This window comes from Streptomyces sp. NPDC017225 (assembly GCF_044331465.1).
Taxonomy (GTDB): Bacteria; Actinomycetota; Actinomycetes; order Streptomycetales; family Streptomycetaceae; genus Streptomyces.
Window position 1 is genome coordinate 1 of record NZ_JBIRNE010000015.1, and the last position, 55543, is coordinate 55543.

The window sequence follows — 55543 nt, forward strand, 5'->3', positions numbered from 1 at the left end:
CGCCGATGGGTCATCGAACGCACCATGTCCTGGCTCACCGGCTACCGCAGACTCAACCACCGATACGAACGCCACCCCCGCAACTACCTGGCCTTCCTCGGCCTCGCCGCAGCACTCTGCTGCTACAAGCGACTCGCTCGTCTCACCACATAGGACACGGTCTAAGACCGTTGATGCATCCCCGCGCCGGTCGTATGACAGCACGCACCACCGACAGAATGTAAGACGTCGATCACCAGGAGTGATGAGTTTTCGGTCAGAAGAACCCCGCACCCCATCCGTCGCTCTTCGTTCGACCTGCGCGTTTAGCGGCTCGACCTACCAGCTTCAGCCGTTTCGAGGCTTGGGCCGAGAACGAGCGCTGCACACAACTGCTATGCCGCCAGGGCCGAGCGCGTCGCCTCCCCCTCTCTCGATGACGCGAGCAATCTCCGGCCACGGAGCGCGCAAGGCACCGAAGAGCGACCAGTAGTCGTAGACGGCTCGAACCATGGCGCTGACGCCAAGGCGGGCGGCTTCGGGATCGATGGCGCCTATGACGCGCCGTGTGATTCCGCCGGCACCCCGAGCTGCTGGGGCGATCCCGTGGCCGAGCAGGAGCGTGGCGGTACGGATGGCATCCAGCGTCGGTGGTGTCGCCATCTGTGCGAAGCGCCCAAAGATCAGGGGGTGCCAGCTCGCCCTGGTGCGCGCCCAGGCCAGGCGTTCCAGCCCAGTGCCGAGGTCAACGGCCATCCGGTCCGGGTGATCCGTGTTCCACAGGAGGACGATGTCGCCGAGGGTGAGGTCCAGGTGGCGGAAGCGCAGTGTAATGCCTTCGACCTGCCGTCGGCGCCACGGGGTGAGCGTTCCGTAGATGCTCAGGTGCCGTGCGTGGAAGCCGAGTTGGGAGAGGACGGTCAGCCAGCCATCGAGGATGGCGCCGTACTCGTCGAGACCGCCTATGGGTTGGACTCGGGAGACGTTGACGAACGAGGTCAGGAAGCCGTCCATCAACTGGCCTTCCGCGTCCCGTTGACCGGTGAAGCGGACGACCGGCTGCGGGATGAATCCGCTTCGATACGTTCGGGGTTGGCCGTCCTTGAGGACCGGGTCCAGGGCCTGGACAGCGGAGATCGTCAGTTCGGTCTCCCTGCCCCACCAGAGCGGGAGGCAGGCGTCACGTGGAGCGCCGTCCCGCGCGAAGCCGGCTTCCAGGGAGTCGAGGATCTCCCTCCACGTGGGTGATCTGCGTGGAGGCTGGTAGGGGCTGCCCCGGTGCGGGTGAAGAATCTCGATGTGGGGGCCGTCGGCGGTGAACTCCCAGTGGGGGCCTAACGCGGCGCTCAGTACGCCGGGTATCCGCTGGGCCAGGTCGCCTCCGACGGTGCCGGCGGCGCGGGTCAGCACGATCGGGCCGACATCGCCTGGAAGTGGCGCGCCGGGTCGAAGCGCTGCATTCCGATCGCCTGGACGCGCTGGTGGTCGAGGCTTTCCGCCTGTTCGATCGCGTCGGCGAGCCTTCGTGCCGCGGTCTCGTCCTCCTCCCTGGGGTCGACGACCGCGACCGCGCCCGTCTCGTCGCACAGGGCGGCGTCGGCGCAGGTTCCTTCGCGCCAGGTCAGGGCGGCCATGGGAGTGCCGGCGCGCAGGGATTCACCGAAGACCGCGGCACCGGCTTCCACGTACGTGCGGGCGTATGTGTAGACGAAGACCGAGGCGTCGGCGATGGCTGCGGTCTTGGCGGAACCGCCGAGTTCGCCGATCCACTTCACGTGGTCGGCGCTGAAGAGCCGTTCGTGGCGTCGCACGTACGCCTCGTCGAAGACGGGGCCGACGATCCGAATGCGGCGACCGAGGATCTGGGCCGCCCGCACGGCGATGTGCGGTGCCTTCTCCTCGTCGATCCGGCCGAGCCAGACGAGATCGGTGCCCGCGGTGGCCGGCGGCTCCTCCTCGTCGAGGCCGAGATGGACGGCGAGCTCAGGGATCGGCCGGTGGTCCGCGTACCGTTCGTTCATCTCGGGCGAGTAGCAGTAGAGCCGCGAGCGCTGGCCGTCGAAGGCGGTGGCGGTGTGCTGGAAGACGGGCGAGTGCTGGAAGGTGGCGACGTCGCAGTCCAGCTCGTTCCAGGTGCGTGTCCACGCGGGAAGCGACGGGTACTCGTGACCGACGACCAGGAGGTCGTACCCCGTGTCGTGCAGCTCGCGCTCGGCGAGCGATCCGGTGGAGATGTCCTCCAGGCGGACCGGCTTGCGGACCCAGTCGTGTTCCAGGTCCGTGAGCCAGCCCGGCCCGAGGAGGTGTACGTCGGCGCCTGCGGCACGGGCGCCTACGGCGACCGCCCACAGCCATCGTTCGATCCCGCCGTATCCGGCGGGTGGAAAGGCGTAGCTACCAGGGAAGTCGCAGACGCCGACGAGCACGTTATGCCTCCGGTGTTCCGTCCGCCGAGATACGGCGGAAGCCGAGATACGGGAAGAGTGATTCGGGCAGAACGATCGAGCCGTCCTGCTGCTGGCACTGCTCAAGGAGCGCGGCCAGGGTGCGGCCGACGGGCAGACCGGAGCCGTTGAGGGTGGCGACGAGCTTGGGCTTGCCGTCCTCGCCTCGGGTCCGGATGTTCGCCCGGCGGGCCTGGAAAGTGCCGAAGTTGGAGACCGAGGAGATCTCGCGGTACGTGTTCTGGCTCGGGATCCAGACCTCGAGGTCGTACGTGAGCTGGGCGGAGAAGCCGGTGTCGCCGGCGGGCAGCGTGATGACCCGGTAGGCGAGGCCGAGCTCCTTGAGGCACGCCTCGGCGTGGCCGACCATCTCCTCCAGCTCGGCGTCCGCCGTCTCCGGATCGACGATCTTGACCATCTCGACCTTGGCGAACTGGTGCTGGCGGATCAGACCGCGGGTGTCGCGGCCGTACGAGCCGGCCTCGGACCGGAAGCACGGAGTGTGCGCCGTGAACGCGAGCGGCAGCTCGGCGGGCGGGATGATCTCGTCCGCGTAGAGGTTGGTCAGCGGAACCTCGGCCGTCGGGATGAGGAAGAGCTCCCGGTCGGCGACACCGGCCTTGAACAGGTCCTCCTCGAACTTCGGGAGCTGGCCGGTGCCGGTCATGGTCTTGCGGGTGACCAGGTAGGGGACCGCGTACTCGGTGTACCCGTGCCGGCGGGTGTGGATGTCGAGGAAGAGCGTGGCCAGGGCCCGCTCCAGAGCGGCGCCGGCGCCGCGGGAGACCGCGAAGCGCGGACCGGACAGCTTCGTCGCGCGGCCGAAGTCGAGGATGCCCGTGGCCTCTCCGAGATCGACGTGGTCCTTCGGCTCGAACGAAAACGCGGGAGGCGTGCCGACGCGCCGGATCTCGATGGCGAACTCCTCGGAGTCGCCGTCAGGTGCGGAGTCGTCCGGCAGGTTTGGGATGCTCAGAAGCAGATCACGGAGCTGGGCCTCGATCTCTTCCTGCCCTGCTTCGATGTCGCGGACCTGCTCCTTGATCTCGCGGGCGCGCTCCTTCAGCTTGCTGATGTCGCCGCCCTGCTTGGCCGTCTGCTGAACCTCACTCGCCACCCGCTTGGACTCGGCCCGCAGCTCATCGGCCGAGCGGATGTTCTGGTTGCGACGAGTCTGGAGGGACTCCAGCTCGGACAGGTCCAGGGAGTAACCGCGACGAGCGAGCCGACGAACCGCTTCGGAACCCATTTCAATCAGGGCGCGGGCATCATGCATGAGGAAGATCCTTCTGATCCGGCGAGTGGTGGGATACGGGATCGACGGTAGCAACCGCGGCCCCTTCGCCGATCCGCATTACCTCCCAGCCACCGGAGCCGACCGCGTGATCGGGAACGTCAGTTTCGAGATCGTTCATCAGGGCCCCGACGAACGCCGACAACTCGTCATCGGGGATGGCGACGGGCTCGATGTACGGGGCTTCCGGGAAGAAGAGGGGCATGGCCCCGCCAGGAGTCCGTTCGCGGTGCCACAGAAGCACGGAGACCAGCAGGCCGTGGGCCACCAGGACGCGGGGGCCGGGGTGCTTCAGGGCCGCGAGCACCCCGGTGAGCATCCTGCGGATGCCCTCGCGCTGCGACTCGCTGCCGCCCGGCGGCCGCTCGCGGGCGCCGTGCCCGTCGAGCCAGACGGCGTATTCCAGGAACGGGCTTCCCTCGAATTCCCCGTATTCGAGTTCGTTCAGCCGCGGATCGGTGATCAGTTCCGGTCCGGGAACTCCCATCAGCAGGTTGGCGGTCTGCTGGGCGCGGGGGAATTCGCTGGCCAGCCACGTTTTCACGCTGTGGAGGGGGACGCTGCTCCATCCCTTGGTCAGCGACCGACGGCCGTCCTCGCTCAGGCGGATGGGCTTCGTCGGGTCGCCATTGACCAGGTAGCGCCGGCTGTAGTTCGTCTGTCCGTGGCGGAGGACGTAGGTCGTCATGATCGGTTCCTTGGGGTTGGCGCCGACAGCCACGCGAGGACGTCGGCCATCCTCGGCGCGCGCGGATCGCCGGTGGCGAGGTAGAAGAGCAGGCCGTCCAGGGCCAGGGCCCTGCACCATGGCGCGAGGACGGGCACGGGGATGCGGGAGATACGGGCGGCTGCGGCCAGGCGAGCGTCCGTGCCGTGTCCGAGGTCGTAGTACACGGTCCAGAAGGCCCAGTCGAAGGCCGCGTCGCCCACCATCGGGAGGGGATCGATCAGGCGGGGGTGGCCCAGCCAGTCGAAGAGGACGTTCTCTCGGTAGAGATCCGCGTGCAGGACGGTGGATCGAGCGGAGTCCTCCTCCAGGGCCACGAGGGTCGGGAGGGCCGCGTCGACGTGCTCCTGCCACGGGCCGACGTCGACCGATTCCAGTCGGCGCCGCACCCGGGGGCGTACCTCCTGGTGCAGGTACGTGGTCAGGGAAGGAAGGGCACGCGGCCGGCGCCGACGGCGGCCGAAGGTGTGGAGGCCCTGGAGGGCGGCGGCCACGGTCGGAAGCTCGCGAGGCGGTCGCTCACCACCACCGGGGCTCCCTCCGATCATTTCCAGGGCCGCCACGGCCAGGTCGTCCGCCGCCTCGACGACGCCTGTAGTCGGCCCGCCCGCCCACAGGCGTAAGGCGGTGACCTCGTTGCGGAACCGGGCGGGATCGGCCCACGCCTTGAGAAGCAGCGGACGCCCGTCGAAGGCTCCGGCCGTGACGACCACCGAGGCGTGTCCGGCGTCGTGGTAGCCATCGAGGGTGAGCTTCCAACGATCCGCAGCCTCCTCCAGCAGGGTGGGCACCGCATCGAGCCACCCGGAGACTTCGGGGCCGTAGTGAGTGACCAGCCGACGCCGGCATTTCGGGGAGACCTCGCCGAGCATCCGCTTCTTCATCAGCTCAGCACGATCCCGTCGGAGACCAGCTCGTCGGTGAGCGCCGGAAACGCGCCCAGCGCCTCCGCCACCAGCGCCTGCACCTTGTCCACTTCGGCGTCCGGGGACGACAGACGAACGAGGACACGCCACGGCTGGTCGAGGCGCTGCCCGGTGGTGCTCACCAGGTGGACCTCGGCGTGCCCTCCCGTCGCCTCGTGGAGCCGCTGGGCGAGCCGTCGTGCGGCGATGTTGTAGAGCTTGCCCACGTGGTAGACGGGGTTCTTACCGTTGGCGCCCTCCAGGTTCATCGGCCGCAGGGGCGTGATGAGCCCGTTGACGCGATTGCCGCGGCCGACGACGCCCTCGTCGCCGGATTCGATCGAGCTCCCGGTGTAGGTGAGGTACAGCTCGTCCTTATCCGGCACGTCGCGCGCGTTGAGCCGGAAGCTCGCCTCGGCACCGGGCAGGTGGAGGCCGGCGAGCCGGTAGCACTCGTCCAGAACGCTCTCGGTGTTCTGGACGTACTCCGCACGGCTCGCGACGAGCCGCGACTTCTGCGGCACACAGAGCACGACATCCGCCCGCTCCCCGTCCCAGTAGCCCATGAGCTTCACGTCCGATCCACACCAGGCGTGGGAGAGGGTGAAGTCGCTCTCCCCGGAGAAGTGGTCGACCAGATCCCGCGCGAAGGACTCGAAGACGTTCTCCGGCGCCCAGCCGGTGCCCAGCGACGTGTCGTTGGAGAGCCGCACCCGCCGCTCCCGCAGGTCGTCGATCGACCGCGGGTTGAACCATCGCGTCCGGTCGGGCACCTCGTCGCCCGTGAGGACGGCACCGGGGCTGGAGTTGCTGGTGATGTTGAAGGTGATGTCGAGGTGGTCGGAGACCTCGGGGAGCCGGCGGGCGAAGAACGCCCGCACCTCGGCCTCCACGATCTCCTCGACGGGGATCCGCTCACCGCCGCACATGGGCGCGGCACGGCCGTTGACGAGCACCCGGACCGGGGCGGTCATGCGGCCGGCGCCGTACCGGACCTCACTCGCGCCGCCCAAGAGGGCGAGCTTGTCGAAGTTGTGGTGCAGGACCGCGCCGAAGTGCTGCACGGTGTAGGCGCTGTACGCGCGGGACAGTCGCTCGGCCAGCTGATCGGCGAGGGTGTCCGGATGGCCGAGGCCCTTGCGCTCCACGATGGTCGTGGCGTCCGGGGCGGACCCGCCCGTCTCGATGACGAGGTGGCTGTTGTCGATGGTCGTGCTCGTGCGAAGCATCACGAACTCCCGTTCAGGATGGACAGAAGGGGATGAGCGCAGGCGCAGAACGCCTGGACGAGCGGTAAGTGCCGTGTGTGGTGACGAGGCCGATGTCCTCGGTCCGTGGATGCCATCTTCCTGGCCCTCCAGGTCCTATTCGAGGGCTCCGACAGGCCATCAAGAGGACTTTCACAGGGCTTTGTTGGGCGTCCGTGGATGATTTTGCGCCGCGACAGGGACATCGCATGTCACTCTCTGACGAGAACTCGTCCCCGGAGGAGATCCATGTCCCGTCCCGCAGGCAACACCCGACTCAAGTCCGCCCGCCTGGCGGCCGGATACAACTCACAACAGGCTCTGGCCGACGCCATCACCAAGACGGCACCCAAGCTGGGCATCAGGGGGCTCGCTGTTGGCGTGCGTCAGATCCGACGCTGGGAGTCCGCCACACCGCCCTGGCCTCAGCCTGACGTCCACCGAGTTCTGACCCACCTCCTGGGCCAGAGCATGGAGGACTTGGGATTCACCCCACCCTGGGGAAATGAGAGCCGCCACGCGGGCTCGACGGTCCGCAACACCCCGCATGCGCCTCTGAAGGGAGCGCGGCTAGCTAACGTCCCCGCCCAGGTCGGCCCCGCAACGCAGCCAGTCACAGTGGGCAAGGACTTCGAGGCCGTCACTCGTTCTCACCGGCACCTCTACTGGTCCGTAGCGCCCGCCGTGCTGCACCCGGCAGTGCTGGAGCACGCCCGTCTGGGATGCGCTCTCCTGCCGGAGACGGCGAACCCTGCTCGCCAGACCCTGGCCGGCGCCCTTGCCGAGTCCTATCTACTGGCCGGGCGCATCGAGTTCTTCGACCTGCGCCAGCCCGACCAAGCCTCGGAAACCCTCTTGCGTGCCCTGCAAGCGGCGGGCGAAGCCGACGACCCCCTCCTGGGATCGGCCATCCTCGCGCACATGGCGTTTATCCCCGGCTGGACCGATGACCGGGAAGCGGCGATCGAGCGCATGATGGCCGCCCGCACCTACGCTCGACGCGGAGACGCCTCCGTGGAGCACTGGGCATGGCTGGATGCAGTCGAGGCGGAATGCGAGACCCGATGCGGCGACCCTCGCGCTGCGCTCCGCCTGATCGGACACGCCGAGGACGCCCTTTCCGCGGGCTCCGAGCACCCCACCCCTGAGTGGCTGGACTGGTTCAGCCCCGTGCGCCTGTCCGCGTTCAAAGGGAACACGCAGCTGAAGGCCGGCCACATGCCACAAGCCCGCCAGACTCTTCAGGAGGTTCTCAACGACCTGCCGCCCGAGTCGGACAAGCAGCGCACCGTCGTCCTCGGTGATCTCGCCGCAGTCGAAGCCGCGGACGGCCACCCAGAGGCGGCATGCCGGTACGCCGTACAAGCCCTCGACCAGCTCGCCATCACTTGGTACGCCACGGGCATGGAGCGTATCCGCGAGGTCCGACGCACGCTCGCCTCATGGCAGAACGAGCAGTGCGTCCGAGACCTCGACGATCGTCTCTACGACTGGGGAACGACTGTCAGCGCTCTCCAGCGTTGAACTTGGCGATCTTCTCAGGCAGCTCCGCGAGCGAGTCGATGCGCATCGTGGTGATCGAGTCTGCATCCGGGGCACGCTGCTGAATCGTGCCCCAGGGCCCACGCCGAATCAGAGCTGTCAGAAGCCCGGCCTGCACGGCCGGACGGATGTCGTTGTCGAGCCGGTCCCCGACGTACAGGATCTCGCCCGGCTCGGCAGGCGTCGCCTCAATGACGTGCTCGAAGAACTTCACGTCCGGCTTCGACGCCCCCCAGTCGTCACTGGTGGCGATCAGGTCGGACGGAAGGTCCAGCCCGCGGAGTAGGCCGCCCGCACGCACGGTCTGGTTCCCGGCGATGCCCACCCACAGGCCGGCCTCCCGCAGCGCGGCCAGCGTGGGTCGCACGTCGGCGTAGAGGTCGTCCTCGCCGAACCATTCCGGCTTCCCGGCCGCCGCGCGCTTTTCGCGCTCTTCGGTCAGGTCGAACCCCGGCCGGAACTCCTGGAAGGTCTCGCGGTAGTCGCGCCCCTGCGCGATGACCGCCCCGAACATCGCCGCGAAGGTATGCCGCGGCACCTCCAGCCAGTCCGCCCAGGTCCCGTACTCCCGGGTCTCGTCGACAAGACACTCACCCACGTCGAACACCACCGCACGAATCATGCTCCGCAGGTTAGACGGTGCGGCGCGGGGAGTAGGCAGCCCTGTCGGATTGCGGCTGAATCCCTACCCCGCCCGAGCCCAAGTCGACACCAACGCGTGGCGGGAGCCGGGGTGGATCACTGGGGCGCCGCAAGTGTGGCGGCCGGTCGGCACGGTCGACCGAAGCGGGCGCATTTCTGCTCGAACCCTGGGGGGAGCCATCCACCGCTCAGCAGACGAGGATGCGCGGGAAACGCGGTGATGGCGGCGACAGCGAAGGCGAGGGACGCCCATGGTGTGTGCACCATCGTCGTCACCTGCTGGCCGCGAGTATTGACGAAGCTCGCCTGGAACGTAGCAACGCTCACGAGGTCAATCGTGCTGAGGGCCTTCCAATCAAGGTCAAGCCCGATCGTGCTGCTCGCAAAGTGCAGCTTCTGACGGGTGATCGTCACCTCTCCCGGGCCATCGACCACCCATCGCGGTTGGGCGTCATGCGCCGCCTGGCGCCGCCTGGCAGAGTTGCCGACAGCGGAACCCACAAGACTCCCGATGACGAATGCGGGATTGCCGACGGCAACCACATTGTTGTGCTGGTAGCGCCCGTTGCCCAGGGCTCGCCAGGTCGAACGCTGACCGGGACCGACAGCAAGGGCACGGTCGCCACGCTCCAGTCGCGCTGTCGTGGCGATCAATGGACGGCGAGCCAGACCGCCTGTAAGGAGATCCGCGACGATCTCGCATGAGTGCCACAGATGGTCGTCCAGGGACGACCACACTGGAGGGTTCACGTGCCCTGGTGGTGGCGCGAAGGGGTTGGCCTCTGTCACTCTGGGGGTCCGTTTTCCGAGGACGCTTGATCACTTAGCGCGATCGAGTGTACCCAGAGGGCTCCTCAGTCGGCAGAGACTTTACGGATCTTGCCACCGTGGCTGATCCTCGCGTTCGGCGGTACGAGAGAGGCAGAAGGCACACATCCTCTTGGTCGCTACCGGCAGCGATGGGGCCGCCGCACCACCCGTTCTGGTCTCAGTCCTGGTCTCATTCGCCCTCGTCCGGCCCCGTCCGGACAGGGTCACCCTGAACGCTCCGCCGCAGGTCAGGACGGCCCTGTCCCCCGCCGGACCCCCGTACGAACATTTGGAAAGCGTGTTGGGGGCAACCCCTCACGAGTTCGAATCTCGTATCCTCCGCCAGTGCCTCACCGGGCACGAAGTCGAAGGGCCCCACCGCTTGCGGTGGGGCCCTTCGACTTGTTCAGCCCGGGCTCAGCAACCGGTCCCTGACCGCGGCGAGGACTTCCGCGCGGTCGCGGGGGCCGTTGTCGGCCGCGATGAGGTGGTCGCCGACGCGCAGCGAGAAGGTGATCAGGCAGCGGGCCTCGACATCGCCCTCGTCGGAGCAGAAGGCCCCGAAGAGCCGGCGCAGGTAGTCCATGCGGCGGTTGTCGGCCCTGCGGAGGCGCCGCGCGACGCCTTCGTCGCGCCGGGCCCAGTCGCGGATCGCGAGTTCGACCCCTGCGCCGGTCAGGGGCGCGCCGCCCGACCCCACGAAGTCGAAGAGCCGCCCGAGCCGCTCGCGGGCGTCGCCCCCGTCACGCTCGACGCGGTCGATGACGCCCTCGGTGACCCCGCGTTCCCAGGTGTCGAGCATCTCCTCCAGCAGGGCGGCGCGGTTGCGGAAGTAGCCGTAGAAACCGCCCTTGCTGACGCCGAGCGCCTGAGCGAGGACCTCGACCCGGACAGCCTCGGGGCCGCCGCCGGCGAGTGTCCGGAGTCCCTCCTCGATCCACTTGTCCCGCGGCGTACGGATCGCGCCCATGCCGTGTCTCTCCTCACATGCCCTCGATCGATATACGGAGGCGTACAGATCAGTCTATGGTCGTTCTATACGCCACCGTATAGACAGGAAGCTGCCATGAGTGATCTGCGCCTTCCCCCGGCCGAGCACACGTCCCGCCCCTGGCGGATCCACGAGATGGCCGGCGATTTCCGGCTCGAGGACGTGTGGGCGCTGCCGACGCCGGGCGGTCCGGACGACCTGCGCCATCTGGTCGAGCAGATGGCGGGCGGCGAGGACGGTCCGGACGGCGGCAACCCCGTGGGCCGCTTCCTCTTCGCGGTGCGCTGGAAACTCGGCGCGCTGCTCGGCTGGGACAAGCCGGACACGGGCCTCGGCGGCCGGGTGACGACGCTGCGCGACCGGCTGCCGGACGACCTGCGCGAGGGGCCACGGGGGCCCGACCTCAGCTCGGTGCCCTTCACCTCGGTCTTCCAGACCAACGACGAGTGGGCCGCCGAGTGCGCCAACAAGACGATGCACGGGGTGCTGCACATCGGCTGGGTCCCCGACGGGAACGGCGGCTTCCGCGGCCACCTGGCCGTCCTGGTGAAGCCCAACGGCCGTCTCGGCTCCCTGTACATGCTCGGCATCAAGCCCTTCCGGTACCTGGGGGTGTACCCGGCCCTGATGCGATCGATCGGCCGGGAGTGGCGGGAGAACGCGGAGCGCCGAGCGGCGCACTGACGCCTTCGCGGCCCGGCGGCCCTCCGGTCCCGGGCTACGCGGCCTTCGCGAGGAACGTTTCCAACCCCGACTGCGCGGAGGTGAAAGCCGCCTCGCCCGCGTTGAGGGAGTCGTACACCAGGTGCACCGCCGCGTCCTCGATGCCGCAGAAGTTGGAGATCCCGGCCCGCAGGGTGCGCGTGACCGGGCCCTCCCAGTCCAGTTCGGCGAACTGGCCGCGGGTGTAGCTGACCAGGCTGATCCAGAGCATCCGCTTGTCGCGCAGGCGGGCCCGGGCACTGCCGTAGGCGAAGCCGTGGTTCCAGACGCGGTCGATCCAGCCTTTGAGGATGGCCGGCGGGCCGAACCACCAGAGGGGGAAGACCACGACGATCGTGTCGGCGGCGGCGACGCGTCGCATGTGCGCGCGTACCTCCGGCGAGTACTCCTTGCCGGGGTCGGCCCAGTCCGGCTCGTCCTCCGGGGTCATCCGGGGGTCGAATCCCTCGGCGTGCAGGTCGAGCACGTCGACGGTGAAGCCGTCCGCCGTGAGCCGGGCGTGCGCACGGTGAGCGAGCTGGGCGGTCAGGGAGTCCGGGCGGGGGTGGGCGTGGACCAGGAGGGCGTGTCCGCCGGGGGGCGGAGGAGTGGTGGCGGGCGAGGGGCGAGAGGTGGTCGCGTTCCCGTACGTCATCGGGTCTCTCCCAGCCGGACCAGCATCTTGCCCGTGTTCGCGCCGCGCATCATGCCCAGGAAGGCGTCCGGCGCCCGTTCGATGCCCTCCTCGACGGTCACCTCGGTGCGCAGGGTGCCGTCGGCGAGCCAGGACGCGGCCTTGGGGATCCATTCGGCGAAGAGGTCGAGGTGGTTGGTGACGAGCATTCCCCGCAGCGTCACCTCCTTGGCGGCCGCCGTGAAGAGGTTGCCGGGGCCCGGCACGGCACCGGTGGCGTTGTAGCCGCTGATCGCGCCGACCATAGCGATCCTGCCGCCCGGACGCATGGCGTCGATGGCCGCCTCGAGGTGGTCGCCGGCCACGGCGTCCAGGTAGACGTCGAGTCCCCCGGGGGCGGCCTTGGCCAACTGCTCGGCGAGCGACCCCTGGCGGTAGTCGATCGCCGCGTCGTAACCGAAGTCGTCGATGAGCTTCCTGGTCTTGTGCGGGCCGCCCGCCGAGCCGATCACCCGGGACGCGCCCAGCTTCCTGGCCAGTTGTCCGGCGACGCTGCCGACCGCGCCCGCCGCGGCGGAGACGAACACGACGTCGCCCTCCCGCACCGGCGCGGTCCGGGTCAGCGCGGCGTAGGCGCTCAGTCCCGTGGTGCCCAGCGGGCCGAGGAACGCCTCCGCGGGGGCGAGCGACGTGTCGACGACGGTGGCCGACGCCGCGTCCAGGACGGCGTACTCCCGCCAGCCCTGGAAGTGCGTGACGGTTGCCCCGACCGGGACGGACTCGGCGCGGGAAGCGACCACTTCACCCACCGCGCTGCCCTCCAGAGCGGTGCCGAGGGCGAAGGGCGGGATGTAGGACGGTACGTCGTCCATCCGGCCGCGCATGTACGGGTCCACCGACATCCAGGTGTTGCGGACCAGTACCTGCCCCTCGGCGGGCGACGACACGTCGACGGTCGCGAACTCGAAGTTCGCCGGGCCGGGTTCGCCGACGGGACGGGCGGCGAGGCGGATCTCGCGGGAGGTGGTCATGGTGTGTCCTTTCGGTGCGTGCCGGTACGTGGCTGTACAGACCGGTGCGTGGGGCGGACGCGGAGGCCGCGTCGGTGACTCACCGGAACACCGTGCACGGGCCCGCGCACGGGAGGCTGACGCTCCACGCACGGCCGCCGACCGGGCGCGAGCCGTTGTCGGCGGGCCACGCATTACCGTGGCGGCATGCGTTTCGAGGTACTGGGGCCACTGACGGTGCGCACCGACGACGGGGACCCGGTGCCTGTGACCGAACCCAAGGTCCGTGCGCTGCTCGCCGATCTGCTGGTGCACCACGGGCGTCCGGTACCGGTGGACCGGTTGATCGACGATCTCTGGGGCGAGGCGGTACCCGGCAACCCCGTCAACTCCCTGCAGACCAAGGTCTCCCAACTGCGGCGCACCCTGGCGGGGGCCGAGTCCGGCGCCCGCGCGCTGGTGGAGTACGGCCCGGCGGGCTACGCGCTGCGGGTGGCGGCGGACGCGGTGGACTCCGGCCGGTTCGGGCGGCTCACAGCGCGTGCGCGGGAGGAGACCGACCCGCGGACGAAGGCGTCGTTACTGTCGCAGGCGCTGGGGCTGTGGCGCGGTGCGGCATTCTCCGAGTTCCGCGACTCGGGGTTCGCGCAGGCCGCGATCGCCGGTCTGGACGAACAGCGGCTCACCGCGCGGGAGGAGCTCGCCGAGCTGCGGCTGGAGACCGTGGGACGCGCCGGCCACTCCGCCCTCGCCGACGAGCTGGGCCTGCTCACTGGCGAACATCCGCTGCGGCAACGGCTGCGCGCCGCCCACATGCGGGCCCTCTACCTCGCCGGGCGGCAGAGCGAGGCACTGGCCGCCTACCGCGACCTGGAGCGGCGCTACGCCGATGAGCTGGGCATCGACCCGAGCGCCGACGTCACCGAACTGCACCAGGCGATGCTCCGGCAGGACCCTGGGCTCGTTCCTGGTCCCTGCCTCGGTTCCGGCTCTGGTCCTGGTCGCGGCCTCGCCCCCGGTCCTGTCCGTGGTCCTGGCCCTGGTGCCGGCTCTGTCCCCGGCCCCGCCGCTCCGGTCGGCGGAGTGCCGCGTACGAACCTGCCCACGCCGGTGAGTTCACTGGTCGGGCGCGAGGAAACGGTCACGCGGTTGTGCGCCCTGCTGGAGCACGGCCGCCTCGTCACGCTCACCGGGCCCGGTGGCGTCGGCAAGACCCGGCTGGCCCTGGAGGCTGCGGCTCGGCTGACGGAACGGGGACCCGGCGCCCACCCCGACGGCGTCTGGTTCGTGGAGCTCGCGGGAGCGACGGCCGAGGTGGCGGAAACAGTGGCCGCCGCGCTCGGCATACGCGACGACGCCGCACAGGAACTCGGCTTCGACACCCCCGGGAACACGGACGACCCGGTCCTGCGCCTGCTCGTCGAGGCGCTGCGCCCGCGCCGGATGCTCCTCGTCCTCGACAACTGCGAGCACGTCGTCGGACCGGTCGCCGCGCTGGCCGCACACCTCCTGCGCCGGGCGCCCGGCGTACGCGTCCTCGCCACCAGCCAGGAACCGCTCGCCCTCTCCGGCGAGGTCCTCCACGCCGTCGCGCCGCTGGCAGAGGCCGAGGCCGTGGAGCTCTTCGCCGCGCGGGCCGCGGCCGCGGCCCCCGGTTTCGTCCTGGGGCCGGAAAACACCGAGGCCGTCGCTCTCGTCTGCCGGCGCCTCGACGGCATCCCCCTCGCCCTCGAACTGGCCGCGCCCCGCGTACGGGCGCTCGGCGTGCACGCCCTGGCCGACCGCCTGCACGACCGTTTCCGGCTGCTGGGCCAGGTACGCCGGGACGCCCCGGCACGGCAGCGGACCCTGCGCGCGATGATCGACTGGAGCTGGGAACCGCTGTCCCCGGCCGAGCGCACGGTCCTGCGCCGGCTGTCCGTGTTCGCCGGCGGGTTCACGCTGGAGTCCGCGGAGGCGGTCTGTGCCGTGGGGGACGCGCCCGAGGGGGACGAGACGAAGGAGAGGGAGAGGGAGACAGAGAGGGAGACAGAGGGGAGGGACATACCGGAAGGGGACGTTCGGGCCGAGGAGGTACTCGACATCGTCACCCGGCTCGTGGACCGTTCCCTGCTCGTACCGGCGTACGCCACCGACCGGGACGACGGCACCCGCTACCGGATGCTCGAATCGGTGGCCGCCTACGGGCTGGACCGGCTCGCGGACGCCGGCGAGACCCAGGACGTACGACACCGGCACGCCCTCCACTTCGCCGGCCTCGCCGCGCACGCGGAACCGCTGCTGTACGGCCGCGACCAGCGCCGCCTGCTGCACCGCCTCGACAGCGAGACGCTCAACCTGCGGGCCGCACTCGACCACGCCGCGGTGGACGGCTCCCCCGGTCTCGGGCTGCGGATGGCCAACTCGCTGACCTGGTACTGGTATCTGCGTGGCCGGATGGGCGAGGCCGTCAGGTCCCTGGGCCGGGCGTTGGAGTACGCGCACTCTGCGGGGGGCGGCGCCGTCCAGGACCCCGTCCAGGCCGCGGCCCGGGTGCGCCGTGCCGCGCTCTCGCTGCTGACCGGGGACGACTCCTGGCTCGGCGAGTCCTTCGACGGCGCCGACGCACGAGGCCGGTGGCTGCTGGTCTTCGCGCGGTGCGGCTTCCTGGACCGCTCCGAGGAGAGCCTCGCCACCGGAACGACCGACGGAACGGCAGAAGGAGCGAGAGGCGGTACAGCCGGAACAGCCCGCACGATCACCGATGAGTTCCGCGGGCTCGGTGACCGCTGGGGTGAGGCCGCCGCGCTCGGCACCCGCGCCACCCAGGCGCTGTACCAGGGGGACCTGGATGCGGTTCGGCGGTACGCGGAGCAGAGCGCGGCCCTCTTCACCGGACTCGGAGACCGGTGGGGCCGGCTCCAGGCATCGGAGCTGCTGGGCGTCATCGCCGAGGTCTGCGGGGGCTACGGGGCCGCAGCCCGCCTGCACCAGGACGGCGTACGGGGCGCGGAGGAGCTCCAACTGTGGTCGCACATGTCGTTCCGGCTGTCCAGGCTGGGGCGTATCGCGCTGCTGACCGGCGACTACGCGCGAGCCGCGGAACTCCACGAGCGCGCCAGGCGCCTCGCGGCCGAGCAGTCGCACCGGTCCGCGGAACAGTTCGCGGAGACCGGACTGGCCCTCGGCGCCCGTCGGAGCGGTGACCCGGACACCGCCGAGGCCCTGCTGACCCCCTGGCTGGAGTGGAACCGCCGCCTCGGCGTGGACTCCGGAGCCGCACTGGTCCTGGCACAACTCGGCTACGTCGCCGAGCAGCGGGGCGACGCTCGGCGCGCCGAGGCACTCCACCGGGACGGGCTCACGGCGGCTCTCCGCACCCGCGACCCCCGCGCCGTGGCCCTCGCGATGGAGGGGCTGGCCGGCGCGCGATCGGCCACGCCTCGGCCCGGAGCCGACGCGGCCCGGTTCGACTCCCACGGGTATCAGCCCGACCCCGCCGCGTCCCGGCCCGACCCCGCCGCGTCCCCGTACGAGCAAGCCGCGTCCCTGCTCGGCACGGCGGCCGCCCTCCGTGACTCGGCCGGCGCGCCGCTGCCCCGGGCCGAACGGATCGATGTCGACCGGGCGGCCGGCCGGGCACGCGCTGTCCTGGGCGAGGCAGCCTTCACGGCCGCTCACGCCCGCGGCCGGGCCCTCACCGCACAGGACCAGGTACGCCTCCTCGGCCCGTCGCCCGACCCCTGCGACGACCGCGCCTGAGCCCCGCCCTGGCGGGACCGCGCCCCACAACGGGTCGCTACCATCGCCCGTCATGGACTGGCTGGAGCGCGCCGCGAAACTGAGGCAGTGGAGCAGGGGCGGTACACGTGCTCCGCACAAGCCGCTGCTCCTTCTCTACGCGCTCGGCCGGTATCAGCGGGACGCCGACGGGGAACTGCGCTACAGCGCGGTGGAGGAGGACCTGAAGCGGCTGCTGACCGAGTACGGCCCGCCGCACGGCACGACGCCCGCCTATCCCTTTCACCACCTGGTCGGTGACGGGGTGTGGGAGGTGCGCACCGACCGTGGACCCGGAAGCCCCGGAAGCCGGGTGGGGGAGCTGCGGGCGTCGGGGGCCGCGGGGCGGCTGGCGCCGGAGTTGCGGGCCGCGTTGCGGCGGGAGCCGTCACTGCTCGACCGGATGGCCGGGGTGCTGCTGGACCAGCACTTCCCGCCCTCGCTCCACGACGAGTTGTGCGAAGCGGTCGGTCTCCGGGCCCGGGCGACTCCGGTCGCGCCACTCGTCGCCGGACGCCGGCAGCGGGACCGGCGGATGCGGGAGCTGGTGCTGACGGCCTACGAGTACCGGTGCGCCTTCTGCGGCTACGACGGCCGGATCGGGGCGGTGCCGGTCGGGCTGGAGGCCGCGCACGTGCGCTGGTGGGCGTTCGACGGCCCGGACGACGTCGACAACGGACTGTGCCTGTGCTCGCTGCACCACAAGCTCTTCGACAAGGGCGTCCTCGGCGTCGGGGACGGGCACCGCGTCCTGGTCTCGCAGCGCTTCGTCGGTCACAGCCCCGCCGCCCGCGACCACGTCACCGCGCTCGCGGGCCGACCGCTGACCGGGCCCCAGCCGGGTGCCAGTCCCGTCGCCGCCGGTCACCGGGCCTGGCACGCGGCCAACGTCTTCCACGGCAGCCCCCGGCCGGCTGCCACCGCCGGTACCGCCTGACCCCGCTCACCCGGTCAGTCGGCGGGCCCGGCCGGCTTCAGTGTGACCCTCGGCAGCCGCCGGGCCGCCGGGGCCGGGAGCCGCCAGGCGTGGCGGCCCAGGAGGTGCATCACCGCCGGGACGACGAGGCAGCGGATCACCACGGCGTCCAGCAGGATCGCCGTCGCGGGACCGAGGCCGAACTGCTGGAGCATACGGCTCGGACTGAGGACGAAGGCCGCGAAGACGACGACCATGACGGCCGCGGCTGCCGTGATGACCCGGCCGGTCGCGGCCAGGCCCTCACGGACGGCGAGGGCGGCGTCGCGGATGCGTTCCCACTCCTCGTGGATGCGGGAGACCAGGAAGACCTCGAGTCCATGGAGAGTCCGAAGACGATCGCGAAGACCATGCTTGGTCATGATGCGGCCGACGCGGGTCTTGGTGGCCGGGCTGAGGACGAGGCGGGCGGCGATCTCGTCGTTGGTCAGGCCGGCCGCGACCAGGGACATGACCTCGTGCTCGCGGTCGGTGAGGGCGTTCAGCAGCGGGCCGGGCTCGGGTGCGCGCACGCGGCCGGCGAACTCGGCGATCAGACGGCGCGTCGTGGAGGGGCTGATCAGCGCGTCGCCGCGGGCGGCGACCCGGACGCCGTGCACCAGTTCCTCCGGCTCGGTGTCCTTGACCAGGAAGCCGGTGGCACCCGCGCGCAGGGCGCCGTACACGTAGTCGCCGAGGTCGAAGGTGGTCAGGATGACCACGCGTACGTCGTTCAGGCGCGGGCCGGCGGCGATGTCCCGGGCCGCCCTCGGCCGACCGCTCACGCCTCTGCTGCTCACCGTGGTCATCAGCCTGACCTGGATTCTCGTCGTCGGGCTCGGCCGGGTGCGCGAGCCGTTGCTGACAGCGGTGGCCGCGGGGGTGGCGTACACGCTGGGCGGTCCTGGTCCTCGGCGGGGTCCTGTCCCCCGTACTCACGGGGGAGTTGCGGGGTCCTCTGGCGCGACCGCGGACGATCCTGCCGATGCTCCTGGTCAACGGGGTGTGGGGCACGGTCTGCGGCGCTGCGCGCTGCGGGTGCGCCGGATGCGCGGGGGCGCGCTCTGAGCCGCCGGCGCCGAAAGCCTCGCCGGGCCCGCTACCGCTCGATCCGGATCCGCCTCGTCTCGCTCACCTGGTCGATCTCCGACACCCGGACCGTCGTCTTCATCGTCCAGGTGCCGGGGAGGGGCAGGGTGAGGGAGTTGGCGCTCCAGTAACCGCCCCGGTCGACGAGCTCCGCGTCGATCGGCCCGACCTCGCGGTCGGGCAGGGTGAAGGAGAGACGCAGCTCGGGTACGGCGGCCAGGCTGCCGTCGGGGCCGAAGACGACGGCCTGCACGGCGTTGTCGCCGGTGCGGCCGGGGTCCAGGGTGATCTGGACCGTGCCCCGGCCGGAGCCGCCGACGTCGAAGGGGATCGTGGTGACGGACGCGGGCAGCACCCCGCCCGCCGGTACGGCCCGCGCCGCCGCCTCGTCCGCGGCCCTGCCCGGCAGGGTGCCGGTGAGCACGGTCGTGACCACCAGGACGACGGCCGCGACGACGGCCTCGACCAGGACGGACCTGCGCAGCCCCCGGCGGTGTGCGTCCCCGTCGACCGGCGGCTCCGGCAGGGGTGACTCCGGTTGGGGTGGCTCCGGTTGGGGTGGCTCCGGTTGGGGCGCTCGCGGTTCGGACGGCCCTCGTTCGGGCGGCCCCGGCTCGGGCGCTCCCGGTCCGGACGGCCCCGACACCGCGTGCGCCGGTGGCCCGCCCACCGGCTCCGGCACCCGCTCGCGTACGCACTCGCGTACGGCCGTCTCCGCGCTCGCCCCCGCCCCCGTCACTCCTGCCGCCGTCACCCACGCGGCCGTCCACCGCCGTGAGACCGCCGCCGCGGCCAGCAGCACGGCCACCCCGGCCAGCTTCGCCAGCAGCAGCCTGCCGTACGTCGTCTCCGTGAGCGTCGGCCAGGAGCCGAGGCCGCGCCAGGACTGGTAGACGCCGGTGACGACCAGGACGGTCACGGAGACGAAGGCGGTCCGGGAGAAACGGGCGACCGTGCCGGCGTCCGGACAGCCGCGCAGGGTGAGGAGCAGGGCCACGAGACCGCCGAGCCAGACCGCGGTGGCCAGCAGATGCAGCACGGACGACGTCATCGCGACCGGCACCTGGATCCCGGCGGAGGCGTGCTCGGCGGCGGCCCAGGTCAGGGCGAGGCAGACCGCCGGCACGACACCCCCGGCGACGGAGAGGGCGGTGCGCTCCCGGTGACGGCCCCCGCGGGCCATGTGGAGCAGGAACAGGGCGACCGGCACGAGCAGCGCCAGCCTGACCACCAGCAGCACGCCGGGCCGGGTCGTGAGGGTGCCGCCGAGCGCGTCGGCGTCGAGGGCCGCCGACGGCCCCGTACCCGCCTCGTACGGGGCACGCAGCACCAGCAGGGCGACGGTGGCCCCCAGCAGGGTCCACCAGCCCGCCACCAGCGGGCGGCGCAGCGGGGCGGGGTCCGGCGGCCGGCACAGGGCGACGAAGGCGGCGGTGCCGATGAGCAGGGCGGCGGCGAGGTAGGAGAGGTAGCGGGCGGTCTTGTGGAGGGTGGCGGTCAGCGGGTTCTCGGTGGGACCGGTGTCCACGGACGCGGTCGTCGCGGAGGGCTTGCCGACCGAGAAGGTGAAGGCGCCGGAGACGGGGTGGCTGTCGGCCGACACCACCCGCCAGGCCACGGTGTACGTGCCCGCGCCGAGTTCGCCCGACAGCGCGACGCGGGCCGTGTCGGAACGGCCGTCCGCCCGCCCGGCCTCCCCCGTGCGCACCCGGTGGCCGCCGGGGTCGAGGACGCGGAAGGAGTCGTCGCGCAGGCCGACGGACTCGGTGAACGTCAGGGTGACGTGGCGCGGGGCCCGCGGGAGGACGGCGCCGTCCCCGGGGTCGGTGGAGCGCAGGGCGGCGTGGGCGGACGCCGGTGCCGCGCCGCCGAGGACGAACAGGACCAGCACGGCGCCCAGCAGCGCCGGCCCCTGGACCCGCCGCCGGCCCCGTCGTCCCCGTCCGCTCCGACGGCCTTCTCGCTCCCGGCCTCCAGTGCGCGCACCGCCACCACACCTCACGTCGCATCTCCGTCGTCGGGACCCACTGCCTCGGGGATACGTACGGACGCGGGCGCCGCCCCGCTCACCGGAGACCGTCGAAGGCCGCCGAAGACCCGTCGAAGGCCGCCGGAGACCCGCCCGGGGGCCACCGGGAGCCCGCACGTGACCCACCGGGTGCCGGGCCGGGACCTCACCACGACGGGCGGGCCGTCACCCCGCCGTCCACCACGAGGTCGTGTCCGGTGACCCAGGACGCCAGCCGCGACGCCAGGAACACGCACGCGTCGCCCACGTCCTCCGGCCGCCCCAGCCGTCCCGTGGGTGCCGCCTCCCGCCACCTGCGTACGCCGTCCGGCCAGGCGCCGGCCAGCCCCTCCCGGTCGATGAGGCCGGGCGAGACGGTGTTGACCCGCACTCCCCACGGGCCGTACTCCAGCGCCGCCGAACGGGCGTGCGTCACGACCGCCGCCTTGGAGGCGCCGTAGTGCGCGTGGGCGGGTGCGGGGGCGCCCGCCTCGATGGACGCGATGTGGGTGACCGTGCCGCCGCCGTCCTGGGCCCGCATGATCCGGGCGGCGGCCTGTGTGCACGCGAAGACACTGGTGAGGTTGGTGTCCACCACCGTCCGCCACTCGGTGGCCGTCATACCGGGCAGGTCCCGCAACGGCTGCACGCCCGCGTTGTTGACCAGCGCCGTCAGCCGCCCCCCGCCCCAGTCGGCGGCTTCCTCGAGCAGGCGCCGGCAGGCGTCCTCGTCGGTGAGGTCGGCCCGCAGGACCGTGGCCCGTCCGCCGCGCTCCCGGATCCGCGCGGCCACGTCCCGCGCCGCCTCCACCGCCGTACGGCAGTGCACCGCGACCGCCGCGCCCTCCTCGGCGAACCGCAGCGCGACGCCCCGGCCGATGCCGCCGCCCGCGCCGGTGACCAGAGCGACCTGACCGTCGAGGAGAGTCATGGGCGGCACAGTTCCACGATCCGCTCGGCCGCCGCCGGATAGCGCGCCGTGAGGCCGGCCGCGTCGCCGTGCTCGTAGTCCCCGTAGGTGAATCCGGGCGCCATCGTGCACCCGAAGAAGGACCACGTGCCGCCCTCCGCCACCCGGCCGCCCATCCAGGTCCCGGCGGGGACGGCGAACTGCACGTGCTGTCCGCCGAGGACGTCCGGCCCCAGCACCGCCGTACGCGCGCCGCCGTCCGGGGCGAGGAGCAGCAGTTCCAGCGGGTCGCCGAGGTAGAAGTGCCAGACCTCGTCGAAGGGCAGGCGGTGCAGGGCGGAGAAGTCACCCGGACGGGCGGTCAGCAGTGCCACGATGGCCGAGCCCGCCGGGCGTCCGTCCGGGCGCTCGGGGCCGGCCCAGGTACGCCGGAACAGGCCGCCCTCACGGGGGATCGGCTCCAGTCCGTAGTGCGCGATCAGGTCCTCGGCGGTCGGCGGGGGCGGCGTCACGCCGGGAAGGCTACCTCCCGGCCGAGGAAGGCGAGTTGCGCCTTCTTCTCCGGCAGGTACACGTCCGGCAGGTCGACCTCGGGCAGCACGACCGCCGGTCCGGCGGTGAAGCCCTGTTTGAGGAAGCGCGCGATCGCCTTCTCGTTGCCGACGTCCGGGTCGACCACGATCCGCTTCCGGCCCAGGCCCAGCAGGACGTACGCCACCAGGGCTCCCGCGAGCGCGGCGGTCCAGCCGGGCCGCGTGCCCTCGGGTCCGGCGGGGGCGAGCAGCAGGTGGACGCCGATGTCACCGGGTTCGACGTCGTAGCACTCGCTCACCCGGTCGGCTCCGGGATCGTAGGTCTGGAACACGGCGACGGGCGCGCCGTCCTTCACCACCAGGTAGGCGTGGTGGGTGTCGAGCGTGTCCATGTAGGCGTAGGTCTCGGCGACCTGTTCCGGGGTGAGGTCGTTCATGCCCCAGAAGGCGGCCCGCTCCTCGCTGACCCAGCGGTGGACCACGGCGGCGTCCGCGGCGGCGTCGAGGGGGAGGACGCGCACGGTGCCGAAGCCGGCGAGCTCCTGCTCGTGGACGGCGACGCGGGAGGCGTACGGGGACGGCGACGGGAGCATGGACGAGTGCGGGTGCGGGTCAGACATCTGTTTCCTTCGTGAGGCGGGCGAAGTCGGTGACCACCGGGGCCAGCTCTCCGTCGAGCCACAGCTGTCGCTGGTCACGGTGGTGGGGGGAGCCGGGGACGCCGGACGCGCCGAGGGGTACCACCCAGCGGCTGTTGTGCCGGTCGGCCAGGTCCCAGACGTACCGGGCGGCCGGGCCGCGCGCGGCCCGGTCGGTGAGGCCGGGCACGGCGGAGGTGCACAGCACGCAGTCGTGGTCGCCGGACAGGCCGGGTTCCTCCCCGTGGGCGGTGTCCGGCAGCGCCCGCCAGGGGGCGAGGCGGTGGGTGTCGCCCCAGGTGCCGGCGGGCGGCCGGGCGGCGACCTCCTCCAACGCCGTGCGGACGGTGCCCGCGCGGTCGATGCCGTACAGGTCCGGGGCGCGCAGCAGGTGTTCGAGGGCGTATCCGACGCGCGGCACGAGCGCGAGCCAGGGCAGCAGCACCTCGGGGTACGCGGGCGGCACCGACGCCGCGGCGAGGGCCGGGTGCGCGGCCAGCCGCCGTACGACCGCTCCGCGCACGGCCGCGTACAGCGCCGCGTCGGTGCTGTCGGCGTCCATGCGCCGGTCCCAGGCCAGGAGGCGCTCGCGCAGGGCGGCGGCCGCGGGGGGCAGGTCGTCCAGGGTTGCCAGGTGGTCGAGCAGGGGGGCTGCCGAGGCGAGGTGGGTGTCGGTGTGGATCGCGGGCATGTCGGCGGCCGACCAGCGTTCCTTCCCGGCGAGCAGGGCGGCGATGCGGTCGGCGCGGTGCGGTGGGGCGAACTCGACGCCGAGCGGGGTGGCCGGGCCGCGCTGGTTGGCCATCACGGCGACGCCGTCGGCGAGCCCGGCGCGGGGCGGGGTGTGCCAGCCCTCCCACTCGTGGCCGGGTTCCCAAGCCGGGACCGGGCGCAGGCGGTTGGCGGTGGACCGGGACGGCACCCGCCCCGCGACCCGGTGCAGCAGCCCGCCCTCGGTGTCGGCGGCCTGCACGACGTTGACCGGCTCGGCCCACGCGTCCAGGGCGCGGTCCACGTCGGCGACCCGGCGGGCCCGCAGCAGTGGCAGCAGGGCGCCGAAGCCGAGGTCGGCGGTGACGCGGGGCGGGTAGCGCAGGGTGAGGGCGGTGGGGGTGCCGTCGTCCAGGCCCTCGGGTCCGCCGGCGATGACCGGGCCCCGGCCGGTCTCGATGACCTCGACCTCCACGTCGTCCTCCCCGGCGACCCGGATCGTCTCCGTGTGCCGGGTGGCGCGGTGCCAGGTGCCGTCGGGGCCGAGCGCCTCGACGCCGGCGCCGGTGCGGCGCAGTCGCTCGCGGTACAGGTCCTGGTAGTCGGCCATGGCGTTGGTGATCGCCCAGGCGACGGTGCCGGTGTGACCGAAGTGGGCGATGCCGGGGACGCCGGGCACGGCGAGGCCGACGACGTCGAACTCCGGGCAGGACAGGTGGATCTGCTGGTAGACGCCGGGGTCCTCGATGAAGCGGTGCGGATCGCCGGCGATGACGGCGTGCCCGGTCACGGTCCGTTCGCCGCTCACCAGCCAGCCGTTGCTGCCGGCGGTGCCGGGTCCGTCGGCGGCGAAGAGCGCGACGGCGTCCGGGCCGAGGTGCGCGGTGATGTGCTCGCGCCAGAGCTTGGCGGGAAAGCCGGCGAAGAGGATGTGCGTGGCGAGCCAGATACCGAGCGGGGTCCAGGGCTCCCAGCGGCCGGGGGCGAGGCCGGTGCGCGGGAACTCGGGAGTGGACGGGCCGGTGTCGGCCAGCCCCTCGTTGACTCCGTCGACGTACGCCCGCACCCAGGCGGCCGTCTCCGGTTCCTTCTCCTCCAGGGCGGCGAAGCAGCGGCGGGCGGTGTCCGCGAGCCGGGCCCGCCGGGCGAGCCGGTCCCAGGAAAGGGCCTCGGGGCCCAGGAAGGACGCGGAGGTGCCCTGCGCGCGGTGCCGCTCGACCTCCAGCTGCCAGGCCCGGTCACGGGCGGTCACCCGGCCCTGGGCGCGGGCGAGTTCGGTCACGTCGTCCGCGCGCAGGTGCGGGATTCCCCAGGCGTCGCGGTATGTCTCGGCGCTCACCCCTGTGCCCCCACTTTCCTTTAGGTTAGGCTCACCTAAGTCAATCGTCGTGGCCGAATAGTACGTGAAGGGTGAAGAAACGATGGGGCAGGGGCGGGGTTGGGAGGGCGCGGTCCTCAAGCTGATGCGGGGCAAGGACTTCGAGTTCACCGTGACGGATGCCGAGGACGTGACCCCGGACTTCCGGCGGCTGCGCCTGAGCGACGGCGGCATGCTGGCCGCGACCGGCGTCCACCCCACGATGTGGGTGCGGCTGTGGTTCGACAACGCGGGCAAGCCGCACCAGCGGGCGTACACGCTGGTCGACCCGGACCCGGCGGCCGGCACCTTCGGCATGGAGTTCGCCCTGCACGAGGGGTGCGCGAGCGACTGGGCCCGGGCGGCGAAGCCGGGCGACACCATCGGGGCGACGGTCCAGGGAACCGGCTTCCAGGCCCCCGAGCCCACCCCCTCCCGCGTCTTCGCGGTCGCCGACCCGGCCTCCCTCCCCGCCCTCAACTCCCTCCTCGACGCGCTGGGCCCGGTCCCCGCCACGATCTGGTTCGAGGACGGCGGCACCGGCACCGACGGCCTGCCCTTCCGCACCGACCCCGGCCGCCACGAGGTCCGCTCGGTCCCGCGCCGCGACGCGGGCGCCCACCTGGTCGCGCGGGTGAAGCAGGACCTGCCCGAGCTGCTGCGTTCCACTCCGGAGCCGTACGTCTGGATCGCCTGCGACACGGTGACGACCCGGGCGCTGGGCTCGTACGCCCGCAAGGAGCTGGGCCTGCCCAAGCAGCGGGTGAACGCGCTGGGGTACTGGCGCGCGACCTGAGCCCGCACGCGCGATCATCGGGGCATGGACGTCACACTTCACCTCGCCCAGGACCCCGAGGCCGACGAGCTCCTCGGCCGCAGCCCGCTCGCCGCGCTGGTCGGCATGCTGCTGGACCAGCAAGTCCCCATGGAGTGGGCGTTCAAGGGCCCGTCGACCATCGCCCGGCGCATGGGCGCGGAGGACCTGGACGCCCACGACATCGCCGCCCACGACCCCGAGGCCTTCGCCGCCCTGCTCTCCGACAAGCCGGCCGTGCACCGCTACCCCGGCTCGATGGCCGGCCGCGTCCAGCAGCTGTGCCGGTACCTCGTCGAGACCTACGACGGTGACGCCGAGGCCGTCTGGCGGGGCGTCGGGACCGGCAAGGAGCTGCTGAAGCGGCTCCAGGAACTGCCGGGCTTCGGCAAGCAGAAGGCCCAGATCTTCCTCGCCCTGCTCGGCAAGCAGCTCGGCGTCCGGCCGGAGGGCTGGCGCGAGGCCGCCGGCGCCTACGGCGAACCGAAGTCCTTCCGCTCCGTCGCCGACATCACCGGGCCGGAGTCCCTGACCAAGGTCCGCGCCCACAAACAGGAGATGAAGGCGGCGGCGAAGGCCGCCGGCGCGTAGCCGTCGTGCAGCCGTCGCGACAGGGTCCGGGCCGCCCCGGAGGGCCGGGCCCGGGCCGGCCGCCGCCCCTCCACGACGCCTGACGGCGGACCCGCCCGCTCCCCCCACCCCGTTTGCCACCGTTTACGGCTTCTTTTCCAGTACCGCACTCGGGCGCCATGGCTGCGCCCGCAACCTCCGGGCCGGTAGGCTTTCCGTGTGATCTTCAAGCGCATCGGAAACGGCCGGCCGTACCCCGACCACGGCCGGGAGAGCACCCGGCAGTGGGCGGACGTCGCGCCGCGCCCGGTCCGCCTCGATCAGCTGGTGACGACCAAGGGTCAGCTCGACCTGGAGACGCTCCTCGCCGAGGACTCCACCTTCTACGGCGACCTCTTCGCGCACGTCGTCAAGTGGCAGGGCGACCTGTACCTGGAGGACGGCCTGCACCGCGCGGTGCGCGCGGCGCTCCAGCAGCGCCAGGTGCTGCACGCGCGGGTCCTCGAACTCGACTGACCGAAACGGCCCCACGCCCTGCGGCGTCCGACACGGCACACCCTGCGGCGGCCCGCACGGCACCACGGCGACGCCTCCCAGCCGGCCCCGCGACGCTCCTCGGACGCTCCGGCTTGACCCTTTCGGGTTGCATTGCCCCGAACCTCGGAACGTCGACTGATCATCTAATAGGCATCACCGTCCCAGCGGACTACGCTGCGACCATGAGCATGCTCACTCCCCCTGGCATGGGCGGCCAGTACAAGATCACGGGGGACAAGTACCCGCGGATGCGACCGGCCCGACGCCGCGGCCGACTCGCTTTCGCCGCCGTCTCCTGCGTCACCGTGCTCGGGGTGCTCGGCTGGGGCACACTGCAGCTCATCGACGTCTTCACCGGCGGCGACAAGGCCTCGGCGGCCGGGGCCGCGGACTGCCCGGCCACCCCCGCGAAGGCGAGCGCCTCGCCCGCCGCGGTGGCCGTGCCGAAGCCGGCCCAGGTCACCGTCAACGTGCTCAACGCGACGACCGTCGGCGGTCTCGCCCAGAAGACCGCCGACGAGCTGAAGAAGCGCGGCTTCCGCGTCGGCGACGTGAGCAACGCGCCCAAGGAATACGACAAGAAGGTCGACGGCACGGGCGTCCTGCTCGGCCCCGCCGCCTCCCTGAAGACCTCGCTGCCCGTACTCGGCGCCCAGCTCCCCGCCGCCGAACGCCGTACCGACGCCGCTCGCAAGGGCGCCACCGTCGACCTGATCATCGGCAAGGGCTTCAAGGGACTGGCGACGCAGGCGGACGCCGACGCGGCGCTGACCGAGCTGGCCGCACCGCGGTCGACGTCCGCCGCGGAGAAGAAGAGCTGCTGAGCAGTCGTACTCGCGTCGAGTAACGCCTCGGCCGGGCCACAAGGCCCGGACCGGAGTCCGGACCAGGGCTCGGCCCGGAGCCCGGACCGTGCTACTCGGCCGCTCCGTACATCCGGTCGCCCGCGTCGCCGAGGCCCGGCACGATGTAGCCCTGCTCGTTGAGCCGCTCGTCGACCGAGGCCGTCACGACCGTCACCGGGGTACCGGCCAGCTCGCGCTCCATGATCTCGACGCCCTCGGGGGCGGCCAGCAGCACCACGGCCGTCACGTCGTCGGCGCCACGCTTGATCAGCTCCTGGATCGCCGCGACCAGGGTCCCGCCGGTGGCCAGCATCGGGTCCAGTACGTACACCTGGCGTCCGGAGAGGTCCTCCGGCATACGGGTGGTGTACGTGGAGGCCTGCAGCGTCTCCTCGTTGCGGATCATGCCGAGGAAGCCCACCTCGGCGGTCGGCAGCAGCCGGACCATGCCGTCGAGCATGCCGAGCCCGGCTCGCAGGATCGGCACCACCAGCGGGCGCGGGTGGGAGAGCTTGACGCCGGTGGTCCGGCAGACCGGCGTGTGGATGTCGACCTGTTCGGTGCGCACGTCGCGCGTGGCCTCGTAGGCGAGCAGGGTGACCAGCTCGTCGGCGAGACGTCGGAAGGTCGCGGAGTCGGTGCGCTGGTCGCGCAGCGTGGTGAGCTTGTGGGCGACCAGGGGGTGGTCGACGACGTGGAGACGCATGTCCCCCACAGTAACCGGGCCCCGCGGGACCGGCGTCCCCGCGGCTGGCAAGCCCCTGATCAACGGCTCCACTCGTTCGCCCGCGTCAAACCGCCCGACCGGGGGAAGGTGGGAGGGACGGACGCTGGGTGGTGAGACTGTGCCTGACCGGGACTTCCACGACACGCCGTCTCCAGGCGAGGAGCCGGGGACGGGTCGCGGCACGGAGCGAAGCACGGACCGGAGTACCGAGCCGGATGCCGAACCGGAGAGGGACGCCGAGCGCCGCAGGCGCCGGGCCCAGTTCCTGCGCGACCTCGCGGAGGCCCGTGCGCTGCGCGACCGCGTCCAGCCGCGCCGCGCCAAGACCGCCCGGCTGCGGCACGCGATGCGCATGCGCACCTTCCGCTGGTAGTCCCCTCGGCCGGTCAGCCCCCTCGGCTGGGATCCCCTCGGCCGGCGGGCCCCTCGGCCGGCGGGCCCCTCGGCATTCCCCTGGCCCCGCCGGGGAAGATCACGCGCCGCGCCGACGTTACGACGGACGGACGTACGCGGCACCGCGAGATTCCGCGAAATCCGCGTACGATCCGCACGTGGCGGCGGCGAGCCTCGGGCCCCGGTCAAAACTGCCGGACACAGGGCGTCGAAGACGTCCCCTGAGGGCCTTGTTTCTGCCACGATTCCGAGTGGGTGGGCTCGGAGCGCCGCTCCCCCGCCCGCAGCCTCCGCCGGGGGGACCCCCAACCGGCACGCCTATGACCAGTGGGAGAGTCACGGTGTACTTCGCCGCACTGCTCGCGCGCACCGAAGACGGGTGGGAAGCGAGCGATACAGAGCTCGACGATGTGGAGACCCTGTCGGATCTGGCCGACCTCGCCCGGGAGGCCTCTCCCGACGAGGACACGGTGCTCGTGCTGATCGAGCAGGAGGACGCGTGGTTCGGAGTCGTCCGGGTGGACGGCGAGGAGGACCCCCGCATCTACGTGTCGGACGCCGCCGCGGCCGCCCGCAGCAGCTACGGCGAGATCCTGCTCACCGACGAGCTGCTCGGCCGGGACCCCGGTGACGGCGGCGACGACCTCGACGCCCTCGATCTCGACGGCACGGAGGACGGAGAGTCCGACGACGAGGACGGTGACGACGGCAGGGACGGCGATGACGCGGCCGCCGGTACGGGTGAGGCCGTGCCGCACGGGCCGGTCGGTGACGCCGAGGTCCTCGACGACCTCGGCGTGAGCGAGAAGGAGTTGCGCTCGATGTCCGGGGACGCGGTCGGCGAGATCGCCGAGGCCCTGGGCGTCTCCGATGTCCTGGAGACCGTCCGCTGACCGCGCCGACCGAGCCGGCCGGAGGGGGCCGGGAGGAAGAAGCGCCGGACGGCTCCGTACCGCCCGACCCGGTACGCGACCCGTGGCGGGCCGCGATGCGGCTCGCCCTGGCCGGGGCCGGGCGGGCCGCACGGGGTGGGGACGTCCCCGTCGGCGCCGTCGTGCTGGCGCCGGACGGCCGGACCGTGCTGGCGGCCGGACACAACGAACGCGAGGCCACCGGCGACCCCACGGCCCACGCCGAGGTCCTCGCCGTCCGGCGGGCCGCCGCGGAGCTCGGCGAGTGGCGGCTGGCCGGCTGCACGCTCGTCGTCACCCTGGAGCCGTGCACGATGTGCGCGGGCGCGCTCGTGCAGTCCCGGGTGGACCGCGTCGTCTACGGCGCCCGCGACGACAAGGCGGGCGCGGCCGGCTCCCTGTGGGACGTCGTGCGCGACCGGCGCCTCAACCACCGCCCCGAGGTGATCGAGGGCGTACTCGCGGACGACTGCGCCCGGCTGCTCACCGACTTCTTCCGCGACCGCTGACGGTCACCCGCCAAGGCGCCCGGAACCGATTTCAAACCATGCCGCACTGTGTTGTAAGGTCTCTCTCGGTAGCGTGTCCGAGCGGCCGAAGGAGCTCGCCTCGAAAGCGAGTGTGGCGCAAGTCACCGTGGGTTCAAATCCCACCGCTACCGCCGATGAAGGGCCCAGTCCGGCGGACTGGGCCCTTCATGCTGTGTCCGGGCCGGGCCCGGGTCCCCCACGGCCCGCCGGCCCGGGCATTGATCGCTTCCGGCATTGATCGCTCGCGGGACCGGACAGTTACACTCACCGCCGGTAGCACAGGAGTCCGAGGGACAGTCCCAGGGGAGGCCGCGGTGGCGGTGAACGCGAAGAAGATCGCCGTCTACGTGCTCGTGGTCTTCATTCTGTACGTGATCATCACGGATCCGGCCACGGCCGCCGACTACGTCCAGATAGGTTTCCAGGGCATCTCCGACGCGGCCGCGGCCGTCGGCGACTTCATGACCTGGGCCGCCAACGGAGGAGAATGATGATCCGCCACCTGGTGCTCTTCAAACTGAACGAGGGCGTGGAGCGCGACGACCCGCGGGTCGTGAAGGGCGTCGAGGCCTTCCGGGCGCTCGGCGGCCGGATCGAGGAGCTGCGCTTCTGGGAGTGCGCCTGGAACATCAGCGACCGGCCCATCGCCTACGACTTCGCCATCAACTCCGCCGTGGACGACACCGCCGCCCTCCGGCGCTACGTGGACCACCCGGCCCACCAGGCGGGCGTCGCACTGTGGCGGGAGTTCGCCACCTGGGTGATCGCCGACTACGAGTTCTAGCACGGCCCCGCGTCCCGGCCCCGCACCCGCACGGTGCGGGGCCGCTCACGTTCTCCCCGGGTCCGCCTCGCGTTCACTCAACACGGCGTTATGCGGTGCTTGCACACAGTGCACATGTCTTGTGATGCTATGACCGCTTTTGACGGATGAGTTACGGAAGAGTTGACCGATCACGAGGTGGAGTTGACCGTGCCGGCCAGTACTGCGCCTCAAGCACCGCCCGCACAGGCCTCTCAGGCCACACAAGCCCCGCAGCACCCACAGCCCACGCAGCTCCCGCACACCGAACACACCGAGCACCCCACGCAAAACGCACAGACCGCACCCGTCGTACAGGCCGCACCCGTCGCACAGGCCGCACCGGTCCAGGCGCCGCCCGCGCCGGAAGCCGCGCCGCAGCGCAGCCGGGGTGCCGACACCCGGGCCCTGACCCAGGTGCTCTTCGGTGAGCTGAAGGGCCTCGCGCCGGGCACACCGGAGCACGACCGGGTGCGGGCGGCACTCATCGAGGCCAACCTTCCGCTGGTGCGCTACGCCGCCGCCCGCTTCCGCTCCCGCAACGAGCCGATGGAGGACGTCGTCCAGGTCGGCACCATCGGGCTCATCAACGCCATCGACCGCTTCGACCCGGAGCGGGGCGTGCAGTTCCCGACCTTCGCGATGCCGACCGTCGTCGGCGAGATCAAGCGGTACTTCCGCGACAACGTCCGCACCGTGCACGTACCGCGCCGGCTGCACGAGCTGTGGGTGCAGGTCAACAGCGCGACCGAGGACCTGACGACCGCCTTCGGCCGCTCCCCGACGACCGCCGAGATCGCCGAGCGGCTGCGCATCACCGAGGAGGAGGTGCTGTCGTGCATCGAGGCGGGACGGTCGTACCACGCCACCTCGCTGGAGGCCGCGCAGGAGGGCGACGGGCTGCCCGGTCTGCTCGACCGGCTCGGCTACGAGGACCCCGCCCTCGACGGGGTCGAGCACCGCGACCTGGTCCGCCACCTGCTCGTCCAGCTACCGGAACGGGAGCAGCGCATTCTGCTGCTGCGCTACTACAGCAACCTCACCCAGTCGCAGATCAGCGCGGAACTCGGCGTCTCCCAGATGCACGTCTCGCGGCTACTGGCGCGTAGTTTCCAGCGATTGAGGTCCGCGAACCGGATCGACGCGTAGCCTGGAGACCGCCTCGAGAGGTAATCGAAGGCGCGAGCGGGAGGTCACCGGGACGAGCGAATCGCTCACCAGGGACGTTGCGGAAGGATCGGGCCGAAAGCCCGTCAGACCCCCTGTTTCCAGGGGGTTTTCGCGTCTTGGATGTCGACATGTCACTACAGCGCGTTGCCGACATGTGACATTCTGCCGGAGACGCGTTTGCCGGAGCTCCGGCTCCGGTATTCAGGTGGAGGCTGCGTTCCCGGCGTGGGAGCGTCGCCGTGACCGTCCCGCGACCCAAAGGGGGTGGCATGTCCGCAGACCAGGGCAGCTCGAAGGTGCTCGCGCTCGCCGAGAGCGAGACCGCGCCCGACACGCTCGAGGCGCTCGGCCCCGTCGATGACGCACAGGCCATCGAAGCCGTACCCACTCTCGACGCCGCGCCGGCCCTCAACGCCGTGCCGGCCCAGGCCGTCCCGGCCACGGGGGCCATCGACACCCGCACCCTGTCCCGCTCCCTGTTCCTGCGGCTCGCCGCCCTCGACAAGAACAGCCCGGAGCGTACCTACGTCCGGGACACCCTGATCGAGCTCAACCTCCCGCTGGTGCGTTACGCCGCCGCGCGCTTCCGCTCCCGCAACGAGCCGATGGAGGACATCGTCCAGGTCGGCACCATCGGCCTGATCAAGGCGATCGACCGCTTCGACTGCGAACGGGGCGTGGAGTTCCCGACGTTCGCGATGCCGACCGTCGTCGGGGAGATCAAGCGGTTCTTCCGCGACACCTCGTGGTCGGTGCGCGTCCCGCGCCGGCTCCAGGAGCTGCGCCTGGCCCTGACCAAGGCCACCGACGAGCTCTCCCAGAAGCTGGACCGCTCCCCGACCGTCGCCGAACTGGCCATCGTGCTGGGCGTGTCCGAGGAGGACGTCGTCGACGGCCTCGCGGTCGGCAACGCCTACACCGCCTCCTCGCTGGACTCCCCGGCCCCGGAGGACGACGGCGGCGAGGGCTCCCTGGCGGACCGCCTGGGCTACGAGGACACGGCGCTGGAGGGCGTGGAGTACCGCGAGTCCCTCAAGCCGCTGCTGGCCAAGCTGCCGCCCCGGGAGCGGCGGATCATCATGCTGCGCTTCTTCGCCAACATGACCCAGTCGCAGATCGGCGAGGAGGTCGGCATCTCGCAGATGCACGTCTCCCGGCTGCTGACCCGCACCCTGGCACAGCTGCGCGAGGGCCTCATCTCCGACTGAGCCCGGCGCGGACGCACGGACGCACCGACGCACGGACGCACATGACTACGGCGGCGGCCGCCGCGGCACCTCGGGGGTGAAGCGGCGGCCGCCGCCGTATGCGTATGCCCGCTCGTCCGTGCGTATGCACGTCCGCACGTCCGCACGTACGCGCGGTGCCGGTCCGTTCCGGCTCCGGTCTACTTCAGCGCCAGCCAGGCCACGGCCGCGACGATCACCACGGCGGCCACGATGCCGACGATCAGGCCGATGCGGGGCCCGGAGGAGGCGGCGGGGGCCGCCTGCCGGGACTGGGGGGCGTCGTCGACGAACGCGCGGAACATCTGGGTGCTGCCTGCGGGGTCGTTATTGCCCTGGGGGCCCTGGTTGTTAGCCATGGGCCGAGACACTAGCGAATCCGCGGTTGCGGCCCAAGTGCGGGGCTGCCGAGATCCCTTGACCTCCGCCCGCCGGATGCTCGTCGGACGCCCGTCGGACGCCCGTGACCCGCCCACGGCCCGGCACCCGCCCGTCACCTGCACGTTTACTTTCGCAATACTTGCCTTTGCCAACTTTTTATGACGCGATGACCGTTTTTATTTGCCTGTAGCAACCAACCGATCCTATGGTTGCCCTAAGCAACAAATAACGGGAGGTGCGCATGGCCGAGAAGGCTCAGTACGAGGAGCTGATCCGCCAGTTCAGCGCCTTCGGCGCCGTGAAGCGGGAGATGGGGCGGCTACTGCCGTCCGACTGTCCGAGCGGATCCGTCGCCGTACTGACGCTGCTCGGCCGCCACGGGGACATGCGCATGAGCAAGCTCGCGGAGCTGCTCGCCGTGGACATGTCGGTGACCAGCCGCCACGTCGCCCACGTCGCCGAGCGGGGCTGGATCGAACGGTCCCCCGACCCCGCGGACAAGCGCTCGCGCATTCTGCGCCTGACGCCCGACGGTCAGGGCCGGCTCGACGACATCGCCGAACGGACCAGCCAGATGCTCGCCCACCGGCTGAGCGACTGGTCCGACGACGAGGTCGGCCAGCTGTCCCGGCTCATGGCCCGCCTCAGGGCCAGCTTCGACGACTGCCGGGGACCCGCTCCCCGGCCACCCGCACCGTCCGGGGACGAACAGTCCACCCGTACACCCGCGACCACCACGTAAGTAAAGGAAGTCCATGGCAACGACCACACCAGCCGGTGTGCGGGCTCATGCCAAGCACGGGGGAGGCTCCAACGGAGACGCTCCGATGACGCACCGGCAGATCATGGAAGCGCTGTCCGGGCTGCTGCTCGGCATGTTCTGCGCCATCCTGTCCTCGACCATCGTCACCAACGCCCTGCCCGAGATCATCGGTGACCTCGGTGGCGGCCAGAGCGCCTACACCTGGGTCGTCACGGCCTCGCTGCTGACGATGACCGCCTCCACCCCCCTGTGGGGCAAGCTCGCGGACCTGGTCAGCAAGAAGGCCCTGGTCCAGATAGCCCTGATCGTCTTCGTCATCGGCTCCGTAGTGGCCGGTCTGGCGCAGAACCCCGGGATGCTGATCACCGCCCGAGGCATCCAGGGCCTGGGCGCCGGCGGTCTGTCCGCCCTGGCGCAGATCATCATGGCCGCGATGATCTCCCCGCGTGAGCGCGGGCGCTACTCCGGCTACCTGGGCGCGACCTTCGCCGTCGCGACCGTCGGCGGTCCGCTGCTCGGCGGTGTCATCACCGACACCAGCTGGCTCGGCTGGCGCTGGTGCCTCTACGTCGGCGTGCCCTTCGCGATCATCGCGCTGATCGTGCTGCAGAAGACGCTGAACCTGCCCGTGGTCAAGCGGAAGGTCAAGGTCGACTGGGCCGGCGCCTTCTTCGTCACCGCGGCCGTCAGCCTGCTGCTCGTCTGGGTGACCTTCGCCGACGACAAGTACTCCTGGATGTCCTGGCAGACCGGCGCCATGGTCGGCGGCGCGATCGTGCTGACGCTGATCTTCCTCTTCGTCGAGACGAAGGCCAGCGAGCCGATCATCCCGCTGCGTCTGTTCAAGAACCGCACCATCACGCTGGCCTCGCTGGCCTCGCTGTTCGTCGGTATCGCGATGTTCGCGGGCACCGTCTACTTCAGCCAGTACTTCCAGCTGGCACGCGGTGAGTCCCCGACCATGTCGGGCGTCATGACCATCCCGATGATCGGCGGCCTGTTCATCTCGTCCACGGTCTCCGGCATCATCATCACCAAGACCGGCCAGTGGAAGCGCTGGCTGCTGGCCGGCGGCGTGCTGCTGACGGCGGGCCTGGGCCTGCTCAGCACCATGCGCTACGACACCGCCTACTGGCACATCGCCATCTTCATGGCGCTGATGGGTCTCGGCGTCGGCATGATGATGCAGAACCTGGTCCTGTGCACGCAGAACCAGGTGGCCCCGAGCGACCTGGGCGCGGCCTCCTCCGTCGTGACCTTCTTCCGGTCCCTCGGCGGCGCCGTGGGCGTCTCGGTGCTCGGCTCCGTGATGTCGAGCCGGATCAGCCACTACGCCACCGACTCCATCGGGCAGCTCAAGCCCGAGGACCAGGCGGCGGCCGGCCAGGCCATGGGCTCCGGCCAGATCCCCGACATGGGCATGCTGCCCGCGCCCATCCGCACCTGGCTGGAGAGCGCGTACGGGCACGGCATCGCCGACATCTTCCTGTACGTCGCGCCGATCGCACTGCTCGGCTTCCTGGTGACGCTGTTCATCAAGGAGGTCCCGCTGCGCACCTCGGGCGCCCTGGCCCAGGCCGCGGAGGCCACCGCCGAGACCGCCGCCCCCGTCGCCCCGGCTCCGGCCGAGGCCACCCGGGTCGCCCCGGAGCCGGTTCCGGCCGGCGCGACGGCGGGCGCTTCGTCGGCGCCCTCGGCCGGCTCGGCCACCTCGGTCGCCGACGCGGGTCTGCGGCCCGACGCCACCCAGCGGCTCGCCGCCGTCGCCACGGCGACCGGCTCCGGTGATCCGCAGGCGCCCGTATCCGGCGGCATCGCGGTCCGCGGCTTCGTCCGCGGCGCCGAGTCCGCGCCGGTCCCGCAGGCCGCCGTCACGCTGATCTCGCTGGCGGGCCGGCAGCTGGGCCGGTCGGTCGCCCAGGCCGACGGCTCGTACGCGGTCGACGTGCCGGGCGCGGGATCGTACGTCCTGATCGCCTCCGCCGACGGCTTCCAGCCGCAGGCCTCGACGATCGTCGTGAACGACGAGCCGATCGCGTACGACATCCTGCTCAGCGGCACCAGCGGGCTGACCGGCCTGGTGCGGGCCGTGGAGAACGGGCTGCCGGTCAAGGACGCGATGGTGATCGTGACCGATGTGCGCGGGGACCTGCTGGCCACCGCCGCCACCGGTGAGGCGGGCGAGTTCGCCTTCACCGAACTGGTGCCGGGCACGGTGACCGTCGCGGTGAACGCCGCCGGCTACCGGCCGCGCGCCCTGCCCCTCGAGGTGGGCGGCACCGGGGTCACCCGGGTCGAGGTCGACCTCCAGGCCGGGGCGCAGCTCCAGGGCGTCGTGCGGGCACCGCACGGCCCGCTGGCCGACGCCCGCGTCACGCTGGTCGACGCGGCGGGCAACGTGGTCGGCACGGCCACCACCGGGACGGACGGGGCGTATGCCTTCACCGACCTGGACGCCGGTGAGTACACCGTCATCGCGACCGGCTACCCGCCGGTGGCGACGGCCCTGACGGTCACCGGCCCCGGTGCCGACGGCCACGACATCGAGCTCGCCCACCCGGGCGAGTAGCCGGACCCCGGCCCGTGGTGGCGTGCGCGCTCTGAGCGGAGGCGCGCCCGCCCACCACGGGCCGGTTTCTTCACGGCCTTCTTCTCACGGCCTTCTTCTTCACGAACTTCTCCACGACGTCCTCCGCGATGTCCTCTCCGACGTCCTTGGACCTCCGCTACGACCTTCTTCACGACCACTTTCTGAGCCTTTGCAGGGAGAAAACGGGATGGGACTGACCGCGAGGATCCGTACGCGGGACGGATGGGCCGTGTCGCACGCGGTCGTCACGGTGACCGACACGACCGGCACGCAGGTGCTGCGCGCCGAGGCGGACACCGAGGGCGCCGTGCGGGACACCACCGTGCTGACGCCGGGGGCGTACACCGTCATCGTCACGGCCGTCGGGTACGCGCCCGCCGCCTCCAGCGCGATCGTCACCGCGAGCGGCCGGGCCGAGGTCGGCACCGTGACGCTGGCCCGCCAGGGCGGCACCGAACTGCCGCCGCCGGGGCCGTGGACCGTCGACCCGGCGCACTCCAGCGTGGCCGCCGTCGCCCAGCACCTGGGCATCTCCAGCGTGCACGGCCGGTTCACGGACTTCACCGGCACGGTCGAGATCGCGCCGGACGACGTCACCAAGTCCCGGGTGGAGGCGGTGATCCGGGCGGCCTCCGTCGACACCGGCAACGGCATGCGCGACACCCACCTGCGCTCCGCCGACTTCCTGGACGTCGAGCGGTACCCGGAGATCACCTACCGCTCCACGGGCGTGACGCAGTCCGGGCAGGACCGCTGGACGGTCCACGGCGAGCTGGGCCTGCACGGCGTGGTGCGCCCGGTCGACCTGGACCTGGCCTACCTCGGCACCGGCGCCGACCCGTGGGGCGGCACCCGGGCGGCGTTCCGCGCGACGACGGAACTGCGCCGCGAGGACTTCGCCATGAACTACAACCAGGTCCTCCAGGCGGGCATCGCCGCCATCGGTACGACGCTCAGGGTCGAGCTGGACATCCAGGCGGTGCAGGGGGAGTCACTGCCGGCCGCGTGAGCCGGTCACCGGCCCCGCCCGGGCCACTGGCGCCGGCCGCGGTCGGCGCCGCCCGAGTCACCGCCGGCCGCGTGCGGCGCCGCCGGACGCCCGGGCCACCAGGTCGCCGCACAGGTCCCGGAGCTTGACGTTCCGGTCCTGCGAGGCCCGGCGCAGCCGCTCCAGGGCCCGGTGGGCGTCGATCCGCTCCCGGGCCATGAGCATGCCGACCGCCTGGTCGATGACGCTGCGGGAGAGCAGGGCGGTGCGCACGTCGGCCGCCGAGGCCTGCTGCCGCTCCAGGCGCAGGGCCTCGTTCACGGCGTGCGCGGCCCGCTCCGCGTAGGCGCGGGCCGCGTCGAGTCCGCCGGCCAGCGCGTCGGGCTCGGCGCCGTAGAGGTTGAGGGCGGCGCCCGTCTCGCCCTCGACGGCCAGCGGCAGCGCCAGCACACAGCGCACGCCGGTGGCCAGCGCGTACTCCGTGTACGCGGGCCAGCGGGTCTCCGTCGCCAGGTCGGGCGCGTACCGCGCGCTCTGTGTCTCGGCGGCGTCCACGCAGGGACCCGAGCCGTTCTCGTACTGCCGCAGATCCAGGCCGCTGGGCAGGCCGGTGCTGCCCGCCAGGGTCATCAGCCGCTCGGCGCGGCGCACCGTGACCGAGCAGGCGACGGTGCCGGGCACCTGCGCGACCGCGCGGTCGGTCAGATCGCGCAGGAGGGTGTCGAGGCCCTGGCTGCGCGCTATCGCACGGTCGAGCGTGTCAGGGATCTCCGAGGTCATGCCCGTACGGATAACCCGTCACCGCTCGCTCACGCCTCGTCCCCCGGCGCCGGTGTTCGCGTCGACGATGCGGCGGGCGAGGTCGCGCAGCTTCACGTTCTCCCGCTGCGAGGCCTTCACCAGGGACTCGAAGGCACCGGCCGCGTCGATGTTCAGCCGCTCCATGAGGATGCCGGTGGCCTGCCCGATCAGGTCCCGCGTGCGCATGGCCTCGGTGAGCTGCTCGCGCACGGTCGCCGAGTCCAGGGCGAGGGAGACGTGCGCGGTGAACAGCCGGCCGACGCGGGTGGCGTCGTCGTCGAAGGCCTGGGGCTTGCGGGCGTACGCCGTCAGCACGGTCAGGCGGCGCCGGTCGGCGCGCAGCCGCAGCGACAGCGCCGAGCGGAGACCGAGGTCGGCGAGGGCGTTCCCGCCGCCACCGGCCTCGCTGTCGTCTATCCGCACCACGGGGGTGGTCCACAGGTGGTCCCAGTCCGGGTGCGGCTCACGCACCCCGGCACGGTGCTCGGTCGCGAACCGTACGACCTCGTCGGTCCAGGCAAGGGTGCGGAGCCGGCGGCCGCGCTGGACCTCCGAGATACCCGCGTGCTCCGCGCCGGGCAGCAGGCGCACCGCCAGCGCGGCCGCGGTGGTCAGGGTGTCGTCCGGGGTGCCCGTCTCATGCAGCTGCCGAGCCGCGGCCGTCAAGGCCTCGGCCAGCTCGAAGCCCACCGGAAAACGCGGCAAATCAGTAAATTCGGACGCAGCCACCACGAACCTCTTCGGCATGCGCGGCCAAACGGCCGTGCGCAGGAGAGCTCCGCAGCACATTCCCGACTGCGAGCACAGGACGAACAGCACTTTAGCTGCTTGGTTGCGTGCCGGTGACGCCCGGCCGAAGGACCGGGCCGGGCGCCTTCCTCACCTCGCCGCCGGCGTGATGGAATGGGAGCAGGGTCAGGAAGCGGCCTCGACCGGAAGCCGGCGGACGTCTGTCAGGTGAGTGACGTGACCTTCCTCCCCCCACCGTGCGAGCCGTGCGACCCACCCGGCTACGCCGTGCTCGCACTGCCCCCCGAGATCGACTTCTGCAACGCCACGGGGCTGCTGCCCCTGATCACGACCGCGGTGGACCACCACACCGACAGCCGGTCCGACGGGCTGCGGGTGCTCGTGCTGGACCTGACCGCCACCCGCTTCATGGACTCCCAGGGTGTCCGCCTCCTCGACCGGGTGCGCCGCCGCCTGCCCGACGGCGCCCGGCTGCGGGTGGTGGCCGCCCCGCGCGGCGTGCCGAGCCGCGTGCTGGAACTGTCCGGCCTGCGCCGGGACGTGCCGGTGTACGACAGCCTCACGGAGGCACTGCGCCCCAGCAGCGGTACGGCCGGCGGACCCGGCAGCGGGGCGGGCAGCGGGAGCGCGGCCTAGGCTGGCGGCATGGCACCGAACATCGCGACGAACACCCGCGTCGGTCTGGACGAGCTGCTGGACTTCGTACGCCCCCGCCACCGGGCGATCCTGCTCACCCGGCGGGCCGACGGCGGCCCGCAGGGATCACCGCTGACCTGCGGGGTCGACGACTCGGGCCGGATCGTGGTCTCCACCTATCCGGAGCGGGCCAAGACGCGCAACGCGCACCGCGACCCGCGGGTCGGCCTGATCGTGCTCAGCGACGAGTGGAACGGCCCCTGGGTGCAGATCGACGGCACGGCGGAGGTCATCGACACGCCCGACTCCGTGGAGCCGCTCGTGGAGTACTACCGCAACATCGCCGGTGAGCACCCCGACTGGGACGAGTACCGGCGGGCCATGGTGGAGCAGGGAAAGTCGATCATTCGGGTGACGCCGGAGCGGTGGGGTCCGGTGGCGACGGGGGGCTTCCCGGCCCGCCTGGCGACGGACGGCTGACGGCGGGGCGGGGCGGTCACTCTCGTTCGACCATCGCCTCGATGCCCGCCACGAGCAGGTCCAGCGCGAACTCGAAGTCCCGGTCCAGCATCTCCGCGACCGTGTCGCCGCCGCGGGCCGACATGATGGCCTTGGAGTCGTCGATGACGTACGCGATGTCCGGCGACTCGCTCACCGCGGCCATGGAGTCGTGGAAGTAGTCGTCCGGGCTCAGGCCGCTGTCCGCCGCCCGGGTGAGCAGGTGGCCCTCTATGGTGCCGTAGCCGTAGACGAACTGGAAGACGGCGGCGATGGCGCCGGCCACGCGGTGCACCGGCAGACCGCTGCGGCGCATGACGCCGTGCACCGCCCGGGAGAAGGCCAGCGAGTGGGGCCCGATGTTGAGGTAGGTGCCGGTCAGCTGGGACAGCCAGGGGTGGTGCACCAGCAGGGTGCGGTTCTCCCGGGCCAGCGTGCGCAGCTGCCCGCGCCAGTCGTCGTCGGCCTCCGGGTCGGGGTGGCGCAGCTCGCCGAAGACGGCGTCCAGGGCGAGTTCCAGCAGCTCGTCCTTGGTGTCGACGTACCAGTAGACGGACATCGCGGTGACATCCAGCTCGGCGGCCAGGCGGCGCATCGAGAACTTGGCCAGGCCCTCGGCGTCCAGCAGCCGGACGGTGGCCCCGGTGATCCGCTCCCGGTCCAGCCCGGACGGCTGCCCGGACGGCTGTCCACCGCGCCGCCCGCCCCGCCGGCCCCCGTCCGCCAGCCAGACACTGGCCCGCGGCCCCTGCCGCCCTTCCTTCGCCATGCGCACATTCTCCTCGACTCGTCGGACGCAGGTCAGCCAAGCACCCGTAAGGGGCGCGGGTAACCGCGCGATCGACCACGAACAACCGGTAGACCAGGAACAACCGGTAGACCACGAACATCCGGCAGCCGCGCCGCAGGACGAGCCATCCGCGCTCCTAGGCGCTCACCGCCTCCGAGTCCGCCCGCTCCGCCCTGCGCAACAGCACCGCCGCCACCACCCCACCGAGCAGCACCGCCACCGCCCCCACCAACTGGCTGCTCTCCAGCCCGGAGGAGAACGCGTCGATCACCAGCCGCCGCTCCGTCTCCCCGTCCGCCGAGGCGAGGGCGGCCGGCAACGACGTCGCCGCGACCGGTACCAGCGCCGCGAACCGGGAGTTCAGCACCGCGCCCAGCACGGCCACGCCCAGCCCGTTGCCGAACTCCGCCAACGTACCGTTGATGCCCGCGCCGACCCCCGCCTTGGCCGGCGGAATCGAGCTCATGATCGCGTGTGCCATGGCCGGGTTGCCGAGCGCGCAGCCCACGCCTATCAGCAGCAGACCCAACAGCGTGCCGGCGTAGCCCTCGCCGGTGAGCGTGGCGATGGCCACCAGGCCCGCCGACATCAGCACCATGCTGAGCAGCACCGCCACCGGCGTACCCAGTTTGGCCAGCCACTTCGCCGCCACCCCGGAGAAGTTCAGCAGCACCACCGTCAGGGCCAGCGGCGCGGTCCGCAGTCCCGCCTCCAGCGGGCCGTACCCGAGTACGAACTGCAGGTGCTGGGTGAGCAGGAACAGCGCGCCGCCCATGCCGAAGGTGATCAGCACCAGCCCGGCCACCGCGCCCGTGAACCGCTGGTTGCGGAAGAAGGCCAGGTCGAGCATGGGGTACGGGATACGGCTCTCCCAGTACGCGAAGAGGGCGAGTACCCCGACCGCGACGGCCGCCGTGGCCAGTACCCGGCCCGACGTCCAGCCGTACTCGGGGCCGGAGATGATCGCGTAGACCAGCGCGGTCATGCCGATCGTGGAGAGCACGGCGCCGAGCAGGTCGGGGCGGTCGCCCTGCCGGTTCTTCGACTCGGGGACCAGGGTCACGACCGCGACCAGGCCGAGCGCCACGACGGGCAGGTTGATCAGGAAGATCGCGCCCCACCAGAAGTGGTCGAGCACGAGGCCGCCTATCAACGGGCCGCAGGCGAAGCCGAGCGCGCTGACCGCACTCCAGATGCCGATCGCCTTCGCGTGCTCCGCGGGCGCGAAGATCTGCATGACCACGGCGAGCGTGGTGGTCAGCAGCAGCGCGCCGCCGACACCCATCCCGGCCCGCGCCGCGATCAACTGCCCGGTGGTCTCCGCGAGGCCCGCCGCCAGCGAGCCCAGGCCGAACAGGGCGAGACCCGCGGTCAGCATCTTCTTGCGGCCGTAGCGGTCGGCCGCGCTGCCCGCGGTGAGCAGCAGACCGGACTGCACCAGCGAGTAGGCGTTGATCATCCACTGGATGTCCGAGGTCGTCGCGCCCAGTTCGTCGGTGAGCGAGGGGATGGCCACGTTCAGCACGGTGTTGTCCAGCACCACGGTCAACTGGGCGAGGCTGATCACACCGAGGATCAGCCAGCGCTGCGGGTGGCCCTGGACCGCGGGCGCGGCCTTCTGTTCCGGGGAGGACGTCGTCATGCTGTACAGCGTATAGGGGCTCTTATACGCTGTACAGCGCGCCCTTCCTTCCGGTCAGCCCGTCGGCTGCGTGAGGTCGTAGAAGGTGGCCGAACCGGCCGTGACCTCCTTGAAGTTGGCCTCGACCCAGGCCGTGATCTGCGACGAGGTGCCGGAGTCGGTGCCCATGCCGCCCATGCCCCCCGTTCCGCCACCTCCGACGAAGTAGTGGATCTCTCCGTCCGCCACGTACTTCTTGAACCGGGCCAGGGTCGGCGACGGGTCCGTGCCGTTGAAGCCGCCGATCGCCATCACCGGGTCACCGGTGCTGAGCTGGTAGCTCGCGGCGTTCTGGGAGCCGATCGCGGCCGCGACCCAGGTGTACCGGTCGGCGTCGGCCTCCAGCAGCTTCTTGGCCTCGGCGTCGACCTGGGCACCGTTGAGCAGGCCGCCCGTGCCGCCACCCCCTCCGCCCAGGCGGCCACCCTCGCCGGTCTGGCCGCCCGGGGCCGTCCGGCCGTCGGGGGTCGTCCGGCCGTTCTGGCCCGGTGCGCCTCCGGGGAAGCCGCCGGTGCCGGGCCCGCCCTGGCCCTGGCCCTGCCCTTGGCCTTGGCCTTGCCCTTGCCCTTGCCCCTGCGCGGGTGCGTTCCCGCCGCCGGGGAAGCCGCCGCCTCCCGGGCCGCCGCCGCCACCGCCTGGACCGCCCATCCTGCTCGCGCCGGCCGGACCGGCCGTGACGATGGAACCGCTGTGCCCCTCCCGCACGGTGCTCAGCGTGTACGCGGTGGGCGCCGCCAGCGACGCCACGAGGCCCAGCCCCGCCGCCGCGAGGGCGACCCGCCGCCTCAGCCGCCCGGCGAAGACGAGACCCAGCGCGGCGGCCAGACCGCCGACCAGCACCAGCCACCTCAGCCAGGGAAGGTAGTCGGGCGTGCGGTTGAGGAGGACGTACCCCCAGACCGCGCTCGCCGTGACGGCGGCGGCGAGGGCGAGCGACGCCCAGACCCGCTCGCGTCGCTCCCACAGCGTCGCCGCGCCCATGCCGACCACGGCCGCCAGGTAGGGCGCGAGGGCCACCGTGTAGTACTGGTGGAAGATGCCGGCCATGTAGCTGAAGACGGCCGTGGTCGTCAGCAGCGAGCCGCCCCAGACCAGGAAGGACGCCCGAGCGGTGTCGGTACGGCCGCCGCGCCGCGTGGCGACCAGGCCCGCGACGAGCAGGATCAGGGCGGCCGGGAGCAGCCAGGAGATCTGGCCGCCGATCTCGGAGTTGAACATCCGGTCCCAGCCGGTCTCGCCCCACTGCCCGCCGCCACCGCCGCCCCCGCCGCCGACGCTGCCGGTCTCCTCGCCGTTGAGGCGGCCGAGGCCGTTGTAGCCGAAGGTCAGCTCCAGGAAGCTGTTGTTCTGCGAGCCGCCGATGTACGGGCGCGAGGAGGCCGGCCACAGTTCCACGACCGCGACCCACCAGCCGCCGGAGACGACGATCGCGACGGTCGCCAGCGCGAGCTGTCCCAGCCGCTTCCTCAGCCGCACCGGCGCGCAGACGCCGTGGACGAGGGCGAGGGAGGGCAGGATCAGGAAGGCCTGGAGGGTCTTCGTCAGGAACGCGAAGCCGATCGCGACACCGGCCCACACCAGCCACTTGGTGCGGCCGTCCTCCAGCGCGCGCACGACGAGGTAGCAGGCGACGGACATCAGCAGCGCCAGCAGCGCGTCCGGGTTGTTGAACCGGAACATCAGCGACGCGACGGGCGTGAGCGCCAGCACGGCACCGGCGATCAGCCCGGCCGCGGGACTGAACCGGCGGCGCACGGCCGCGTACACGACGGCGACCGTCGCGACGCCCATCAGCACTTCGGGCACCAGGATCGACCACGAGTTCAGCCCGAAGACCCGCACCGCCAGCGCCATCGGCCACAGCGCGGCCGGGGGCTTGTCCACGGTGATGGCGTTCGCGGCGTCGAGCGAGCCGAAGAAGAACGCCTTCCACGACTGGCTGCCCGCCTGTACGGCCGCCGAGTAGAAGGAGTTGGCGTAACCGGAGGCGCTGAGGTCGCAGAGGTAGAGCAGGCCCGTGGCCAGCAGCAGGCCGAGCAGCGCCGGGCGGACCCAGCGGGGGTCCTCGGGGCGCCCCCGCCACAGTCCCCACAGGCGCGTCCGCCGGGGCCGGCCGGGCGCGGGTGGCGCCGCCGGCTGCGGCCCCCTGTCCTCGTCCTCGCCGTCCGGGGGGCGCGTGTCCCCCGCGTACGTCGTCCTGTCGTGGTGCGTCGTCATCGTCCGTCCCTCGGGTCGGTGTCGGCGGGGGGCGCCGGCCGCAGGCGCACCGTGGCGGCGCCGCGGGTGCGACAGGGCTGCTGGAGCTGAGGTTCGGGCACGTCCACGACGGGTTTCCCGTCCACGACGGGCGGCGCGCCCACGACAGGTGCCACGTCCACGGCGGGCGGCGCGTCCGGGAACACCCAGGCGCGGAAGAGCAGGAAGCGCAGCACGGTGGCCGCGAGGTTGGCGGCGATCAGCACCGCCAGTTCGGTCGAGTGGTCCGGGTCCGCGCTCGCCGCGTCCAGGGCGGCGAGCGAACCGGTGGTCAGGACGAGACCGATACCGAAGACGAGCAGCCCCTGCGCCTGGTGCCGCACGGCACCGCCGCGGCCCCGCACCCCGAAGGTCAGCCGCCGGTTGGCGGCCGTGTTGGCGACCGCCGAGACCAGCAGGGCGAGCGCGTTGGCGAGCTGGGAGCCGCCCGAGTGGCGGAAGCCGCTGTAGAGCAGCAGGTAGAAGAGGGTGGACAGGACGCCGACGACACAGAAGCCGACGAGCTGCCGGGCCAGTCCGGGCGGTACGTCCTTCAGGTCGCGGTCGCGCGGGTCGTCACCGAAGGGCCGCGCCAGCCGGTCCAGCGGCAGCGATCCGGTGGCCAGAGCCTTGCCGACCCGCCACACGCCCTTGAGGTCGTCGGTCGCCGTCCTCACGATGTGCACGGTGGAGTCAGGGTCGTCGACCCAGTCGACCGGCACCTCGTGGATCCGCAGCCCCGCGCGCTCGGCAAGCACCAGCATCTCGGTGTCGAAGAACCAGCCGGTGTCCTCCACCAACGGCAGCAGCACCCGGGCCACGTCCCCGCGGACCGCCTTGAAACCGCACTGGGCGTCGGAGAAGCGGGCCTGGAGGGACCCGCGCAGGATGAGGTTGTAGGAGCGGGAGACGAACTCCCGCTTGGCCCCGCGCACGACCCGAGAACCGCGGGCGAGCCGGGAGCCGATCGCGAGGTCCGAGTGACCGGATATCAGCGGGGCCACCAGCGGCAGCAGCGCGTTCAGGTCGGTGGACAGGTCGACGTCCATGTAGGCGAGGACCGGGGCCTCCGAGGCCGACCAGACGGTCCTGAGGGCCCGGCCCCGGCCCTTCCGCTCCAGCCGGAAGGACGTGACCTCGACGAGCTCCGCCGCCAGCCGCGCCGCGACGTGCGGGGTGGCGTCCGTGGAGGCGTTGTCCGCGACCGTGACGCGGAAGGCGTACGGGAACGTCCGGGTGAGGTGCTCGTGCAGTCTCCGGACGCACGGCCCGAGGTCCTTCTCCTCGTTGTGGACGGGGATCACGACGTCCAGGACGGGCGTACCGGCTCCTGCGGCCGGGAGGTGCTCCCGCGTCGGCAGGGAGCCGGGGGAAGAGTCGGTTCGCATGGGACCGACTCTTCTCAACTCTCCTGTCGCACCCGTGTGGTGAGGCTGTGCAGTGCCTGTGAGCGCGGCGGCGCGCTCGCCCGCTGCCCGAGCACGGGCAGGTGCAGGGTGAAGACCGTCCGGCCCGGCACGCTGTCGACCGTCACGCCACCGCCGTGCGCGGTCGCCACGGCCCGCACGATGGCGAGTCCGAGGCCCGTGGAGCCGGTCGCCCGGGACCGCGCGGAGTCGCCGCGCGCGAACCGCTCGAACACGTGCGGCAGCAACTCGGCGGGGATGCCCGGCCCGTCGTCCTCGACGTCCACGCACAGCCACGCCCCGGCGGCCCGCACGCGCGCGGTGACGGTCGTACCGGGCGGAGTGTGGTTGCGGGCGTTGCCCAGCAGGTTGACCAGCACCTGCTGGAGCCGGGCGGCGTCCGCCGACACCGACGCCGGTTCCCCGGGCAGGTCGAGCCGCCAGTTGTGACCGAGGCCGGCCGCGCGGGCGTCGCTGACGGTGTCCACCACGAGCGGTACGAGGTCGGTCCGCCCGAACTCCAAGGGGCGCCCGGCGTCCAGGCGGGCGAGCAGCAGCAGGTCCTCGACCAGCAGGGTCATGCGCCCGGCCTCGGACTCGATGCGGCCCAGCGCGTGCCGGGTGTCGGGGCCGACCTGTTCCCCTCCCCGGCGGGTGAGTTCGGCGTATCCGCTGATGGAGGCCAGTGGCGTACGCAGCTCATGACTGGCGTCCGCGACGAACCGCCGTACCCGCGTCTCGCTCTCCTGCCGTGCGTGCAGCGCCCCGTGCACGTGGTTCAGCATCCGGTTGAGCGCGGCGCCGACCCGGCCGACCTCGGTGTGCGGGTCGCACTCGGACTCCGGGACGCGTTCGTCGAGGTTCACCTCACCCGCGTGCAGCGGGAGTTCGGAGACGCGGGTGGCGGTGGCGGCGACCCTGCGCAGGGGGCGGGTGGCGACACCCACGATGACGGTCCCGGCGAGGGAGGCGGCGATGAGACCGGCGGCGGTGACACTGGCCTCCACGAGGACCAGGGTGTTGATGGTGCCCGTCACCCCGGAGGTCGGGACGGCGGCGTAGTAGCTGCCGCCCGCGCCGGCGCGGTACTCCACGCGGTAGTCGCCGAGGCCCGGGATCCCGGTGGTGTGCGCGCCGCCGTCCCGGGGGACGGATGCCAGCGCGGCCCGCTGCTCCGCGCTGAGGGAGACCGCCGTCATGCCGCTGAGGTCGGTGCTCTCGTCGGAGTCCTGTCCGTACTTGGCGTCGACGACCACGCCGTCGCGCACGTCGGCGACGATCGTGCGGCGCGGCTGCGGGCCGCGGGTGACGAACGCGTCCAGGTCCATGTGCCGCCGGCCCTTGTCCCCGCCGCCGCCCTGGGGGTCCCCGGGCGGTCCGAGGCCGGACACCCGGCCCGCGACCTCGTCCAACTGCACGTCCAACTGGTCGTACAGATGCGACCGCAGCGCCACCGTCGTCACCGTGCCGATCACCGCGCACACCACCGCGATCAGCGCCACCGACGCGACGACGAGCCGCGTCCGCAGGGTCCGCGGCCGCGGTCGTCGCCGTCCGCTCACGCCGCGGGTTTGATCAGGTAGCCGGCCCCGCGCCGGGTGTGGATCATCGGCTCGCGACCGGCGTCGATCTTCCGGCGCAGGTAGGAGATGTACAGCTCGACGACGTTGGCCTGCCCGCCGAAGTCGTACGACCAGACGCGGTCCAGGATCTGCGCCTTGCTCAGCACGCGCCGCGGATTGCGCATGAGGAAGCGCAGCAGCTCGAACTCGGTGGCGGTGAGGTGGATGCCGTCGCCGCCCCGGGTGACCTCGTGACTGTCCTCGTCGAGAGTGAGGTCACCGACGACCAGGACGGAGTCGGAACGCCGGTCGGTGGCGCCCGAGCGCCGGATCAGCCCGCGCAGCCGGGCGACGACCTCCTCCAGGCTGAACGGCTTGGTGACGTAGTCGTCCCCGCCGGCCGTCAGCCCGGCGATCCGGTCCTCGACCGCGTCCTTGGCGGTCAGGAACAGCACCGGCACGTCCGGCAGATCGCGGCGCAGCCGGCCGAGCACGCTCAGCCCGTCCATGTCGGGCAGCATCATGTCCAGCACGACGGCGTCGGGCCGGAACTCGCGCGCGGCCTGGACCGCGCCGTGTCCGTCCCCGGCACTGCGGATCTGCCATCCCTCGTAGCGCAGGGCCATGGACAGCAACTCGGTGATGGACAGCTCGTCGTCCACTACAAGCACCCGGACGGGGCTCCCGTCCGGCCTCAGCAGTTCGGTGCGCCCCTGGGGCGAGGTCGTGGTCATACCGGACACGGTGTCGGGGCGCTCTGAGAGCACCCTTTCCCCAAGCTGTGATTTGTCTGAGAAACCCACGGGGGCCTCTCACAGCCCTCCGGACGGGCGCTCCCTCCCGGACACCGGGGGCCTCTCGGCGCCCCGGCCCCCGGCTCAGCGCAGCGGCAGCCCGAACAGCACCCCGGACGCCGGCTCAGCACCCCGGCAGCCCGAACAGGCGGGCCGCGTTGTCGTGGCACACGCCCCGCAGCCAGTCGTCGCCCAGCTCCAGCCGCTCCAGCGCGCGCAGCTGATGCAGGTAGGCGTACGGGATGTTGGGGAAGTCCGACCCGAGCAGGACGCGGTCGCCGAGGGCGGCCAGCCGGGGCAGCGCACGCCGGGGGAACGGGGCGAAGCGCTCGCTGAAGTCGGTGAACGCCATCGTCGTGTCCAGCCGCACCTCGCCGTACCGCTCGGCGAGGTCCAGGAAGTCCTCGTACTCGGGCATCCCCAGGTGCGCCACGACCAGCCGCAGCCGGGGGTGCCGCGCCAGGACCCGCGCGATCGGCTCGGGCCCGGTGTGCTTGCCGGGCGCGGGCCCGGACCCGCAGTGGGCGACGACCGGGACCCCCGCCTCGGCGAGCAGCCCCCACGCGCCGTCCAGCAGTTCGTCGGCCGGGTCGTACGCCCCCACCTGCACATGCGCCTTGAAGACCCGCGCCCCCGCCTCGACGGCCTCACGGACGTACGTCTCGACGCCCGGTTCCGGGAAGAGGGTGCAGGTGTGCAGGCAGTCGGGCGTCCGGCGGGCGAAGTCCACCGCCCAGCCGTTCAGCCACTGGGCCATGCCCGCCTTGTGCGGGTACAGCATGGCCGTGAAGGCCCGTACGCCGAACTCCCGCAGCAGTGCCGTGCGTTCACCCTCCTCCTGCCGGTAGGTGATCGGCCACTCGACGCCGCCGGTCAGCGGCCCGAGGGCGTCGAAGTAGTCCCAGACCTTGCGCAGTACCCGCTCGGGCATGAAGTGCGTGTGCACGTCGACCAGCCCGGGCAGCCCGAGCCCCTCCCAGAACCGGCGGACCTGCCCGGCCTCGTGAACACTCATACGGCCACGATCGCGCCCTCCACGCCCACGGACAAGAGGGGCGAGGTCAGAACAGCCCGTCCTGTACTCCGGCCGCCCGCCTGAGCTCCCGCACGGGCACGGCGCACGGCGCACCCCCGACGGACACCAGCTCCCACCCCGTCATCAGCCGTGTGTCGAGCACGACGACCCCGCGCTCCGTCGCCAGATGCAGATCCGGCCCGGCGGCCGCCACCAGGTCACCGCCGATCGCCCCGCCCGCCACCAGCTCGGCCACCTCCCCCACGGCGGCCGGCCCACGGTCCGCGCCCCCGATTCCGAAGACTCCCGCGTGGTCCACGCCCCGGAACGGCTCCGGTGTCAGCGACTCCGGCCAGCCGCCGAGCGCGACCGCCCGCGCGTGCAGCTCCGTGATCTCCGCCGCCCGCTCCGCCTCCGACCCCGGCAACCCGGCCCGCACCGCGCGCTTGCGGGCGTACGGAATCCGGTCGGGCACGCCCAGCGCGGCCCGCAGCAGCTCCTCGGTCCGGCGCGCGGCCATCAGCGGCCCGTGGCCCAGCCAGCTGAAACAGACCGCCCCCTGCTCCAGCAGCCGGGCGGCTCCCCGTTCGTATCCGGTGATCCCCACCTTGGTGAGCCCCGGACCGAACCACGCCAGATAGACGCGGTACGGCCGCGGGTCGTCCGCGAGGGTGTCCGCGGCCACGGAGTGCGCCCGGTCCAGCCGCGCGCACTCCTCGCACCGCGCCCCCGTGCTCCGCCCCGGCACGCCGGCCCGCACCGGGCATGTGTTCCCCCGTGCTCCCACGCATGTCCGCACACCCCCCTCGGCGACCGCGAAGGCCACCCGCTTCCCCCGGGCCAGCGCGCTGCGCCGCCCCCCGACCCACGTCAGCAGGGGACCCTCCGCCGCCCACCGCAGCCCCGAGCACTTCCACGCCTGTGCCATCGCTCTCGAGAGTAGAGGGCACCACTGACAACGCCGGGGCGTGCACCAACCATCAGTTAGTGCACGCCCCGGCGTACCGTATGGGCATGAAGGTGAGCGAGTCGATGTGCCCGGAACGTCTGATCCTGGAACACATCACCAGCCGCTGGGGCACCCTGGCCCTGATCGCGCTGCTGGACCGTTCGTACCGCTTCAGCGAGCTGCGCCGGGAGATCGGCACCGTCAGCGAGAAGATGCTGGCCCAGACCCTGCGGACGCTGGAACGCGACGGCCTGGTCCGGCGGGACGCCAAGCCGGTGATCCCGCCCCGCGTGGACTACTCCCTCACGGACCTCGGCCGCGAGGCCGCCGAACAGGTCCAAGGCCTCGCACGGTGGACGGAGCGGCGGACGGCGGCGGTCGAGAAGGCCCGCGCGGCGTACGACGAGGCCTGCGACGCGGCGAAGGCCTGACGCGCGCCGCCGCCCGCTCCGCTACTCCGTACCAGGCGTCCTCACTGCTTGAGGACCGCCTCCATGACGCGCTTGGCGATCGGCGCGCCGAGACCGCCACCGGAGATGTCCTCGCGGGAGATGTCCATGTCGGTCGGGTCGATGAAGACGGCCACGGCGACGGAGGACCCGTCCGACTTCTTGCCGTAGGAGACGAACCAGCCGTACGGCACCTCGTCGTTCACGTCGACACCGCGCTGCGCGGTACCGGTCTTGCCGCCGACCGTGATGCCGTCGATCTGGGCGCGGCGGGCGCTGCCCTCCTTGGCGGTGAACTCCATCATCTGCTGGACCTTCTGCGCGGTCTCGGCGGAGACCGCCTCGCTCATCACCTTGGGCTCGGTCTTCTCCAGGGTGCCGAGGTCCGGGCCCTTGACCTCGTCGACGACGTAGGGCTGCATCACCTTGCCGTCGTTGGCCAGCCCGGCCGTGACCATGGCCATCTGCATGGGCGTACTGGTGAGGCTGCCCTGCCCCATGCCGGTGAGCGCGGTGCCCGGCAGGTCGAGCTCCTCCGGGTAGAGGCTCTTGGTGGCGAGCAGGTCACCGAATTCGTCGGAGTAGACGTCCTCGTTGAAGCCGAACTTCTCCGCGGTCTCCCGCATCTTCTCCTGCCCCAGCTCGGCCGCCGCGTCGAGGAAGACGTTGTTGCACGAGTACTGCATCGCGGTCTTCATCGAGGCCTTGTTGCAGACCGCGTCGCCGGCCTCGCTGCCGATCTTGTTGGAGGACTGCGGCAGGGGGTACGGGGAGACGGCGTCCGTGCGGGCGTCGATGTCGGAGACGACGCCGTGCTCCAGGGCGGCGGCCGCGGTGAGGATCTTGAAGGTGGAGCCCGGCGGGTAGGTCTCCCGCAGCGCGCGGTTGGCCAGCGGCTTGCTCTTGTCCTTCGTGAGCGCCACGAAGCGGTCGGACTCGTTGAACGTACCGCCCGCGAACGTCGACGCGTCGTAGGACGGCGCCGAGACCATCGCCAGCACCTTCCCCGTCGCGGGGTCCAGGGCGACGACGGCGCCCCGGGCGCCCTTCAGGTCGGTCAGCCCCTTCCAGGCGGCCTTCTGTGCCTTCGGGTCGATGGTGGTCACCACCGAGCCGGCCCGCCGGCCCTCGCCGCTGACGACGTCGGCGAACCGCTGGAAGGCCAGCCGGTCGTCCTTTCCGGTCAGGATGCCGTCGTAGGTCTTCTCCAGCAGCGTCATGCCCTGGGCCTGCGAGGCGTATCCCGTCACCGGCGCGTACATCGGCCCGTCGGCGTAGGTGCGCTTGAACTTGAGGTCGGTGCCCTCCGTCTCGGCGGACCCGGTGACGGCCCGGCCACCGACGACGATGTCTCCGCGCGGGGTGGCGAACTGCTCGATCTGCACCCGCCGGTTCTTCGTGTCCGAGGCGAGTTCCGGGGCGCGGACGTACTGCAGCCAGTTCGCGCGGATCAGCAGGCCGAGCACCAGCAGACCACAGAAGATCGCCACGGCCCTCAGTGGCTTGTTCACCGGGTGCCCCCACCAAGGCTCGGCCGGATGGATATGGAGATGCGTCGTCGCGACATGCGCACACCCTAGACACAGCGCGAGTCGTGAGCATCAGGTGGGTAGGTCGTGAAAGTGACATGCGGCACATAAAAATGCGGACCTGGTGAACAACCCTCCCCGTCCGTCCCGTTTATCCGGGTGAGCCTCTCAAGGATATCCGTGGGCCGGGCAAAACCCCGGCACGTTCCTTTACTTGAGCCATAAACTCTTCACCTATTGAGGCTGCCGTGCACACCTTCCGGCAGCCCTTCTCCTTTCCCACTCCCATCGAGAAGGCCCTCTGTGAGACTTCGCCGCTCCCTCGCCGTGGCCGCCGCCGTAGCGGTGACCACGCCCGTCGTGCTGTTCACCGCGGCTCCCGCACTCGCCGCCGCCCCGTCCGCGGCACAGACCCAGAATCAGCGGAAACAAACGGCTCAGCCGACGTACGCGGAGCTGGAAAAGGCCGCCGCCGACGCCAAGAAGGCCTATGAGGACGCCGTCGCCGCCGAGGAGAAAGGCGAGAAGGAACTCGAAGCCGCCCTGGACGCGCTGGATTCCGACACGCACCCGCTCAGGGCGGCCACGATCACCGCGGACAAGGCGGCCAAGGACGCGGCCGACGCCAGGACCGCCGCCGAGCAGGCCGTCACGGACGCCGAGGCCGAGCTCGAGGCGGCCGGGAACGACGCCGACCGGGCCGCGGCGCAGAAGGCACTCGAAGCCGCCGAGGCCGACCTGGCGGTGGCCGTCAAGGCCGAGCAGGAGGCCGGCACCGCGGCCGGGAAGGCCCGGACCGCACTGGACGACGCCAGGGTCGCGGCCGTCCGCGAGTACAGCGTGCTCCAGAACACCCTCGACAAGGCACGCGAGACCAAGGAAGCCGCCGACGGGGCCCTCGCCACCGCCAAGGAGTGCGTCCGTGAGAACGGGCTGACCTCGCTCGCGGTCGGCCTGCCGTCCAAGGTCGTCGCGGGTACCACCGTCGACTTCACCCTGCGCCTGACCAACGGAACCGAACGCACGCTGTCCGTGGACCCCCTGGTGTTCGTCCACGTGGACGGCGAAGGCCCCGCCGAGAAGAGCCGCTTGGCGGTGGAGTGGTCCAACGGCTCGGGCTGGCGCTCCCTCAACGGCAACGAGCCCGAGCACATCGGTCCCCTCGCCCACGTGAAGCCGGGCGAGCACAGCGACGTGAAGTTGCGGATGAGGGCCGGTTCCGTGGACCGGTCCACCGACGTCGTCGCGCTGTTCGCCGCCGACGCCTCCAGCGCCTACAGACCCTGCGTCCAGGGTTCGATGAAGCGCTACGACTTCGCGCTCCTGCCCGCGGGCAGCGAGCCCGGCGAGGTCGACGACGCCAAGCCCGCAGAGCCCGACGCGGACGACGACAAGCGGCCGGACGCCGCGGCTCCCGCCACCGGCAAGGACGCCTCCGCACAGGGCGGCGCGTCCACGCAGGCGGCGAAGGCCCCGGCCGCCGGTACGGAGGCCGGGACCGAGGCCGACGGCAACCTCGCCAGGACCGGCTCGTCCTCCGCGATGACACCGATCGCCCTCACGAGCGCCGCCGCCGTCGCGCTCGGCGCCGGCACGGTCTTCGCCATCCGCCGCCGCAGGGCCGCGGACAACGCCTGACGCGGGGCCGGCCGCCCGGACGGGACAGCACCTCGCGCACCCGCTCCGGACGGCCGGCGACCGGACGGCGTCCTCGCCACTGGACGGACAAAGGCGAAGGCCCTGTGGATCACTCCACAGGGCCTTCGCCTTACTGTGCACTCGGCAGGATTCGAACCTGCAACCTTCTGATCCGTAGTCAGATGCTCTATCCGTTAAGCTACGAGTGCTTGTCTTTTCAGTTTTACCGCCGCTCCCGGCCCTTCCGGCCCGCTCGCGGCGACAGGAAGAACATTACATGACTGCCGCCGTCATGTGAAATCCGTTAGCCACACCCCTTGTGACCTGCGGAAACAACCCACGAAGCCACCGTACGGACCACGACGCACCGAAGCCCCGGCCGAGTGGGCCGGGGCTTCGGTGATCAGTGCGGAGGCGGAGGGATTTGAACCCTCGATGGGCTTTAAGACCCAAACCGCATTAGCAGTGCGGCGCCATAGACCGGACTAGGCGACGCCTCCAGACAACATCACCTCTCGCATGCGAGCGCGAGTGGCGCGTGCCGATGATGACACAGTCGAGCGCGCTGTCACCAATCGACCCCCACGGTACTAGGCGGGCAGGCCACAGGGCAAAGCCCTTGGGGCCCGGTCACGCGAAGCGCCCGGATCCCGGCCGCGCAACGTCCGGCGGGCCG

52 protein-coding genes, 3 tRNA genes and 2 pseudogenes are annotated in these 55543 nt (G+C 71.9%); 25 read left to right on the forward strand and 32 right to left on the reverse strand.

What is annotated here, in order from left to right:
- Positions 1 to 153: transposase (locus ACH4NX_RS27860; protein ID WP_398129131.1), on the forward strand; the 153-nt coding region annotated here is incomplete at its 5' end.
- A 174-nt stretch (positions 154 to 327) separates the two neighbouring features.
- Here the strand turns inward: ACH4NX_RS27860 and ACH4NX_RS27865 are convergent.
- The 6 genes from ACH4NX_RS27865 to ACH4NX_RS27890 are packed head-to-tail and all read right to left on the reverse strand — an operon-like array spanning position 328 to position 6578.
- The gene (locus ACH4NX_RS27865) at positions 328 to 1389 is read right to left on the reverse strand and encodes a hypothetical protein (protein WP_398129127.1); all 1062 of its coding nucleotides are present in this window, start codon (positions 1387 to 1389) and stop codon (positions 328 to 330) included.
- Complete coding sequence (locus tag ACH4NX_RS27870; RefSeq protein WP_398129126.1) at positions 1383 to 2405, reverse strand: glycosyltransferase; 1023 nt, start codon at positions 2403 to 2405, stop codon at positions 1383 to 1385. The genes ACH4NX_RS27865 and ACH4NX_RS27870 overlap by 7 nt, the downstream gene beginning before the upstream one ends.
- Position 2406: 1 nt before the next feature.
- Positions 2407 to 3699, reverse strand: coding sequence for a serine--tRNA ligase (gene serS, locus ACH4NX_RS27875; RefSeq protein ID WP_398129125.1), 1293 nt, complete (start codon positions 3697 to 3699; stop codon positions 2407 to 2409).
- The gene (locus ACH4NX_RS27880) at positions 3692 to 4405 is read right to left on the reverse strand and encodes a histidine phosphatase family protein (protein WP_398129124.1); all 714 of its coding nucleotides are present in this window, start codon (positions 4403 to 4405) and stop codon (positions 3692 to 3694) included. Before ACH4NX_RS27880 ends, serS begins: the two co-directional genes overlap by 8 nt.
- Entirely contained in the window at positions 4402 to 5328 is a 927-nt protein-coding gene (locus ACH4NX_RS27885; protein WP_398129123.1) for an aminoglycoside phosphotransferase family protein, read from the reverse strand. The genes ACH4NX_RS27880 and ACH4NX_RS27885 overlap by 4 nt, the downstream gene beginning before the upstream one ends.
- Positions 5328 to 6578 carry a methionine adenosyltransferase gene (locus tag ACH4NX_RS27890; protein WP_398129122.1) on the reverse strand — a complete coding sequence of 417 codons (1251 nt, stop codon included), beginning with the start codon at positions 6576 to 6578 and terminating at the stop codon, positions 5328 to 5330. The genes ACH4NX_RS27885 and ACH4NX_RS27890 overlap by 1 nt, the downstream gene beginning before the upstream one ends.
- A gap of 267 nt (positions 6579 to 6845) precedes the next feature.
- Here ACH4NX_RS27890 and ACH4NX_RS27895 point away from each other — a divergent pair, with 267 nt between their 5' ends.
- A complete protein-coding gene (locus tag ACH4NX_RS27895) occupies positions 6846 to 8120 on the forward strand; it encodes a transcriptional regulator (protein WP_398129121.1) in 1275 nt (424 codons plus the stop codon).
- On the opposite strand, the gene ACH4NX_RS27900 is transcribed toward ACH4NX_RS27895, so the two are convergent.
- On the reverse strand, positions 8101 to 8760 hold the full coding sequence (locus ACH4NX_RS27900) for an HAD family hydrolase (protein ID WP_398129120.1): 660 nt from the start codon (positions 8758 to 8760) through the stop codon (positions 8101 to 8103). The two genes, ACH4NX_RS27895 and ACH4NX_RS27900, sit on opposite strands and share 20 nt — an antisense overlap.
- A 221-nt stretch (positions 8761 to 8981) precedes the next feature.
- Here ACH4NX_RS27900 and ACH4NX_RS27905 point away from each other — a divergent pair, with 221 nt between their 5' ends.
- Entirely contained in the window at positions 8982 to 9485 is a 504-nt protein-coding gene (locus ACH4NX_RS27905) for a hypothetical protein (RefSeq protein ID WP_398129119.1), read from the forward strand.
- A 511-nt stretch (positions 9486 to 9996) separates the two neighbouring features.
- Here ACH4NX_RS27905 and ACH4NX_RS27910 read toward each other — a convergent pair.
- Complete coding sequence (locus ACH4NX_RS27910) at positions 9997 to 10560, reverse strand: TetR/AcrR family transcriptional regulator (protein WP_351398024.1); 564 nt, start codon at positions 10558 to 10560, stop codon at positions 9997 to 9999.
- A 96-nt stretch (positions 10561 to 10656) separates the two neighbouring features.
- Here ACH4NX_RS27910 and ACH4NX_RS27915 point away from each other — a divergent pair, with 96 nt between their 5' ends.
- Positions 10657 to 11265 (forward strand): DUF2867 domain-containing protein, encoded by a 609-nt coding sequence (locus ACH4NX_RS27915; protein ID WP_351398026.1) that lies wholly within the window; start codon positions 10657 to 10659, stop codon positions 11263 to 11265.
- A 34-nt stretch (positions 11266 to 11299) separates the two neighbouring features.
- On the opposite strand, the gene ACH4NX_RS27920 is transcribed toward ACH4NX_RS27915, so the two are convergent.
- The gene (locus ACH4NX_RS27920) at positions 11300 to 11938 is read right to left on the reverse strand and encodes an NAD(P)H oxidoreductase (RefSeq protein ID WP_398129118.1); all 639 of its coding nucleotides are present in this window, start codon (positions 11936 to 11938) and stop codon (positions 11300 to 11302) included.
- A complete protein-coding gene (locus ACH4NX_RS27925) occupies positions 11935 to 12948 on the reverse strand; it encodes an NADP-dependent oxidoreductase (protein WP_398129117.1) in 1014 nt (337 codons plus the stop codon). Before ACH4NX_RS27925 ends, ACH4NX_RS27920 begins: the two co-directional genes overlap by 4 nt.
- A 186-nt stretch (positions 12949 to 13134) precedes the next feature.
- On the opposite strand from ACH4NX_RS27925, the gene ACH4NX_RS27930 reads away from it, so the two are divergent.
- Positions 13135 to 16668, forward strand: coding sequence for an AfsR/SARP family transcriptional regulator (locus ACH4NX_RS27930; RefSeq protein ID WP_398129116.1), 3534 nt, complete (start codon positions 13135 to 13137; stop codon positions 16666 to 16668).
- Positions 16669 to 16720: 52 nt separating this feature from the next.
- Entirely contained in the window at positions 16721 to 17623 is a 903-nt protein-coding gene (locus ACH4NX_RS27935) for a phosphorothioated DNA-binding restriction endonuclease (RefSeq protein ID WP_351398033.1), read from the forward strand.
- 14 nt (positions 17624 to 17637) lie between these two features.
- On the opposite strand, the pseudogene ACH4NX_RS27940 reads toward ACH4NX_RS27935, so the two are convergent.
- The 7 genes and pseudogenes from ACH4NX_RS27940 to ACH4NX_RS27970 all read right to left on the reverse strand — a co-directional run.
- Positions 17638 to 18020, reverse strand: a pseudogene (locus tag ACH4NX_RS27940) (MMPL family transporter); the annotation flags it as partial.
- Positions 17998 to 18408: pseudogene (locus ACH4NX_RS27945) on the reverse strand (LuxR C-terminal-related transcriptional regulator); the annotation flags it as partial. The pseudogenes ACH4NX_RS27940 and ACH4NX_RS27945, both read right to left, overlap by 23 nt.
- 332 nt (positions 18409 to 18740) lie before the next feature.
- The gene (locus ACH4NX_RS27950; RefSeq protein ID WP_398129115.1) at positions 18741 to 20621 is read right to left on the reverse strand and encodes a copper resistance CopC/CopD family protein; all 1881 of its coding nucleotides are present in this window, start codon (positions 20619 to 20621) and stop codon (positions 18741 to 18743) included.
- A gap of 283 nt (positions 20622 to 20904) precedes the next feature.
- Positions 20905 to 21669 (reverse strand): SDR family NAD(P)-dependent oxidoreductase, encoded by a 765-nt coding sequence (locus tag ACH4NX_RS27955; RefSeq protein ID WP_398129114.1) that lies wholly within the window; start codon positions 21667 to 21669, stop codon positions 20905 to 20907.
- Positions 21666 to 22160 carry a cupin domain-containing protein gene (locus tag ACH4NX_RS27960; RefSeq protein WP_351398039.1) on the reverse strand — a complete coding sequence of 165 codons (495 nt, stop codon included), beginning with the start codon at positions 22158 to 22160 and terminating at the stop codon, positions 21666 to 21668. The genes ACH4NX_RS27955 and ACH4NX_RS27960 overlap by 4 nt, the downstream gene beginning before the upstream one ends.
- Positions 22157 to 22801, reverse strand: coding sequence for a GNAT family N-acetyltransferase (locus ACH4NX_RS27965; protein WP_398129113.1), 645 nt, complete (start codon positions 22799 to 22801; stop codon positions 22157 to 22159). Before ACH4NX_RS27965 ends, ACH4NX_RS27960 begins: the two co-directional genes overlap by 4 nt.
- Complete coding sequence (locus ACH4NX_RS27970) at positions 22794 to 24869, reverse strand: penicillin acylase family protein (protein ID WP_398129112.1); 2076 nt, start codon at positions 24867 to 24869, stop codon at positions 22794 to 22796. Before ACH4NX_RS27970 ends, ACH4NX_RS27965 begins: the two co-directional genes overlap by 8 nt.
- A gap of 82 nt (positions 24870 to 24951) precedes the next feature.
- On the opposite strand from ACH4NX_RS27970, the gene ACH4NX_RS27975 reads away from it, so the two are divergent.
- The 4 genes from ACH4NX_RS27975 to ACH4NX_RS27990 all read left to right on the forward strand — a co-directional run bounded on the left by ACH4NX_RS27975 (position 24952) and on the right by ACH4NX_RS27990 (position 27632).
- Positions 24952 to 25683 (forward strand): siderophore-interacting protein, encoded by a 732-nt coding sequence (locus ACH4NX_RS27975; protein WP_398129111.1) that lies wholly within the window; start codon positions 24952 to 24954, stop codon positions 25681 to 25683.
- A gap of 24 nt (positions 25684 to 25707) precedes the next feature.
- The gene (locus tag ACH4NX_RS27980; protein WP_398129110.1) at positions 25708 to 26292 is read left to right on the forward strand and encodes an HhH-GPD-type base excision DNA repair protein; all 585 of its coding nucleotides are present in this window, start codon (positions 25708 to 25710) and stop codon (positions 26290 to 26292) included.
- A gap of 198 nt (positions 26293 to 26490) precedes the next feature.
- Complete coding sequence (locus ACH4NX_RS27985) at positions 26491 to 26787, forward strand: type II toxin-antitoxin system VapB family antitoxin (protein ID WP_003999914.1); 297 nt, start codon at positions 26491 to 26493, stop codon at positions 26785 to 26787.
- A 227-nt stretch (positions 26788 to 27014) separates the two neighbouring features.
- The gene (locus tag ACH4NX_RS27990) at positions 27015 to 27632 is read left to right on the forward strand and encodes a LytR C-terminal domain-containing protein (protein ID WP_398129130.1); all 618 of its coding nucleotides are present in this window, start codon (positions 27015 to 27017) and stop codon (positions 27630 to 27632) included.
- Between the two features lie 91 nt (positions 27633 to 27723).
- Here the strand turns inward: ACH4NX_RS27990 and upp are convergent, their stop codons facing one another.
- Positions 27724 to 28359: a uracil phosphoribosyltransferase gene (upp, locus tag ACH4NX_RS27995; RefSeq protein WP_351398047.1), complete on the reverse strand. Its 636-nt coding sequence runs from the start codon at positions 28357 to 28359 to the stop codon at positions 27724 to 27726.
- A gap of 139 nt (positions 28360 to 28498) precedes the next feature.
- Here upp and ACH4NX_RS28000 point away from each other — a divergent pair, with 139 nt between their 5' ends.
- From ACH4NX_RS28000 to ACH4NX_RS28035, 8 genes are all read left to right on the forward strand, one after another.
- Positions 28499 to 28753, forward strand: coding sequence for a hypothetical protein (locus ACH4NX_RS28000; RefSeq protein WP_351398049.1), 255 nt, complete (start codon positions 28499 to 28501; stop codon positions 28751 to 28753).
- 361 nt (positions 28754 to 29114) lie between these two features.
- Positions 29115 to 29666, forward strand: a complete 552-nt coding sequence (locus tag ACH4NX_RS28005) for a hypothetical protein (RefSeq protein WP_351398146.1) — start codon at positions 29115 to 29117, stop codon at positions 29664 to 29666.
- A gap of 95 nt (positions 29667 to 29761) precedes the next feature.
- Positions 29762 to 30193, forward strand: a complete 432-nt coding sequence (gene tadA / locus ACH4NX_RS28010; protein WP_398129109.1) for a tRNA adenosine(34) deaminase TadA — start codon at positions 29762 to 29764, stop codon at positions 30191 to 30193.
- Positions 30194 to 30260: 67 nt separating this feature from the next.
- Positions 30261 to 30345, forward strand: a tRNA-Ser gene (locus ACH4NX_RS28015).
- A gap of 183 nt (positions 30346 to 30528) precedes the next feature.
- Complete coding sequence (locus tag ACH4NX_RS28020) at positions 30529 to 30705, forward strand: hypothetical protein (RefSeq protein ID WP_351398053.1); 177 nt, start codon at positions 30529 to 30531, stop codon at positions 30703 to 30705.
- Positions 30705 to 30998, forward strand: coding sequence for a Dabb family protein (locus tag ACH4NX_RS28025; RefSeq protein WP_351398148.1), 294 nt, complete (start codon positions 30705 to 30707; stop codon positions 30996 to 30998). The genes ACH4NX_RS28020 and ACH4NX_RS28025 overlap by 1 nt, the downstream gene beginning before the upstream one ends.
- Positions 30999 to 31187: 189 nt before the next feature.
- A complete protein-coding gene (locus ACH4NX_RS28030; protein ID WP_398129108.1) occupies positions 31188 to 32165 on the forward strand; it encodes an RNA polymerase sigma factor SigF in 978 nt (325 codons plus the stop codon).
- 290 nt (positions 32166 to 32455) lie between these two features.
- Positions 32456 to 33394: an RNA polymerase sigma factor SigF gene (locus tag ACH4NX_RS28035; RefSeq protein ID WP_351398056.1), complete on the forward strand. Its 939-nt coding sequence runs from the start codon at positions 32456 to 32458 to the stop codon at positions 33392 to 33394.
- 179 nt (positions 33395 to 33573) lie between these two features.
- Here ACH4NX_RS28035 and ACH4NX_RS28040 read toward each other — a convergent pair whose 3' ends face one another.
- The gene (locus tag ACH4NX_RS28040) at positions 33574 to 33771 is read right to left on the reverse strand and encodes a hypothetical protein (protein ID WP_279565242.1); all 198 of its coding nucleotides are present in this window, start codon (positions 33769 to 33771) and stop codon (positions 33574 to 33576) included.
- Between the two features lie 263 nt (positions 33772 to 34034).
- Between ACH4NX_RS28040 and ACH4NX_RS28045 the strand changes: the two genes are divergently transcribed.
- From ACH4NX_RS28045 to ACH4NX_RS28055, 3 genes are all read left to right on the forward strand, one after another.
- Positions 34035 to 34535, forward strand: coding sequence for a MarR family transcriptional regulator (locus ACH4NX_RS28045; protein WP_351398058.1), 501 nt, complete (start codon positions 34035 to 34037; stop codon positions 34533 to 34535).
- A 13-nt stretch (positions 34536 to 34548) separates the two neighbouring features.
- Positions 34549 to 37125, forward strand: coding sequence for an MFS transporter (locus tag ACH4NX_RS28050; protein WP_398129107.1), 2577 nt, complete (start codon positions 34549 to 34551; stop codon positions 37123 to 37125).
- A gap of 208 nt (positions 37126 to 37333) precedes the next feature.
- A complete protein-coding gene (locus ACH4NX_RS28055) occupies positions 37334 to 38155 on the forward strand; it encodes a YceI family protein (RefSeq protein WP_351398062.1) in 822 nt (273 codons plus the stop codon).
- A 57-nt stretch (positions 38156 to 38212) separates the two neighbouring features.
- Here the strand turns inward: ACH4NX_RS28055 and ACH4NX_RS28060 are convergent, their stop codons facing one another.
- Both ACH4NX_RS28060 and ACH4NX_RS28065 read right to left on the reverse strand, forming a co-directional pair.
- Positions 38213 to 38914, reverse strand: a complete 702-nt coding sequence (locus ACH4NX_RS28060) for a GAF and ANTAR domain-containing protein (RefSeq protein ID WP_351398064.1) — start codon at positions 38912 to 38914, stop codon at positions 38213 to 38215.
- 18 nt (positions 38915 to 38932) lie between these two features.
- Positions 38933 to 39682 carry an ANTAR domain-containing protein gene (locus ACH4NX_RS28065; protein WP_398129106.1) on the reverse strand — a complete coding sequence of 250 codons (750 nt, stop codon included), beginning with the start codon at positions 39680 to 39682 and terminating at the stop codon, positions 38933 to 38935.
- Between the two features lie 219 nt (positions 39683 to 39901).
- Here ACH4NX_RS28065 and ACH4NX_RS28070 point away from each other — a divergent pair, with 219 nt between their 5' ends.
- Both ACH4NX_RS28070 and ACH4NX_RS28075 read left to right on the forward strand, forming a co-directional pair.
- Positions 39902 to 40321 carry an STAS domain-containing protein gene (locus ACH4NX_RS28070; RefSeq protein ID WP_398129105.1) on the forward strand — a complete coding sequence of 140 codons (420 nt, stop codon included), beginning with the start codon at positions 39902 to 39904 and terminating at the stop codon, positions 40319 to 40321.
- Positions 40322 to 40330: 9 nt separating this feature from the next.
- Entirely contained in the window at positions 40331 to 40801 is a 471-nt protein-coding gene (locus ACH4NX_RS28075) for a PPOX class F420-dependent oxidoreductase (protein WP_351398070.1), read from the forward strand.
- Between the two features lie 16 nt (positions 40802 to 40817).
- Here the strand turns inward: ACH4NX_RS28075 and ACH4NX_RS28080 are convergent, their stop codons facing one another.
- From ACH4NX_RS28080 to ACH4NX_RS28115, 8 genes are all read right to left on the reverse strand, one after another.
- Positions 40818 to 41588, reverse strand: coding sequence for a TetR/AcrR family transcriptional regulator (locus ACH4NX_RS28080; RefSeq protein ID WP_351398072.1), 771 nt, complete (start codon positions 41586 to 41588; stop codon positions 40818 to 40820).
- Between the two features lie 157 nt (positions 41589 to 41745).
- Complete coding sequence (locus ACH4NX_RS28085; protein ID WP_351398074.1) at positions 41746 to 43251, reverse strand: MFS transporter; 1506 nt, start codon at positions 43249 to 43251, stop codon at positions 41746 to 41748.
- A 54-nt stretch (positions 43252 to 43305) separates the two neighbouring features.
- Positions 43306 to 45507, reverse strand: coding sequence for a glycosyltransferase family 39 protein (locus ACH4NX_RS28090; protein WP_398129104.1), 2202 nt, complete (start codon positions 45505 to 45507; stop codon positions 43306 to 43308).
- Complete coding sequence (locus tag ACH4NX_RS28095) at positions 45504 to 46913, reverse strand: glycosyltransferase (protein ID WP_398129103.1); 1410 nt, start codon at positions 46911 to 46913, stop codon at positions 45504 to 45506. The genes ACH4NX_RS28090 and ACH4NX_RS28095 overlap by 4 nt, the downstream gene beginning before the upstream one ends.
- 14 nt (positions 46914 to 46927) lie before the next feature.
- Positions 46928 to 48493, reverse strand: a complete 1566-nt coding sequence (locus tag ACH4NX_RS28100; RefSeq protein WP_398129102.1) for an ATP-binding protein — start codon at positions 48491 to 48493, stop codon at positions 46928 to 46930.
- Positions 48490 to 49227: a response regulator transcription factor gene (locus tag ACH4NX_RS28105; protein ID WP_398129101.1), complete on the reverse strand. Its 738-nt coding sequence runs from the start codon at positions 49225 to 49227 to the stop codon at positions 48490 to 48492. The genes ACH4NX_RS28100 and ACH4NX_RS28105 overlap by 4 nt, the downstream gene beginning before the upstream one ends.
- 184 nt (positions 49228 to 49411) lie before the next feature.
- Positions 49412 to 50302 (reverse strand): amidohydrolase family protein, encoded by an 891-nt coding sequence (locus tag ACH4NX_RS28110; RefSeq protein ID WP_398129100.1) that lies wholly within the window; start codon positions 50300 to 50302, stop codon positions 49412 to 49414.
- 46 nt (positions 50303 to 50348) lie between these two features.
- Positions 50349 to 51230, reverse strand: coding sequence for a DUF2797 domain-containing protein (locus ACH4NX_RS28115; protein ID WP_398129099.1), 882 nt, complete (start codon positions 51228 to 51230; stop codon positions 50349 to 50351).
- Positions 51231 to 51310: 80 nt separating this feature from the next.
- Between ACH4NX_RS28115 and ACH4NX_RS28120 the strand changes: the two genes are divergently transcribed.
- Complete coding sequence (locus tag ACH4NX_RS28120; protein WP_351398150.1) at positions 51311 to 51682, forward strand: helix-turn-helix domain-containing protein; 372 nt, start codon at positions 51311 to 51313, stop codon at positions 51680 to 51682.
- 41 nt (positions 51683 to 51723) lie between these two features.
- Here ACH4NX_RS28120 and ACH4NX_RS28125 read toward each other — a convergent pair whose 3' ends face one another.
- Positions 51724 to 53211 carry a peptidoglycan D,D-transpeptidase FtsI family protein gene (locus ACH4NX_RS28125; protein WP_398129097.1) on the reverse strand — a complete coding sequence of 496 codons (1488 nt, stop codon included), beginning with the start codon at positions 53209 to 53211 and terminating at the stop codon, positions 51724 to 51726.
- Positions 53212 to 53532: 321 nt separating this feature from the next.
- Here ACH4NX_RS28125 and ACH4NX_RS28130 point away from each other — a divergent pair, with 321 nt between their 5' ends.
- On the forward strand, positions 53533 to 54867 hold the full coding sequence (locus ACH4NX_RS28130) for a hypothetical protein (protein WP_398129096.1): 1335 nt from the start codon (positions 53533 to 53535) through the stop codon (positions 54865 to 54867).
- Positions 54868 to 55003: 136 nt separating this feature from the next.
- Here the strand turns inward: ACH4NX_RS28130 and ACH4NX_RS28135 are convergent.
- Positions 55004 to 55076, reverse strand: a tRNA-Arg gene (locus tag ACH4NX_RS28135).
- A gap of 200 nt (positions 55077 to 55276) precedes the next feature.
- Positions 55277 to 55367, reverse strand: a tRNA-Ser gene (locus tag ACH4NX_RS28140).
- Positions 55368 to 55543: the final 176 nt, after the last annotated feature.

Coding starts and splice junctions, on each gene's coding strand:
- serS (WP_398129125.1), bottom strand. CDS start 3,699: ATGCATGATGCCCGCGCCCTGATTGAAATGGGTTCCGAAGCGGTTCGT.
- ACH4NX_RS27880 (WP_398129124.1), bottom strand. CDS start 4,405: ATGACGACCTACGTCCTCCGCCACGGACAGACGAACTACAGCCGGCGC.
- ACH4NX_RS27885 (WP_398129123.1), bottom strand. CDS start 5,328: ATGAAGAAGCGGATGCTCGGCGAGGTCTCCCCGAAATGCCGGCGTCGG.
- ACH4NX_RS27890 (WP_398129122.1), bottom strand. CDS start 6,578: ATGCTTCGCACGAGCACGACCATCGACAACAGCCACCTCGTCATCGAG.
- ACH4NX_RS27895 (WP_398129121.1), top strand. CDS start 6,846: ATGTCCCGTCCCGCAGGCAACACCCGACTCAAGTCCGCCCGCCTGGCG.
- ACH4NX_RS27900 (WP_398129120.1), bottom strand. CDS start 8,760: ATGATTCGTGCGGTGGTGTTCGACGTGGGTGAGTGTCTTGTCGACGAG.
- ACH4NX_RS27905 (WP_398129119.1), top strand. CDS start 8,982: ATGCGCGGGAAACGCGGTGATGGCGGCGACAGCGAAGGCGAGGGACGC.
- ACH4NX_RS27910 (WP_351398024.1), bottom strand. CDS start 10,560: ATGGGCGCGATCCGTACGCCGCGGGACAAGTGGATCGAGGAGGGACTC.
- ACH4NX_RS27915 (WP_351398026.1), top strand. CDS start 10,657: ATGAGTGATCTGCGCCTTCCCCCGGCCGAGCACACGTCCCGCCCCTGG.
- ACH4NX_RS27920 (WP_398129118.1), bottom strand. CDS start 11,938: ATGACGTACGGGAACGCGACCACCTCTCGCCCCTCGCCCGCCACCACT.
- ACH4NX_RS27925 (WP_398129117.1), bottom strand. CDS start 12,948: ATGACCACCTCCCGCGAGATCCGCCTCGCCGCCCGTCCCGTCGGCGAA.
- ACH4NX_RS27930 (WP_398129116.1), top strand. CDS start 13,135: ATGCGTTTCGAGGTACTGGGGCCACTGACGGTGCGCACCGACGACGGG.
- ACH4NX_RS27935 (WP_351398033.1), top strand. CDS start 16,721: ATGGACTGGCTGGAGCGCGCCGCGAAACTGAGGCAGTGGAGCAGGGGC.
- ACH4NX_RS27955 (WP_398129114.1), bottom strand. CDS start 21,669: ATGACTCTCCTCGACGGTCAGGTCGCTCTGGTCACCGGCGCGGGCGGC.
- ACH4NX_RS27965 (WP_398129113.1), bottom strand. CDS start 22,801: ATGTCTGACCCGCACCCGCACTCGTCCATGCTCCCGTCGCCGTCCCCG.
- ACH4NX_RS27975 (WP_398129111.1), top strand. CDS start 24,952: ATGGGGCAGGGGCGGGGTTGGGAGGGCGCGGTCCTCAAGCTGATGCGG.
- ACH4NX_RS27980 (WP_398129110.1), top strand. CDS start 25,708: ATGGACGTCACACTTCACCTCGCCCAGGACCCCGAGGCCGACGAGCTC.
- ACH4NX_RS27990 (WP_398129130.1), top strand. CDS start 27,015: ATGGGCGGCCAGTACAAGATCACGGGGGACAAGTACCCGCGGATGCGA.
- upp (WP_351398047.1), bottom strand. CDS start 28,359: ATGCGTCTCCACGTCGTCGACCACCCCCTGGTCGCCCACAAGCTCACC.
- tadA (WP_398129109.1), top strand. CDS start 29,762: ATGCGGCTCGCCCTGGCCGGGGCCGGGCGGGCCGCACGGGGTGGGGAC.
- ACH4NX_RS28025 (WP_351398148.1), top strand. CDS start 30,705: ATGATCCGCCACCTGGTGCTCTTCAAACTGAACGAGGGCGTGGAGCGC.
- ACH4NX_RS28035 (WP_351398056.1), top strand. CDS start 32,456: ATGTCCGCAGACCAGGGCAGCTCGAAGGTGCTCGCGCTCGCCGAGAGC.
- ACH4NX_RS28040 (WP_279565242.1), bottom strand. CDS start 33,771: ATGGCTAACAACCAGGGCCCCCAGGGCAATAACGACCCCGCAGGCAGC.
- ACH4NX_RS28045 (WP_351398058.1), top strand. CDS start 34,035: ATGGCCGAGAAGGCTCAGTACGAGGAGCTGATCCGCCAGTTCAGCGCC.
- ACH4NX_RS28050 (WP_398129107.1), top strand. CDS start 34,549: ATGGCAACGACCACACCAGCCGGTGTGCGGGCTCATGCCAAGCACGGG.
- ACH4NX_RS28055 (WP_351398062.1), top strand. CDS start 37,334: ATGGGACTGACCGCGAGGATCCGTACGCGGGACGGATGGGCCGTGTCG.
- ACH4NX_RS28060 (WP_351398064.1), bottom strand. CDS start 38,914: ATGACCTCGGAGATCCCTGACACGCTCGACCGTGCGATAGCGCGCAGC.
- ACH4NX_RS28065 (WP_398129106.1), bottom strand. CDS start 39,682: ATGCCGAAGAGGTTCGTGGTGGCTGCGTCCGAATTTACTGATTTGCCG.
- ACH4NX_RS28075 (WP_351398070.1), top strand. CDS start 40,331: ATGGCACCGAACATCGCGACGAACACCCGCGTCGGTCTGGACGAGCTG.
- ACH4NX_RS28080 (WP_351398072.1), bottom strand. CDS start 41,588: ATGGCGAAGGAAGGGCGGCAGGGGCCGCGGGCCAGTGTCTGGCTGGCG.
- ACH4NX_RS28085 (WP_351398074.1), bottom strand. CDS start 43,251: ATGACGACGTCCTCCCCGGAACAGAAGGCCGCGCCCGCGGTCCAGGGC.
- ACH4NX_RS28090 (WP_398129104.1), bottom strand. CDS start 45,507: ATGACGACGCACCACGACAGGACGACGTACGCGGGGGACACGCGCCCC.
- ACH4NX_RS28095 (WP_398129103.1), bottom strand. CDS start 46,913: ATGCGAACCGACTCTTCCCCCGGCTCCCTGCCGACGCGGGAGCACCTC.
- ACH4NX_RS28105 (WP_398129101.1), bottom strand. CDS start 49,227: ATGACCACGACCTCGCCCCAGGGGCGCACCGAACTGCTGAGGCCGGAC.
- ACH4NX_RS28110 (WP_398129100.1), bottom strand. CDS start 50,302: ATGAGTGTTCACGAGGCCGGGCAGGTCCGCCGGTTCTGGGAGGGGCTC.
- ACH4NX_RS28115 (WP_398129099.1), bottom strand. CDS start 51,230: ATGGCACAGGCGTGGAAGTGCTCGGGGCTGCGGTGGGCGGCGGAGGGT.
- ACH4NX_RS28120 (WP_351398150.1), top strand. CDS start 51,311: ATGGGCATGAAGGTGAGCGAGTCGATGTGCCCGGAACGTCTGATCCTG.